The sequence below is a fragment of the Microbulbifer halophilus genome (assembly GCF_026183675.1).
Classification (GTDB): Bacteria; Pseudomonadota; Gammaproteobacteria; order Pseudomonadales; family Cellvibrionaceae; genus Microbulbifer; species Microbulbifer halophilus.
Genome location: NZ_JAPIVK010000019.1, coordinates 1 through 57,671, shown reverse-complemented (window position 1 = coordinate 57,671; position 57,671 = coordinate 1). Strand labels below are relative to the sequence as shown.

Annotated in this window: 48 protein-coding genes and 1 pseudogene (1 of these 49 running past the window's edge); 13 read left to right on the top strand and 36 right to left on the bottom strand. The window is 61.6% G+C overall.

Annotated elements, in window-relative coordinates; all coding sequences use genetic code 11:
- From OQE62_RS11555 to pta, 3 genes are all read left to right on the top strand, one after another.
- Positions 1-1,005, top strand: the final stretch of a protein-coding gene (locus OQE62_RS11555) for a glycoside hydrolase family 9 protein (RefSeq protein WP_265722194.1). Its footprint begins 1,347 nt before the window's first position; the window shows 1,005 of its 2,352 coding nt (coding positions 1,348-2,352); the start codon falls outside the window, past its left edge; the stop codon is at positions 1,003-1,005.
- A gap of 165 nt (positions 1,006-1,170) precedes the next feature.
- Complete coding sequence (locus OQE62_RS11550) at positions 1,171-2,382, top strand: acetate kinase (RefSeq protein WP_265722193.1); 1,212 nt, start codon at positions 1,171-1,173, stop codon at positions 2,380-2,382.
- Positions 2,382-4,517, top strand: a complete 2,136-nt coding sequence (gene pta, locus OQE62_RS11545; protein WP_265722192.1) for a phosphate acetyltransferase — start codon at positions 2,382-2,384, stop codon at positions 4,515-4,517. Before OQE62_RS11550 ends, pta begins: the two co-directional genes overlap by 1 nt.
- A 540-nt stretch (positions 4,518-5,057) precedes the next feature.
- Here pta and OQE62_RS11540 read toward each other — a convergent pair.
- The 7 genes from OQE62_RS11540 to ppsA form a co-directional block, all read right to left on the bottom strand.
- Positions 5,058-7,265 (bottom strand): acetyl-CoA hydrolase/transferase C-terminal domain-containing protein, encoded by a 2,208-nt coding sequence (locus tag OQE62_RS11540; RefSeq protein ID WP_265722191.1) that lies wholly within the window; start codon positions 7,263-7,265, stop codon positions 5,058-5,060.
- 33 nt (positions 7,266-7,298) lie between these two features.
- Positions 7,299-9,530 (bottom strand): acyl-CoA dehydrogenase, encoded by a 2,232-nt coding sequence (locus OQE62_RS11535; protein WP_265722190.1) that lies wholly within the window; start codon positions 9,528-9,530, stop codon positions 7,299-7,301.
- A 255-nt stretch (positions 9,531-9,785) separates the two neighbouring features.
- Positions 9,786-10,235: a hypothetical protein gene (locus OQE62_RS11530; RefSeq protein ID WP_265722189.1), complete on the bottom strand. Its 450-nt coding sequence runs from the start codon at positions 10,233-10,235 to the stop codon at positions 9,786-9,788.
- A 41-nt stretch (positions 10,236-10,276) separates the two neighbouring features.
- Positions 10,277-11,119 (bottom strand): EamA family transporter, encoded by an 843-nt coding sequence (locus OQE62_RS11525; protein ID WP_377535553.1) that lies wholly within the window; start codon positions 11,117-11,119, stop codon positions 10,277-10,279.
- A 47-nt stretch (positions 11,120-11,166) separates the two neighbouring features.
- Positions 11,167-11,646 carry a ribonuclease E activity regulator RraA gene (gene rraA / locus OQE62_RS11520; RefSeq protein WP_265722187.1) on the bottom strand — a complete coding sequence of 160 codons (480 nt, stop codon included), beginning with the start codon at positions 11,644-11,646 and terminating at the stop codon, positions 11,167-11,169.
- A 143-nt stretch (positions 11,647-11,789) separates the two neighbouring features.
- Entirely contained in the window at positions 11,790-12,362 is a 573-nt protein-coding gene (locus OQE62_RS11515; RefSeq protein WP_265722186.1) for a L,D-transpeptidase family protein, read from the bottom strand.
- A 391-nt stretch (positions 12,363-12,753) separates the two neighbouring features.
- Entirely contained in the window at positions 12,754-15,117 is a 2,364-nt protein-coding gene (gene ppsA, locus OQE62_RS11510) for a phosphoenolpyruvate synthase (protein ID WP_265722185.1), read from the bottom strand.
- Between the two features lie 173 nt (positions 15,118-15,290).
- Here ppsA and ppsR point away from each other — a divergent pair, with 173 nt between their 5' ends.
- From ppsR to OQE62_RS11495, 3 genes are all read left to right on the top strand, one after another.
- Complete coding sequence (gene ppsR, locus OQE62_RS11505; RefSeq protein WP_265722184.1) at positions 15,291-16,118, top strand: posphoenolpyruvate synthetase regulatory kinase/phosphorylase PpsR; 828 nt, start codon at positions 15,291-15,293, stop codon at positions 16,116-16,118.
- 101 nt (positions 16,119-16,219) lie between these two features.
- Positions 16,220-17,551, top strand: a complete 1,332-nt coding sequence (gene pabB / locus OQE62_RS11500; protein WP_265722183.1) for an aminodeoxychorismate synthase component I — start codon at positions 16,220-16,222, stop codon at positions 17,549-17,551.
- A 189-nt stretch (positions 17,552-17,740) separates the two neighbouring features.
- A complete protein-coding gene (locus tag OQE62_RS11495) occupies positions 17,741-18,022 on the top strand; it encodes a hypothetical protein (protein ID WP_265722182.1) in 282 nt (93 codons plus the stop codon).
- Positions 18,023-18,079: 57 nt separating this feature from the next.
- Here OQE62_RS11495 and cysB read toward each other — a convergent pair whose 3' ends face one another.
- Entirely contained in the window at positions 18,080-19,051 is a 972-nt protein-coding gene (cysB, locus tag OQE62_RS11490) for an HTH-type transcriptional regulator CysB (RefSeq protein ID WP_265722181.1), read from the bottom strand.
- A gap of 205 nt (positions 19,052-19,256) precedes the next feature.
- On the opposite strand from cysB, the gene OQE62_RS11485 reads away from it, so the two are divergent.
- Together OQE62_RS11485 and OQE62_RS11480 are read left to right on the top strand one after the other, a co-directional pair.
- Positions 19,257-19,658, top strand: coding sequence for a VOC family protein (locus tag OQE62_RS11485; RefSeq protein WP_265722180.1), 402 nt, complete (start codon positions 19,257-19,259; stop codon positions 19,656-19,658).
- Between the two features lie 85 nt (positions 19,659-19,743).
- Positions 19,744-20,451, top strand: coding sequence for a helix-turn-helix transcriptional regulator (locus tag OQE62_RS11480; protein ID WP_265722179.1), 708 nt, complete (start codon positions 19,744-19,746; stop codon positions 20,449-20,451).
- Positions 20,452-20,627: 176 nt separating this feature from the next.
- Here OQE62_RS11480 and OQE62_RS11475 read toward each other — a convergent pair whose 3' ends face one another.
- The 4 genes from OQE62_RS11475 to OQE62_RS11460 form a co-directional block, all read right to left on the bottom strand.
- Entirely contained in the window at positions 20,628-21,533 is a 906-nt protein-coding gene (locus OQE62_RS11475) for a 5'-nucleotidase (protein ID WP_265722178.1), read from the bottom strand.
- Complete coding sequence (locus tag OQE62_RS11470; protein WP_265722177.1) at positions 21,533-22,213, bottom strand: TetR/AcrR family transcriptional regulator; 681 nt, start codon at positions 22,211-22,213, stop codon at positions 21,533-21,535. Before OQE62_RS11470 ends, OQE62_RS11475 begins: the two co-directional genes overlap by 1 nt.
- Positions 22,214-22,437: 224 nt before the next feature.
- Entirely contained in the window at positions 22,438-24,771 is a 2,334-nt protein-coding gene (locus OQE62_RS11465; RefSeq protein WP_265722176.1) for a TonB-dependent receptor, read from the bottom strand.
- Between the two features lie 172 nt (positions 24,772-24,943).
- Positions 24,944-26,251: an NAD(P)/FAD-dependent oxidoreductase gene (locus OQE62_RS11460; RefSeq protein ID WP_265722175.1), complete on the bottom strand. Its 1,308-nt coding sequence runs from the start codon at positions 26,249-26,251 to the stop codon at positions 24,944-24,946.
- A gap of 244 nt (positions 26,252-26,495) precedes the next feature.
- Here OQE62_RS11460 and OQE62_RS11455 point away from each other — a divergent pair, with 244 nt between their 5' ends.
- A complete protein-coding gene (locus OQE62_RS11455) occupies positions 26,496-27,830 on the top strand; it encodes a glutamine synthetase family protein (RefSeq protein ID WP_265722174.1) in 1,335 nt (444 codons plus the stop codon).
- Positions 27,831-27,940: 110 nt separating this feature from the next.
- Here OQE62_RS11455 and tnpA read toward each other — a convergent pair.
- Positions 27,941-28,375: pseudogene (tnpA, locus tag OQE62_RS11450) on the bottom strand (IS200/IS605 family transposase).
- 671 nt (positions 28,376-29,046) lie between these two features.
- On the opposite strand from tnpA, the gene OQE62_RS11445 reads away from it, so the two are divergent.
- Together OQE62_RS11445 and OQE62_RS11440 are read left to right on the top strand one after the other, a co-directional pair.
- Positions 29,047-31,545 (top strand): cytochrome P450, encoded by a 2,499-nt coding sequence (locus OQE62_RS11445; protein ID WP_265722173.1) that lies wholly within the window; start codon positions 29,047-29,049, stop codon positions 31,543-31,545.
- Positions 31,546-31,992: 447 nt separating this feature from the next.
- Positions 31,993-34,137, top strand: a complete 2,145-nt coding sequence (locus OQE62_RS11440; protein ID WP_265722172.1) for a M4 family metallopeptidase — start codon at positions 31,993-31,995, stop codon at positions 34,135-34,137.
- Between the two features lie 119 nt (positions 34,138-34,256).
- On the opposite strand, the gene OQE62_RS11435 is transcribed toward OQE62_RS11440, so the two are convergent.
- The 21 genes from OQE62_RS11435 to OQE62_RS11335 form a co-directional block, all read right to left on the bottom strand.
- Positions 34,257-35,915, bottom strand: a complete 1,659-nt coding sequence (locus tag OQE62_RS11435) for an alanine/glycine:cation symporter family protein (RefSeq protein WP_265722171.1) — start codon at positions 35,913-35,915, stop codon at positions 34,257-34,259.
- 112 nt (positions 35,916-36,027) lie between these two features.
- Entirely contained in the window at positions 36,028-37,038 is a 1,011-nt protein-coding gene (locus OQE62_RS11430; RefSeq protein ID WP_265722170.1) for a D-cysteine desulfhydrase family protein, read from the bottom strand.
- An 82-nt stretch (positions 37,039-37,120) separates the two neighbouring features.
- Positions 37,121-37,453 (bottom strand): preprotein translocase subunit YajC, encoded by a 333-nt coding sequence (gene yajC / locus OQE62_RS11425; protein WP_265722169.1) that lies wholly within the window; start codon positions 37,451-37,453, stop codon positions 37,121-37,123.
- 115 nt (positions 37,454-37,568) lie between these two features.
- Positions 37,569-38,015 carry a helix-turn-helix domain-containing protein gene (locus tag OQE62_RS11420; protein ID WP_265722168.1) on the bottom strand — a complete coding sequence of 149 codons (447 nt, stop codon included), beginning with the start codon at positions 38,013-38,015 and terminating at the stop codon, positions 37,569-37,571.
- 430 nt (positions 38,016-38,445) lie between these two features.
- On the bottom strand, positions 38,446-38,922 hold the full coding sequence (gene bcp, locus OQE62_RS11415; RefSeq protein WP_265722167.1) for a thioredoxin-dependent thiol peroxidase: 477 nt from the start codon (positions 38,920-38,922) through the stop codon (positions 38,446-38,448).
- 74 nt (positions 38,923-38,996) lie between these two features.
- A complete protein-coding gene (locus OQE62_RS11410; RefSeq protein ID WP_265722166.1) occupies positions 38,997-39,518 on the bottom strand; it encodes a DUF2244 domain-containing protein in 522 nt (173 codons plus the stop codon).
- A gap of 324 nt (positions 39,519-39,842) precedes the next feature.
- Positions 39,843-40,823 (bottom strand): malate dehydrogenase, encoded by a 981-nt coding sequence (locus OQE62_RS11405; protein ID WP_265722165.1) that lies wholly within the window; start codon positions 40,821-40,823, stop codon positions 39,843-39,845.
- A gap of 139 nt (positions 40,824-40,962) precedes the next feature.
- The gene (locus OQE62_RS11400) at positions 40,963-41,604 is read right to left on the bottom strand and encodes a dUTP diphosphatase (RefSeq protein ID WP_265722164.1); all 642 of its coding nucleotides are present in this window, start codon (positions 41,602-41,604) and stop codon (positions 40,963-40,965) included.
- Positions 41,605-41,724: 120 nt separating this feature from the next.
- Entirely contained in the window at positions 41,725-42,501 is a 777-nt protein-coding gene (locus OQE62_RS11395; protein ID WP_265722163.1) for a TatD family hydrolase, read from the bottom strand.
- 7 nt (positions 42,502-42,508) lie between these two features.
- The gene (locus OQE62_RS11390; protein ID WP_265722162.1) at positions 42,509-42,862 is read right to left on the bottom strand and encodes a PilZ domain-containing protein; all 354 of its coding nucleotides are present in this window, start codon (positions 42,860-42,862) and stop codon (positions 42,509-42,511) included.
- 79 nt (positions 42,863-42,941) lie between these two features.
- Positions 42,942-43,964: a DNA polymerase III subunit delta' gene (locus OQE62_RS11385; RefSeq protein ID WP_265722161.1), complete on the bottom strand. Its 1,023-nt coding sequence runs from the start codon at positions 43,962-43,964 to the stop codon at positions 42,942-42,944.
- 100 nt (positions 43,965-44,064) lie between these two features.
- Complete coding sequence (gene tmk / locus OQE62_RS11380) at positions 44,065-44,712, bottom strand: dTMP kinase (protein ID WP_265722160.1); 648 nt, start codon at positions 44,710-44,712, stop codon at positions 44,065-44,067.
- Positions 44,709-45,788, bottom strand: coding sequence for an endolytic transglycosylase MltG (gene mltG, locus OQE62_RS11375; RefSeq protein ID WP_265722159.1), 1,080 nt, complete (start codon positions 45,786-45,788; stop codon positions 44,709-44,711). Before mltG ends, tmk begins: the two co-directional genes overlap by 4 nt.
- Complete coding sequence (locus OQE62_RS11370) at positions 45,788-46,555, bottom strand: aminotransferase class IV (protein WP_265722158.1); 768 nt, start codon at positions 46,553-46,555, stop codon at positions 45,788-45,790. The genes mltG and OQE62_RS11370 overlap by 1 nt, the downstream gene beginning before the upstream one ends.
- 57 nt (positions 46,556-46,612) lie before the next feature.
- Positions 46,613-47,854, bottom strand: coding sequence for a beta-ketoacyl-ACP synthase II (gene fabF / locus OQE62_RS11365; protein WP_265722157.1), 1,242 nt, complete (start codon positions 47,852-47,854; stop codon positions 46,613-46,615).
- Positions 47,855-48,068: 214 nt separating this feature from the next.
- Positions 48,069-48,305: an acyl carrier protein gene (acpP, locus tag OQE62_RS11360; RefSeq protein ID WP_265722156.1), complete on the bottom strand. Its 237-nt coding sequence runs from the start codon at positions 48,303-48,305 to the stop codon at positions 48,069-48,071.
- Positions 48,306-48,528: 223 nt separating this feature from the next.
- Complete coding sequence (gene fabG, locus OQE62_RS11355) at positions 48,529-49,284, bottom strand: 3-oxoacyl-ACP reductase FabG (protein ID WP_265722155.1); 756 nt, start codon at positions 49,282-49,284, stop codon at positions 48,529-48,531.
- A 137-nt stretch (positions 49,285-49,421) separates the two neighbouring features.
- Positions 49,422-50,366 (bottom strand): ACP S-malonyltransferase, encoded by a 945-nt coding sequence (gene fabD, locus OQE62_RS11350; RefSeq protein WP_265722154.1) that lies wholly within the window; start codon positions 50,364-50,366, stop codon positions 49,422-49,424.
- A 32-nt stretch (positions 50,367-50,398) separates the two neighbouring features.
- Positions 50,399-51,427 (bottom strand): phosphate acyltransferase PlsX, encoded by a 1,029-nt coding sequence (gene plsX, locus OQE62_RS11345; RefSeq protein ID WP_265722153.1) that lies wholly within the window; start codon positions 51,425-51,427, stop codon positions 50,399-50,401.
- A gap of 3 nt (positions 51,428-51,430) precedes the next feature.
- Complete coding sequence (gene rpmF / locus OQE62_RS11340) at positions 51,431-51,622, bottom strand: 50S ribosomal protein L32 (protein ID WP_265722152.1); 192 nt, start codon at positions 51,620-51,622, stop codon at positions 51,431-51,433.
- Between the two features lie 80 nt (positions 51,623-51,702).
- Entirely contained in the window at positions 51,703-52,206 is a 504-nt protein-coding gene (locus OQE62_RS11335; protein ID WP_265722151.1) for a YceD family protein, read from the bottom strand.
- Positions 52,207-52,351: 145 nt separating this feature from the next.
- Here OQE62_RS11335 and OQE62_RS11330 point away from each other — a divergent pair, with 145 nt between their 5' ends.
- Positions 52,352-52,960, top strand: coding sequence for a Maf family protein (locus OQE62_RS11330; RefSeq protein ID WP_265722150.1), 609 nt, complete (start codon positions 52,352-52,354; stop codon positions 52,958-52,960).
- Here the strand turns inward: OQE62_RS11330 and OQE62_RS11325 are convergent.
- Complete coding sequence (locus OQE62_RS11325; RefSeq protein ID WP_265722149.1) at positions 52,957-53,601, bottom strand: HAD-IA family hydrolase; 645 nt, start codon at positions 53,599-53,601, stop codon at positions 52,957-52,959. The genes OQE62_RS11330 and OQE62_RS11325 overlap by 4 nt on opposite strands.
- Positions 53,602-53,798: 197 nt before the next feature.
- Positions 53,799-54,794: a 23S rRNA pseudouridine(955/2504/2580) synthase RluC gene (gene rluC / locus OQE62_RS11320; protein WP_265722148.1), complete on the bottom strand. Its 996-nt coding sequence runs from the start codon at positions 54,792-54,794 to the stop codon at positions 53,799-53,801.
- Positions 54,795-55,573: 779 nt separating this feature from the next.
- Here rluC and rne point away from each other — a divergent pair.
- Positions 55,574-57,671 (top strand): ribonuclease E (gene rne / locus OQE62_RS11315; RefSeq protein WP_265722147.1); only part of this gene is annotated, 2,098 nt, incomplete at its 3' end.

Genomic DNA, 57,671 nt, shown 5'->3' with positions numbered 1-57,671 from the left:
TTCGCCCTGGGCAGCCATATTTTCGGCCAAGTGTCCGGACTGGAGAGCTACGCTGCCGACCTGCAGGACAGGGCCGAGAGCGCCTGGCAGTGGGCCCAGGCGAACCCCGAAGTGACCTTCCACAACGCCGACAACGACGTCGCCGCCGGCGAACAGGAAGTGGATGAATACGGCCGCTTCGCCAAGAGCCTGATCGCCGCCATCCAACTCTACCGGGCCACTGGCGAGGCCGGCTACCGGGACTATGTGGAGAACAACTACCAGGATGCCCACCTGATACTCTGGAGCTGGGCCTCCATCTGGGAGGCGGAAATCCAGCATGCCCTGCTGTATTTCAGCAGTCTCGACGGCGTATCCGGCGAGGTGGCCTCGGCGATTCGCAGCACCTACGACGCGGCCATGGACGCCGATGCCAACTGGCCGGCGGTGAACGGCAGTATCGACGCCTACCGGGCCAGCATTCCGGAATACACCTGGGGCAGTAACCGCAGCCACGCCCACCAGGCCAACCTGTACCTGGACCAGTCGCAGTTCGATGCCGGCGCACCGGGCACCGCCGAAGCGCGCAGTGCCGCACTGCGCCACCTGAACTACCTGCACGGCGTCAATCCGCAGGGCAAGGTGTACCTGTCCAATATGGGTGAATTCGGCGCGGAGAATTCGGTGGACAGCTTCTACCACACCTGGTTTGCCGACGGCAGCCCACAGTGGGACTCCGTCGGCGATTCTTCCTACGGCCCCGCGCCGGGCTTCCTGGCGGGCGGTCCCAACCCGTCCTACGACTGGGACGCCTGCTGCCCGGGCAGTTGCGGCAGCCCGGAGAACAACGCCCTCTGCGGCACAGCGCCGCCCGAGCCCCCCTATGGCCAGCCGGCACAGAAGTCCTTCCTGGACTTCAATACGAGCTGGCCGCTCAACTCCTGGGCAGTAACGGAAAACCACAACGGCTACCAGGTAGCCTATATCCGCCTGCTGTCCAAGTTTGTACAGGCCGACGGCGAGTAGCGCACCTTACACCGCAGGAGCCTGCCCCGGATCGAGCCCGGGGCAGGCTCCTGCGGCGCCTTCCAGCCCATCCATCGGAGTCGCGGCCACCGCGCCCTTCCGCAAAGATAGAGACGCCAGCAACGTCTAGTCTTAAGACATACGTCTGTACAGTTGGCGGGGCCCATGAGCAGTGACAACCTTGTTCTGGTACTCAATTCAGGCAGCTCTTCGCTGAAATTTGCCGCACTGGACCCGGAATCCGGACACGAGTCGCTGAGTGGCATCGGCGATGCTCTCGACGGACCGAAACCATCCCTCGAGTGGAAATACCGGGGTCGCAGACACGCGCGGCAACTGGAACCCGGCGCCGGTCACAGCGCGGTGTTCAGCTTTCTGGTTGCGCTGTTGCAGGAGGAGCTCCCCGAGCTGGAGAACCGCCTGATCGCAATCGGTCATCGGGTGGTGCACGGTGGCGAACACTTCTCCCACTCGGTACTGATCGATCGAAAGGTCATCGACGCCATCAAGGAGTGCGCGTCGCTGGCGCCGCTACACAACCCGCCCGGCCTGCTGGGCATCCGCGCGGCACTGGAAGCCTTTCCGCAATTGCCGCAGGTGGCGGTATTCGATACTGCCTTTCACCAGACGCTGCCGGAGCACGCCTACCTCTACGCACTGCCCTACTCCCTCTACCGCGAACATCGACTGCGCCGCTACGGCATGCACGGCAGCAGCCATCGCTTTGTCAGTGAGCGCGCCGCAGAACTACTGGGAACGCCACTGGAAGAGACCAATATCATTTCCGCGCACCTGGGCAACGGCGCCTCGATGAGCGCGATCAAGGGCGGCGCCAGCATCGATACCAGTATGGGCCTGACGCCGCTGGAGGGACTGGTGATGGGCACGCGCGGCGGCGATGTGGACCCCGGGCTGTTGATGCACCTGGGGGAATCCCTGGGCTATTCCCTGGAGCGGATCAACCAGTTGCTGAACCGCGAGAGCGGCCTCCTGGGTATTTCCGAACTCAGCAACGACTGTCGCGAACTGGAGCGGGCGGCCGCGGAGGGCCACCGCGGCGCACAGCTCGCACTGGAACTATTCTGCTACCGCCTGGCGAAATATGTCGCCGCCTACACAGTGCCGCTGCGTCGGGTAAGTGCAGTGGTTTTTACCGGCGGTATCGGTGAAAACTCCAGCTGGATACGCGAACGGGTATTGCAGCGGCTGGGGGCCCTCGGCTATCGCGCGGATACCGAACTGAATGCGCGTATGCGCTTCGGGGCGGAAGGTGCCATCACACTGGCAGACAGCCCGATAGCCCTGGTGATCCCGACCAACGAAGAGTGGGTGATAGCGCGGGATGCAGCGGAAATCGTCGCCGGGAGGGCGCCCTGATGTCTCGGACCATCATGCTGGTACCACTCAGTTCCCGAGTGGGTATCACCTCCATCAGCCTGGGGATCATTCGCGCATTGGAGCGCAATGGTGTCGGGGTCAATTTTTTCAAGCCGGTGACCGAAGCGCCGGCAACCGACGGCGGTACCGAGCGCTCCACGGAAATCCTGCGCAGGGCGTCCAGCCTGGAGATTCTCGAGTCCCTGAGCGCCCAGCACGCGGAATCCATGATCTCCACCGGCAAGCTGGCGGAGCTACTGGAGGAAATTCTCGCACACTACCGAGAGGGCACAGCAAATGCGGATGTGATGATCGTGGAAGGGATTTTGCCGGATGCGGACAGCCAGTTCGCCAACCAGCTCAACTACCAGATCGCCAAGACCCTGGATGCGGAAATCGTCTTCGCGATCAGCCCGCACCGGGATTCCACCCAGCAACTCAAGGAGCGGCTGGAGTTCGCAACTGCTATTTTCGGCGGTCGGGACTCCAATCACGTCGTCGGCTGTATCATCAACAAAGTGGGCGCCCCCACCCAGATGCCGGAGGCACCGGGAGCGGATATTACCGGCGTTTTCGAGCAGGTCGGCGGGCACCGCAGCGAACTGGATATTCTCTCGCTCTACGGCAAAAGCCCGCTGCGCATCGTCGGTTGTGTGCCCTGGAATGCGGAACTGCTGGCACCCCGCGCAGTGGACCTGGCCCGGCATTTCGATGCGGAAATCATCAACCGCGGCGACCTCGAGCACCGGCGCCTGCACAGCATCACCTTCTGCTCCCGTTCGCTCGGCAACATGATCTATCGCTTCGTGCCCGGTGCCATGCTGGTGACTTCCGGCGACCGGCCGGATGTCATCGTCGCCGCCTGCCTGGCGGCGATGAACGGCGTAAAGATAGGCTGCCTGCTGCTGACCGGCGGTTACCACCTGGAACCGATGGTGCGCAGACTCTGCACGCCGGCCCTGGAAACCGGACTGCCGGTACTGCTGATCGATAACAATACCTGGCAGACGGCCCTGCAATTGCAGCATTTCAATACGCGCACACCCACCGACGATCTGGAGCGGATCGACCGGGTGCAGGATTTTATCGCCGGCCACCTGGACCACCAGTGGGTGCAATCCCTGAGCATGGAGTCGTCCCGCCCCAAGCGGCTGTCGCCGCCGGCCTTTCGCTACCATCTGGCGGAACAGGCGCGCAAGGCCAACAAGCGCATCGTATTGCCCGAGGGCGACGAGCCGCGCACCGTCCGCGCCGCGCTCATCTGCGCCGAGCGCGGCATCGCCCGGCCGGTGCTGCTCGGCAGCGCCGGGAATATCCACCGCGTGGCCGAACAGCAGGGCGTGCGGCTCGGCGACAAGGTGGAGATCGTGGAGCCGGACAGTGTCCGGGAAAAATATGTGGAGCCGATGGTGGCCCTGCGCAGGGGCAAGGGCCTGACGGAAGTGGTGGCACGGGAACAGCTGCAGGACAACGTGGTACTGGGCACCATGATGCTGGCCCAGGGCGAAGTGGACGGCCTGGTTTCCGGCGCGGTACACACCACCGCCAATACCATCCGCCCCGCCCTGCAACTGATCAAGACAGCGCCCGGCGCCAAACTGGTCTCATCGATATTCTTTATGCTGCTGCCGGAACAGGTACTGGTCTACGGCGACTGTGCCATCAACCCCGACCCGAACGCCGAGGAGCTGGCAGATATCGCCATACAGTCGGCGGATTCCGCCGAGGCCTTCGGCATAGAGCCGCGCGTGGCGATGATCAGCTACTCCACCGGCAGTTCCGGTTCCGGCACCGACGTGGAAAAAGTGCGCGAGGCGACGAAACTCGCCAGGGAAAAACGCCCGGACCTGGCAATCGACGGGCCGCTGCAGTACGACGCGGCGGTGATGGAAAACGTGGCGGAAACCAAGGCCCCGGACAGCCCCGTAGCCGGCCGCGCGACCGTTTTCATCTTCCCGGACCTGAACACCGGCAACACCACCTACAAGGCGGTGCAGCGCAGCGCCGAGCTGGTGAGTATCGGCCCCATGCTGCAGGGCATGCGCAAGCCGGTCAACGATCTGTCGCGCGGGGCACTGGTGGACGATATCGTCTATACGATTGCGTTGACGGCGATTCAGGCGGGGCAGTCGTAACTCACCGGTAGCCTAGTGTACTGTCTCATACTAAATGCAGATATCAGCGGGCCGCTAAGCGGCCAGCTGCAAGGCGCATTCGCGCAGGCGTAGTGGTTCTACGTCAAGCGAATGCAACACCGCAGATGGCTGCTTAGCGGCCCGCCCGGNGGGCCGCTAAGCGGCCAGCTGCAAGGCGCATTCGCGCAGGCGTAGTGGTTCTACGTCAAGCGAATGCAACACCGCAGATGGCTGCTTAGCGGCCCGCCCGGAGGGAGCCCCCCAAATCGCCCACAGCGGCGTTGCCGCTCTTGCAAATGGAACCACCATTCCCTGCGAGCGGCGCCTTGCTGTGAACAATTTGGGGGGCTCTGATATCCGCATTTAGTATGAGACAGTACACTAGCTGACGAACGGAACCCAAAAACTGATGCAAAGGCCCTGATGCCGGGTATTCATTTACGAGACTGTCTGCGAGAGGGACCTCGCAGACAAGCCTACAGGGACGTATTTACGGCGTGTCTCGTAAATGAATACCCGGCAGCAGGGCCGCCTCAGTGCCTAATCCCAACGCAGCGGCCGCTTCAAGTCGACAAACTTCTTCAGCGCCCCGGCCACCGCATAGCCTTCCAGCCGGTGCTCGTAGGTGTCGGTTCCCTCGAACGCCATCCGATCCAGGCATCGATGTATCCAGGCATTCTCATCGGAGTGGTCTTTCCAGGTGCGCCGACCTTCCAGCACCAGCGGTATCATCTTCCACCATTTTTTACTCTGTCGTTTGAGCTCTTTCAGGGCGATCGCCAGCAGTGCTTCCTCGTCGGTAAAATCGGTACCCAACGGAAAGTGCGGCAGTAACTGCAGGCGCTTCTCTTCGTTGAAAGCGGCCGCAATCCGCTGCGGGGTGTTCTCGGTGAACTCCAGCGGAATGGCGTAATCCTTTTCCACCTTGCCCGCATTTTTGGCTTTCTCCAGCAATTCATCCTGGAAGCGCGAATCGCAGATACAGAGCATGGCGGTGATCACATCGCGATCGGTCTTGCCGCGCAGGTCGGCCACGCCGTACTCGGTGACGACGATATCCCGCAGGTGCCGGGGAATGGTGCAGTGGGGGTATTCCCAGACGATATTGCTCCGGGTTTCGCCGTTGCTGCGGCGGGTAGCGGGCACGGCGATGATCGAGCGGCCGCCCGGCAACTCGTGGGCCTGGGCAACGAAGTTGTACTGGCCCCCTACCCCACTCACCACCTGGCCGTCTTTCAGGCCGTCGGAAATCGCCGCGCCATTCAGGGTCACCATCATCGCCGAATTGACGAAGCGCGCCTTGCGGCGCTGGGCAATTTTCAGCGCGCGGTCCTCCTGCAGGTCGTTGATAAAATCGATGGCGGTCATATTGATGCCGGCGCGCTCACTCTCCGGCATTTGTCGCAACTCCTCGTACATGGAGGCGGGGCCCAGGTAGAAGCCTCCGTGAAGCCAGGTGGCGCCTTTCAGCGGTTGGTTCCGGCAGCGGCCCAGCAGGCGCCGGCGTCCGTGTTCGCTGTGCAGGTCGCACTCCTCCTCTTCGCCGTCGGGCGTCAGCAACCGGTGCCCGCGCCAACTGTAGCTGGGGTCCACGATGCCCATTTTCTGAAGGAAGGCGGTGTCGCTCTCTGTCAGCGGACAGCGGATGCGGCCGCAGTCCCGCAGTGCGAGCAGCGTATCCTCGTTGACAGTGGTGGAGATGACATCGTCGTTGAGCAGCCGCTGGATGGCCGTATCCGGATAGACTTCCCGCACCAGTATGCCGGCGCAACGCAGATGCAGGAAGCCCGGCGGCACCATCTCGCTGGCGCCGTACAGGCCGTGGCCGAATTTATCCAGCATCGGCGGCAGCTTCTGGCGCAGTTGCAGCGAGTCGTCGCCGGTCAGGTCCCGCACCATATGGCGGAATTCATCGTTGTTCGCCTGGCGCAGGCGCAGTACATGGCAGATGGCATCGCCGAGTGCGCCGATCCCCACCTGCAATGTGCCGCCATCGGCGATCAGGCTGGCGATGTGGAAAGCGATGCTGTAGTCGGTGAAATTGATGGGGGGCGAAGGCGCCGGAAACAGCGGTACATCGAAGGTCTCCCCCTCGAGCAGGAAATCGAATATGCCGGCATCCACCAGGGCGTCGTTGCCGAGAAACGGCAGCTGTGGATTGCTTTCGCCGATGACGACCAGCGGATAGTTTTCCATTTCCCGGGTCATGCGCAGCACCGGCAGTGTCAGGTCGGTGTTGCTACTGAGGCTGAACTGCCTGCCATCGGCGTCCGGCGAGACCATCTGTGCGATTACATTGACACCGCGATCGATCAGGTCCCGCGCCACATGGGTGTAGTTGGAGCAGACATAGTCCTGTTGCACCGCGGGATTGCCAAGAAAGCTGCCGGGCTGCAGGAAGAATTCACAAACCTCGATATTGTCCGGCAGCATTTTCTTGCGCCGCGCCGGTGTGTATCCGAGATCCTGGTATTCATTGTAGAGGCGGTCCAGCAGCGGCTGGATAAAACGTCGCTCTATCTCGCTGCGGCCCAGTGGTCGCTCCAGGGTCAATGCGGTAAAGATGGTGAGGGAGATGGACGGATCGGCGGCGGCGCGGGCATAGAGTGCATTGGCGAAGTGGTTGGCCTTGCCGATTCCCAGTGGCAACCCGAGCACGATGCGCTTGCCGACTTTTTCCAGCACGGCGTCCACACAGGCTTCGGCGCAGGAAAAGCGCTGCGGATCTCGCTCCGGCGTCTGTGCCATCTGCTGATATTCCCCGACTTGCGCTGAAACAGGTTACTTTCTGTTCCCGGCCAGCTCATCGAACTCGAAGTGGTCCACCTGGATCGCCATATCCACTGCGTCGGCCGCCTCGCCCAGCCTGTCGGCTTCCTCTTCGCTGATCAGTTTTTTCTCCAGCGCCTCGTCCACGGTCTTGCGGCTGAACATACGGATGCCACCGCGCTTCATCTTGTCCCGCGCCTCCTCGGTATCGCAGACCTTGCTGAAGGCCTGCTCCACCAGGTCGACGCCGTCGCCCGGGTTGCCGAGGAAAACGCCCCTGGTCAGGCGGTCGCGGGTGTCCGACGGTGTCATCAGCAGGTCGGCGCAGGCTCTCGACTGGCGGTCGGAGGCGGTGTGGATACTGTGTCCCCAGGGCATGGTGAAGAAATGCAGCAGTTGGCCGACGAAACGGATGGGGAAGTTCTGGAACACCTCCAGCAGGCTGACTTCGATATTGTGCAGGCCGGCACGCATGGCGAACTCAAGCAGAGGTCGGTCCTCCTTCGGGCTGCCGTCGTCCTTGAATCGTTTCAGGGTACAACTGAGCAGGTAGAGCTCGCTGAGCACGTCGCCCAGGCGCGCGGAGATCATCTCCTTGCGTTTCAGTTCCCCCCCCAGTGTCAACAGCGCTACCTCGGTGGTGAGGGTGAGGATGGCTGAGTAACGGTTGAGCTGGCGGTAGTATTTGGCCGCCTTGCCCACGCCGCGCGGACTGCTGGCAAAGAGCCCCACGGTCCAGCCGTGAAAGACGCCGCGCAGGAACGTCTTGATCTGAAACCAGATATGTTTCGGCAGCAGCTTGTCCAGCGTATCCACCCCGGCTTCTTCATCATCGTTTTCCGCCGCCATCATCTCGTCGAGCAGATAGGGGTGGCAGCGAATGGCGCCCTGGCCAAAGATCATCAAGCTGCGAGTCAGGATATTGGCGCCCTCGACGGTAATGGCCACCGGTACCGCGCGGTAGACATTGCCCAGGTAGTTGAGCGGCCCGTCGATTACCGCCTTGCCGGCGTGAATGTCCATGGCATCATTGACCGCCTGGCGCAGGCCATTGGTGGCGTGGGCCTTCATGATGGCGGATATCACCGCCGGTTTGAGCCCCTCGTCCAGGGCGCGGGTGGTGGCCTTGTGGGCGCTGTCGAGGACATAGGCGATACCGGCGATTTCCGCCAGGCGCCGCTGCACGCCCTCGAATTTTCCGATGGGAATACTGAACTGCTCGCGAATGCGGGCGTAGGCCCCGGTGGTGCGCGCTGCCATCTTGGCGCCGCCGGTGGACAGCGACGGCAGTGAAATACCGCGACCCGCCGCCAGCGCGCTCATCAGCATATGCCAACCCCGGCCGACATTCTCCCGGCCACCGATGACCCACTCCATGGGCACGAACACGTCCTTGCCCCAGTTGGGGCCGTTCATGAATGCCTGCAGCGCCGCCAGGTGCCGCTGGCCGATGGTGACACCCTCTGTATCGGTGGGCACCAGGGCGACGGTGATGCCGAGCTCCTCTTCGTCGCCGAGAATACGGTCCGGATCGTAAAGCTTGAAGGCGAGGCCGAGGATGGTGGCCACCGGCCCCAGGGTGATATATCGCTTGTGCCAGTTGACGCGCATACCGAGGGTTTTCTCACCCTTGTATTCGCCGTAGCAGACCACGCCCCTGTCCACCATGGAAGCGGCGTCGGAGCCGGCCTCGGGGCTGGTGAGGCCGAAACAGGGGATCTCGCTACCATCCGCCAGGCGCGGCAGGTAGTAGTCCTTCTGCTCTTCGGTACCGTGGGCCATCAGCAGTTCACCCGGGCCCAGGGAGTTGGGCACCATCACGGTTACGCCGACAGTGGTGCTGCGGGTGGAGATCTTGGTGACGATCTCCGCGTGTGCCGTGGGAGAGAAACCCAGGCCGCCGTATTCTTTCGGGATGATGATGCCGAAGAAGCGCTCTTTCTTGATGAAGTCCCAGACTTCCTCCGGCAGATCGTGGGTCTCGAAACTGATCTTCCAGTCGTCCACCATACGGCAGAGTTCCTCCACCGGACCATCCAGGAAAGCCTGTTCCTCGTCCGTCAGCTTGGGCGGCCCCATACTGAGCAGCTGCTCCCAGTCCGGCTTGCCGGACAGCAACTGGGCATCCCACCAGACTTCACCGGCCTCCATGGCCTCGCGCTCGGTATCGGAAATTGGCGGCAGTACCTTTCTGATCAGATTCAACAGCGGGCGGGTGATCCACTTCTTGCGCAGGTCGCTCATTCTTACCTTCCAAACAGGATAGTGTCGCGGCGCGTAGTACTACACGCCAGCGGCTCGAAACGGCTATCAGCATCCAATCATAGGCGAGGATTTCAGTCGAGTGCCAGCGCCCCGATACCGGCAAAGGTAATCAGCGCCACAATCATCCCGCGTATGGGAAACACTCGTCGAGGACATATACCAATGAGGCCGCCAAAATGCGCTGAACACACAGATCTCGGCGCGATCATCGCTGCCCCTGGCGACATATCCGGGTTAGTCGTTGACGGCGGTGATCCTGACTGTCTGCTGCTTGCATGTCTCGTCGCTGCAGATGCCACCGAACCAGATTTCTCCATCGCCAATCATCACGCCCTGCCAGTTGGCAAACAGGTTCGGGTAGGTCTGACTGGAAACGGCTTTCCTGACCTTGGACGTGAAGACCTTGTCGTAGTCCTCCACGAAATGGGCCGCATCCCTGATGGTAACCGCCCTGTCATCAATCCGGGCCTTAAAGGGATAGTCAACCATGGCAGCGACGGCCTTCTTGTCGTTTTCAGCAACAGCCTTCTTCAGTTTTTCAAAGAATGCATGATACGGCGCATGATCACCGAACAGATCATCCAGGGTTGCGTTCATTTCTTCAGTCGATTGAGCTTGCGCGGCCGCAATCCCCGACAGGCCGATGCACAGAGCTGCGAGAAAGGTCCGGTTTAGCTTGAACATGTTGCTGACTTCCCGATAGTTGATCGTGAGTTTCCACCGCCTCAGGCCAGTGCCAGTGCCCCGACACCGGCAAAAATGATCAACGCGGCAATTACCCTGCGTACGGAAAAGCGCTCGTTGAGGACGTACACGGAGATAACCGAGGCAAACAGAATACTGGTTTCGCGCGTCGCCGCCACCGCCGCTACCGGCATCACCGATGTAGCCCAGAGTGCCACCCCGAAACCACTGCTCGCGAGTATCCCGGAGGCCGAGCTGCGCAACAGGTTGGTGCGGGCAAAGGTGAAACCGCGCACCGGCTGGGTAAGCAGCACCGCCAGCAGGATCCCCAGGCCGGACAGAATCTCGAGCCAGGCGACAAAGCTCAGCGGATTGCCGACGGCACGTACACCAGCGGCCCCCAGGGTAGTATAACCGGTAATTGCGACACCGGTGCCGAGGGACAACAGGATACCGCTGTGGGACACCCGCAACTCCTTCATGACCAACGCAAATATTCCGCAGGTCACCAGCAACACTCCGGTCAGCTGTAGTGGGCGCAGGGATTCGTCGAGGAAGAGCAGCGCGGCAGTGGCCACCAGCAGTGGGGTAACACCGCGCGCAATGGGATAGGCCGTGCCGTAGTCGAGCGCACGGTAGCTGCGGGACAACAGGAAAAAGTAGAGATACTGGAAAAGCGCGCCGCCCGCCAGGTAGCCCAGCGCCGCAGGATCCGGCAATGGCAATTGAACGGCCAGCAGTGTGCCCAGCAGAAGGCCGACGCTGCGAATCATGGCCAGCTGCAGGAAGCCCTCTGCACTATGCTTGACCACCGCATTCCATGTAGCGTGGGCGAGGGCCGAAAGCAGGACCAGCCCGTATACGAGTGATTCCGATACTACCAACTTGAACTCATTAACCTGTTCCGGCGCCGCTTCGCGGCCCGCCGAAGTCAGATCAGGGGCCGGGGCGAGACGATCGCGCCGTTGTTGTCTGCGTAGAGGTATTCGCCAGGCCTGAATGTGACTCCGCCAAAGGTGACGGCGATTTCGCGTTCGCCGATTCCTTTCTTGTCGGTTTTCATCGGGTGGCTGCCCAGGGCCTGTACTCCTAACTGTAGCTCATAAATCTGGTCCACATCGCGAATGCAGCCGTACATCAGGATGCCTTCCCAGCCGTTGGCACAGGCTTTCTCAGCCAACTGGTCTCCCAGGCAGGCCCGCCGCATGGAAGCGCCGGCATCCACCACCAGCACCTTGCCACTGCCCCGCTCTGCCACCAGCTCGCGGACAAGGGAGTTGTCCTCAAAGCATTTGATCGTCACGATCTGTCCGCCAAACGCTTCGCGTCCGCCGTAGTTCACGAACATCGGCTCGACAACCTGCACAAGATCGGTGTACTCGTCGCAGAGATCCGGAGTGGAAATCGACATGGTTCCCCCAAAGCGATTGATGAATTGCTGTGGGCGATGATAGTGGTTGGCGGGGGCATTTGCAGCACATGGGGGAAATACCGGGTATTATCTCGATGGATATGCTGCGGCAGGGTCAGGGGCAGTCCCTTGCCGGCAGATTCCTACCAGGTAACACGCACCGGGGTACCCACGCGCACATGGCGGAAAAACTTCTGTGCCATATGCGGCGGCATGCGCACACAGCCGTGGGATGCGGGATAATCGGGCACATGGCCGGATGCGTGCAGGCCGATACCGCCGTTGAAACGGATATAGTTGTGCATCTTGGCCCCGCGATAGTAGGTTCCCGGCGGACGGCGGTGCTTGCGCGTGTTGACATTGGCTTTCACCACACGGCCGGTACGCCGGTCTACAAAGCTGCCGTAAATCGACGAGCGATGACGGGGATGCTTCGACAACACGCGAAAATGGCCGGGGCTGGTGCTGAATCCCTTCTTGCCGGACGAAACTTTGGAAATACCGACAATCTTGTTGCCCTTGTAAAAATAGGCGCGCTGTTCGTTCAGCGAAATTTTTATCTTGGCCGGCCCCGAAGAGCTCGCCGCGGCGCGATCATCAAACCAGTTGACACCGCGGGAATGCGCCCAGCTCGACGGTACTGCCAGGAATGTGCAGAGGAACAGTATCAGACTGGCATAGAGTATCGGATTCCAGTTTCGTCTGTTTGCATACATGGTGCACCTCACTCACTTGGTCTCGATATTGCCGACTACACAGTTCGGCTCTGTGCGTCCTTAATCTCGTCTCCTTCGAATCACAAGTCGTGCCCGATTCCGTTCGGGTAATGTATGCAACACTGTTTTCCAACCGAGCATTGCTTTAGGACTATTCGGATTTTATTGAGGGCGCTGCGATTGGTTAGATTGAATCATTCTCTACGCCAGCGGTGTTATCGGAGTGGGGATTGAACATAGGGTGATGCGGCCGGAACGACCAGGGAAATGGCAGGAAAAAATTGACCAAAATCGGTTTACCGACGAAACAACAGACCAGGAAATCGCCGGTTTTTAGCGGGGAGAAACGGGATTGAAAAAGCGGCCTCGAGGGCCGCTTTAAAGGAGTAAATCAGGCTTCTTCATTGGCGAGGAACAGCCATGTATCCACTGCCGTATCCGGGTTCAGTGAAACACTGTCTATTCCTTCGTCCATCAGCCAGCGGGCAAAGTCCTTGTGGTCCGACGGCCCCTGGCCGCAGATGCCCACATACTTGCCGGCTTTCTTGCAGGCCCGGATGGCTTGAGACAGCAAGGCCTTGACGGCCGGGTTGCGCTCGTCGAAGAGGTCCGCCACCAGGCCGGAATCCCGATCCAGGCCCAGGGTCAGCTGGGTCAGGTCGTTGGAGCCGATGGAGAAACCGTCGAAGTGCTGCAGGAATTCCTCCGCCAGCAGCGCGTTGGACGGCAGCTCGCACATCATGATCACTTTCAGGCCACCCTCGCCGCGCACCAGCCCGTTGTCGGCCAGCAACCCGACCACATCCTCGGCCTCCTCCGGAGTGCGCACGAAGGGCACCATGATCTCGACATTGTCGAGGCCCATTTCGTCGCGCACTTTCTTCAGTGCGCGACACTCCAGCGCGAAACACTCGCGAAAGTCGGCGGAGCGATACCGGGACGCACCGCGGAAACCGAGCATCGGATTCTCTTCACTGGGTTCGTACAGATGGCCGCCCACCAGGTGCGCATACTCGTTCGATTTGAAATCCGAGAGTCGCACGATCACGCGATTGGGCGCGAAAGCGGCGGCCAGGGTGGAGATGCCCTCCACCAGTTTCTCGACGATGAAGTCTTCCGGCGATGCGTAACCGCCGATGCGCTCGCGGATATTCTGCTGCAGGTCATCCGGCAGCTTCTCCAGTTCCAGCAACGCCTTGGGGTGAATGCCGATCATCCGGTTGAGAATAAATTCCAGCCGCGCCAGGCCGACACCCTGGTTGGGGATATGACTGAAGGCGAAGGCGCGGTCCGGGTTGCCGACGTTCAGCATGATCTTGAACGGCAGTTCCGGCATATCGCTGACTTCCGTTTCCTCGCGCTCGAAATTGAGCTCGCCGGCCATCACGGAACCGGTATCCCCCTCGGAGCAGGACACGGTCACCGGGGTGCCGCTGTGCAGCAGCTCGGTGGCATTGCCACAGCCCACCACCGCCGGGATCCCCAGCTCGCGGGCGATGATGGCCGCGTGGCAGGTACGGCCGCCGCGGTTGGTGACGATGGCACTGGCCTTCTTCAGCACCGGCTCCCAGTCCGGGTCGGTCATGTCGGTTACCAGCACCTCGCCGTCCTGCATCGCCGCCATGTCGTCGACGGATTCGAGTACGCGCACCTTGCCGGCGCCGATGCGCTGGCCGATGGCACGGCCCTCGCAGAGCACCTCGCCACGCTCGTGCAGGTGGAAGCGCTCGATACTGGTACCGGCATCGCGGGAGCGCACCGTCTCCGGACGCGCCTGGACAATAAACAGCTCGCCGGTATCGCCGTCTTTGGCCCACTCGATATCCATCGGCCGGCCGTAGTGTTCCTCGATCTTGCAGGCCTGGATGGCCAGGTTGGCCAGCTCCTCGTCGTTCAGGGCAAAACCCAGGCGGTCCTCGTCCGGTACCGGCACCGTCTTGACCGAGCGGCCACAGTCACCGCTCTCGTCGTAGACCATCTTGATCGCCTTGCTGCCGCGGTTGCGGCGCAGGATCGCCGGGCGACCGGCATTCAGGGCCGGTTTGTAAAGATAGAATTCGTCCGGGTTGACCGCCCCCTGCACCACGGTTTCACCGAGGCCGAAGGCGGCGGTAACGAAGATGGCGTCGCGGAAGCCACTCTCGGTATCCAGGGTGAACATGACCCCCGCGGCACCGGTCTCGCTGCGCACCATGTGCTGAATGCCCGCGGACAGTGCCACACCGGCGTTGGCGTAGCCCGTGTGCACGCGGTAGGCGATGGCGCGGTCGTTGTACAGGGAGGCAAACACCTCTTTCACTGACTGCAGCACGGCGTCGATACCGCGAATATTCAGGAAGGTCTCCTGCTGGCCAGCGAAGGAGGCATCCGGCAGGTCTTCCGCAGTGGCCGATGAGCGCACCGCCACGGCGATATCGCCGCCGCCCAGGGCCTCATAGCCATCGCGGATCTCCTGTTCCAGCTGCGGCGGGAAAGGGGTGTCCATGATCCAGCCGCGGATTTCTTTGCCGGCCTCGGCAAGCGCGATCACATCGTCGATATCGAGTTCCAGCAGGCGTTCGGCGATGCGCTGTTCCAGTTGCTCGTGGGCAAGGAAAGCGCGGAAGGCCTCGGCGGTGGTGGCGAAACCACCGGGTACACTGACGCCGGCACCAGCCAGCGACGAGATCATCTCGCCCAGTGATGCGTTCTTGCCGCCGACCTTGTCGACATCCCCCATGCCCAGTTGCGCGAATTCGATGGTGAAGTTCGTCAAGAGTAGGCCCTCAGCTCGCAGGTGTGTGTGGCGGTGGATTATAACGATGGGTTTTGTAAAAAATAGCCCGGGAAAATCGCCAAATATGTTGTAAATTTTCTACAAGATACAGGGGCAGACCCCGCCGGCAAAACCGCTTAGCATGTAGCACCCGAACAAGGCACGGACAGATCATGGCCAGAGACAAACGCACCGCATTCTTCATTTCCGACGGCACCGGCCTCACGGTGGAGGCGATCGGGCACAGCCTGCTGGCACAGTTTCGCAGCGAGCATGTGGAGCAGGTGACTCTGCCCTATGTGGATTCCGCGGATAGGGTCCAGCAGGTCCTGCGGCGTATCGAAAAGGCGGCAGAGGAATCCGGGCTGCAGCCGGTCATCATCACCAGTATCGTCTCCGACGAGATTCGCCGGCAACTGCACCAGAGTTCAGCGCTGATGCTGGATGTCTTCGAGAGTTACCTGACGCCGCTGGCGAACCTGTTCGGTACCGACCCGGCGCAGACCGTCAACGTTTCCCACGGTATTGCCGACAACCGCCGCTACAGTGAGCGCATCGAGGCCGTCCACTACGCGATGGACAACGATGACGGCCGCCGCGTGCGCGAGTTCGAGCGTGCCGACGTCATCCTCGTGGGCGTTTCCCGCTCCGGCAAGACGCCCACCTGCCTCTACCTGGCGCTGCAGTTTGGTCTTCGCGCGGCCAACTACCCGATCACCGAAGAGGATATGGACAACACTGCCCTGCCGAAAATACTCCGCCCCTTTCGCGAAAAGCTGTTCGGCCTCACAATCGACCCGAAGCGCCTGATGAGCATTCGCCAGGAGCGTCGCGCCAACAGCCGCTACGCTTCCAGGGAGCAGTGCGAATTCGAGGTGCGCCAGGTGGAGCAGATGCTGCGGCGGGCACAGATACCCTCCCTCGATGCCACGGAGCTGTCCGTGGAGGAGCTGGCGACGCGGTTGATGTCCCAGTCCGGTATAGAGCGCCGGGTAGAGTGAGCGGTATCTGGTCAGTCGTGAAAGGATATCTTTTCTTGTGTTCCCGATCGGTGTAGGGTTCGCCATCCTTTGTTGTCGGGTCCGGTATCCAGCCTTCTGATATGCAAATCGTCTCCCTGCCCTATTCGATCAATACACCGGTGGCTTTCCAGGCGATCGCCGACCTGCCGGCCCCCGTCTGGCTGGACAGCGGCCAGCCGCTGGCGCCCGGCGGGCGTTTCGATATCATCAGTGCCGACCCCATCGAGACACTGCGCCTGGAAGCGGGCAGTAGCGATCCCTTCACGCAACTGGATGACCTGATGTGCGAGCTGTGCCCACAGGATAGCGATGCGCAACTGCCCTTCTGTGGCGGCGCCATCGGCTACGCCGGTTACGAACTGGGTGCGGCGGGCAATTTCCTCGCGCCGGATACCCGGCCTACCGGCCTGCCGGCCGGCTTCTTCGGCCTGTACAGCTGGGCACTGATTGTCGATCACCAGTTGCGCGCCAGCCACCTGGTCTTCCACCCGGCCTGCACGCGGACCCAGAAAAACGACCTGGTGGCCCGCTTTACCGCCGTGCGCTGGCAGACCGAAGCGCGACGGGGCGATTTTTCCCTGGGAGATTACTTTACCCACGAGTTCAGCCACGGCGACTACCGGGCGGCCATCGAGAAGGTGCTCGACTATATCCGCGCCGGCGATATCTACCAGGCCAATTTCACCCAGCGCTTTGCCGCGCCCTTCGACGGGGACACCTTCACCGCCTACCTGGCCCTGCGCGAGCGCGCCGCGGGTCCCTTCTCGTCCTATATGCGCCTGCCGGAGGGAGACCTGCTGAGCCTTTCGCCGGAGCGGTTCATCGGCGCAGACGGCGGCAGCCTGCGCACCGAGCCGATCAAGGGCACGGCACCGCGCTCCGACGACCCGGAGCGGGACGCCCGCGCCGCGGCGGCGCTGCGGGCGAGCGCCAAGGACCGGGCCGAAAACCTGATGATCGTCGACCTGCTGCGCAACGATTTCGGCAAACTCTGCCGCCGCGGCAGCGTGCGGGTGCCACAGCTTTTCGAGCTGGCCAGCTTCGCCAATGTGCACCACCTGGTGAGCACCGTCACCGGCGAACTGCCGGGGGAATACGCTTTTGCCGACCTGCTGGCGGCCTGCTTCCCCGGCGGCTCCATCACCGGCGCGCCCAAGCGACGGGCGATGGAGATCATCCGCGAACAGGAGCGCAGCCCGCGCGGCGTCTACTGCGGCAGCATCGGCTATATCAGCAGCTGCGGCCGCGCCGACACCAGTATCGCCATCCGCACCCTGACCGCCGCCGGCGGCCGCATGACCTGCGCCGCCGGCGGCGGCATAGTGGCGGATTCCAACCCGGCGGCGGAGCACGAAGAGTGCCTGAACAAGGTGCGTTTGCTGATGGAGACCGTGGAAGAGTTCCTCGTCTGAGCCGAACCAAGCGGCGCCCGATGTTGGACTTCGCAAAGCTCGGTCCAATCTACACACTGACCGAGTCCCCAGTCCCAGGTTATAGACCTATCCCCCATTGATATTTCAAAGTTATTAGCCACTCTGCTAACTTCTGCGCCATTCACCCGCATTGCGGGCATTGGAAACTTTTCTGTTAAGGATGTCAGAGTGAAGATTACGCTGGTAAAGAAAGTGCTCGAAGACGGTTCCCCCTGCGCCAAATGCGGGGACGTACAGGAAAAGCTGGATCAGAAGGACCAGATGCGCTTTATCGACGAGACGGTGATTGCCGACGTCCGCGATGAAAACAGCCGCGGCATGGAACTGGCGCGCGAGCACAAGGTCGACCGCGCGCCCTTTTTTATCGTAGAGAGGGAAGGCGGGGAAGCGGAAATCTACACGGTGTACTTCAAGTTTGCCAAGGAAGTACTCGGGCCAATGGAAAAATAACAAAGACTGGATATCAAATGACGGCCCTTGGACATTTTTCAATATTGGTTTTTTGAATCAGTAGACGGGCAATTCCATCCCCGCGAAGAGCTCATCCACTTCCGCCCGCGAGGCCGCATGTGCGGCCTGGTCCACCAGTTCCCGAGACAGGTGCGGGGCGAACTGCTGGATAAATTCGTACATGAAGCCACGCAGGAATATCCCTTTGCGGAAGCCGATCTTGGTGATGCTCGACTCGAACAGTCCGCTCGCATCCAGGGCCACCAGATCGTCGTCCTCCTCGTCCACCGCCATATCGGCGACGATACCGATACCCAGCCCCAGCCGCACATAGGTCTTGATCACGTCCGCATCCGCCGCGGTGAATACCACTTTCGGTGAAAGTCCGCGCTCCAGGAAGGCCTCGTCCAGCTTGGAACGGCCGGTGAAGCCGAATACATAAGTGACGATCGGGTGTTTGGCCACCTCTTCCAGACTCAGCTTGTCAAGCTGGCACAGCGGGTGGTCCCTGGGCACCAGGATACAGCGATCCCAACGGTAGACCGGCATCATCACCAGATCGCTGAACAGCTCCAGCGCCTCGGTGGCGATGGCGAAATCGGCGGTGCCGTCGGCGGCCATTTCGGAGATCTGCATCGGCGTTCCCTGGTGCATATGCAGGGATACTTCCGGGTAGCGGCCGATAAAGGACTTGATCACCGGCGGCAGCGCATAGCGCGCCTGGGTGTGGGTGGTGGCGATGGAGAGGCTGCCCTTCTTGTCGTTGCTAAACTCCTGGGCCACCTGCTTGATGTTCTCCACCTTGCGCATGATCTCGCCGGCGGTTTTCAGGATGGCTTCGCCGGCCGGCGTCACGCGGGTCAGGTGCTTGCCGCTGCGTGCGAAGATTTCTACGCCAAGCTCATCCTCCAGCAGGCGGATCTGTTTGCTGATACCGGGCTGGGATGTGAAGAGGCTCTGTGCTGTCGCAGAAACATTGAGTTCGTGATGAGCCACTTCCCAGATATAGCGCAACTGCTGCAGCTTCATAGAATCTCCCTGACGTTGCATGCCGCACAGTCGCAGTGACGACTGTGACTCCCCGATTGTTATAAAAACTGTCTAAGTTTATGCGAGAAAAGAATAGCAGTCATTCGTCGATGGAGCCAACAGCTGAAACGTCTTTTCTGTCTACTGACGCCAACTGACAGTAATGTCTCCTAGTCTGGCGGCGATTTCACAAAAGGAGACTCCAATGGACGATACAACGATGGAAGGTGGCAATCCCTCGATCATGAGCCATGTCTCGATCGGCACCAACCGGTTTGCCGAGGCCACGGCCTTCTACGACAGCGCTCTTGCAGTACTGGGGGCGCGCCGGGTTCTGGATTTACCCACGGTGGTTGCCTACGGCCGGGCGTTTCCGGAATTCTGGGTACATCCGCCCCATAACGGTGAAGAAGCGAGTGTCGGCAACGGTACCCACTTCGCCTTTCTGGCGGATTCGCAGAAGCAGGTGGATGCCTTTTATTCAGCCGCCCTGGCGGCCGGCGCCACACCGGAAGGGGAGCCGGGACCGCGCCCCGCGTACGGCGAAGCCTATTACGGCTGTTTTGTCCGCGATCCCGACGGCCACAAGGTCGAGGCCATGCACTGAGATGAAGCGCCGGCTGAACACGCCTGAGTGACTGTCGCGCCGGGCGTCGCTCCGGTAAGGTCTATCCGGAAGAGAGTCCGCATTCATGAACAAATCCGAACGACTGCTACAGCTGCTGAATCTGCTGCGTGTGCGCCGCACTGCGGTTACGGCCGCTGCGCTGGCGGAACGACTCGGCGTTTCCGAGCGCACCCTCTATCGGGATGTGCAATCCCTGGTGTTATCGGGCATTCCCATCGAGGGGGAAGCCGGAGTCGGCTATCGACTGCGCAAAGGCTCGTTTATCCCGCCGCTGATGTTCAGTGAAAGCGAGATTGAGGCGCTGCTGCTGGGTGTGCGCATGGTGCAGGGCTGGGGCGACGAGGATATCGGCGCGGCCGCGGATTCGGCACTGCAGAAGATCCGCTCGGTACTGCCGGAGCGGATATTGCAGCAGCAGGACCTGCAGCGCTCGACGTTCCTGGTACCCGGCAACAAGCGCCGCGAGAAATCGCGTTTCGGTGGCAGCATCCGGCGGGCGATCAAGAACCGGGAAGCGATCTGGCTGGACTACCGCGATGAACAGGGCAACCCCACCCAGCGCCGCGGCAAGCCCCTGGCCCTGATCTACTGGGGCGGCGCCTGGACGCTACTGGCCTGGTGCCTGCTGCGAGACGACCACCGCCTGTTCCGTCTCGACAGGATTCAGGACCTGGAACTTACCGGGGAGCCTTTCCGGATCGAGCCGCACCAGACACTGGAGACCTATATCCGCCAGTACGATCCGGAATTTGTCGACCGGGCCTTTCCGTAGGGGCAAACCTTGTGTTCGGCTCGGTCTTCTCAGATCTGGGGCACATCGTTCTGAGCCTATTAGCCAGTTCAGTGGCGGCGCTGCTACCAGTAGCAGGGCCGCCACGGAACCGGCTTATTGGGGCGGTCTCACCAAGGGCGAGCACAAGGTTCGCCCTTATATTGGCAGTTCCGGATTCAGGATTCTTCCAAATTGGCCACACCGTGCGGCACATGGCCGGTGGCCACATGCTCGGCCGCCGAGGCACAGTGGTTGGGCTGGTCATCGAAGAAGACATCGGCACCGAAAGCGCGCAGGAATTCGCCCTTGGGCAGGCCGCCGAGAAAGACCGATTCATCGAGGCGCACATTCCAGGCGCGCAGGGTGCGGATGACCCGTTCGTGTGCGGGTGCCGAGCGCGCGGTGACGAGGGCCGTGCGGATGGGGCAGCTGTCGGGGCCGAACTCGCTCTGCAGGCGCTGCAGGGCTTCCAGGAATCCCTTGAAGGGCCCGCCACCCAGCGGCTTCTGGGCGGATGCGCGCTCGGCGGCGGCGAAGGCGGCGAGGCCATCGCGCTTGAAAATCTGCTCCGCTTCGTCGGAGAAGATCACGGCATCGCCATCGAAAGCAAACCGCAGTGTATCGTCCTGTCTCTCCCGGGCACCGCCGGCGATCAGTGTCGCCGCAGCCACGCCCTGCTCCAGCGCGTGGCGCACGTCCTGCCCGTCGGAGGACAGGAAAAGGTGGCAGCCGAAAGGTGCAATGTAGCGATAGGGGCTCTCGCCGTTGCAGAAAGCCGCGCGGGTAATATTCAGGCCGTAGTGCTCGATGGAATTGAACACCCGCAGGCCGGTGTCGGCGCTGTTGCGGGACAGCAGTATCACTTCCACCCGCGAATCGCCCTCCAGGCGATCGTTGATTTGCAGGAATTTTTCCACCAGCGGAAAGGCGTCGCCCTTTTCCAGCACATCGTTCTCGTGCGCCGTCTGGTAGTCGGAAAAGGCCTGCAGGCCCCGCTCCTCGAACACCCGGTGGCTGTCCTGCAGGTCGAACAGGGCCCGCGACGAGATGGCGATTACCAGCTTGTCAGCGAGCTGCGGCATCAGGGGGCCTCCACATCGTCGAGCCCCGCGGGTCGGACTTCATCGCGGTGGGCATTGAGCATGGTCAACAGCATCTGTTTCAGGTCTTCGCGGGTGCGGTCGGAGCGCACGCCCACCTGGTTGACGATGACCAGGAAGATCGCGTGGCAGGTTTCCAGGGTCGCCCGCGCCAGGCGGCTCAGCTCATTGGCCGGGCAGCGGAAACCCAGGCGCTGGAACATATTGGTCAGGTGGCTGATGATCAGTTCATCGTGACGCTCGTCCAGTTGCTGCAGCTCCGGAATCCCCCACATCGCCTGCACCAGCGGCAACAGGCCGCGCTGTTCGCGGTAGACCGCCAGCAGCCGCCCGATCAGCTCGCCGACAAAATCCTCCAGTGGCATCCGCTCCAGATCCACCCGTTCCAGTTCCTCCAGCGCGACGGTCATGCTGGCGAGCCACTGCTCGCCCATCGCGTAGAGGATGGCGTGTTTGTTGGGGAAATAGTGGTACAGGGAACCGACCGAAACCCCCAGCTCCTTGGCGATCAGGATGGTGGTCAGGTCGTTGAGCCCCACTTCCTCCAGCAGGCGGCCGGTAGTATCCAGAATCTGGCGGGAGCGGGTGCGGGCCCGTTCCTGTACCGGTTCGCGGCGGGGGCTGAGCTGGCTTCTGCGTTTCTTCTGTTCTGCGTTGGACAAGATCGTCTCCCCCTTCTCGGCTGGCACCAGTCTACCATCAAATCGGCGCGCTATATCGACCGGGTCGCGTCCGACCGGGGAACGGGCTTCAGGTTCGAGTTTCGGGGAGCGAGGCACCTCGCTCCAGCTACCAGAAGTGCTTCCCGAAACTTGAACCCCATAAAACAGAAAACCGGCGCGGGGGCGCCGGTTTTCCGTTCATCCTGTGAGAGATGAGGAAAGAGTCAGAAGCGGTAGTCCAGGTTGACACCCACCACGCGGCCGCGGGACGGATCCGTCTTGGTGGCCGGCAGGTTGTAGAGGGCCTCGGCGTAGCCCCAGTGGTAGTACTTCTCGCCGGTCAGGTTTTCCGCGTAGAGCCCCGCGGTCCAACTGTCCTCCGGCGAGGTCAGGGCCACGCGCAGGTTGAAGACATTGCGGCTGTCCAGTCTCACCGCTTTGGTATTCTCCAGATCGGACCACTGTTCGCCGGTGAAGGTGTATTCACCGGAAACGGAGAGTTCGCCTAGGCCGGTCATGTAGCGGTAGGTCAGCACCGTGGCGGAGGAGAATCCGGGCGAGAAAGCCATCTCGTTGCCATCGCAGGTATCGCACATCTCGGCGGGCGCACCGGTAAACTCGGTATCCAGCCAGGACAGCCCGGTATACAGGTCCAGGTTGTCGGTGAGCATCCAGCGGGCATCCACTTCCAGGCCCCGCCCTTCGGATTCACCCACGTTGCGGGTAATGGCGGCCGCGCCCACCCAGAACGCCTGTTGCATATCGTCGTAGGTGTACTGGAAGGCAGCGGCATTCAGCGCCAGGCGGTTGTCCAGCAGGCGCGCCTTCAGGCCCAGCTCATACGAGAGCACCGTCTCCTCGTCGAAGCGGCTGGGCTCGGCATTGTCGGCGTTGACCTCGTAGTCGTTCTCCCAGAGCCAGTCTGCCTGGCTGATCTCGTCGCCGTAGGCCGGGTCGGTGATGTGGTAGGACAGGTAGTCGAAACCACCGGATTTGTAGCCGGTGGCAACGCTGGCGTAGGTGGTGAGTGTGTCACTGATGATGTGAGTCAGGGTGGCGCGGCCGGAGAGATTGTCCCAGGTGTGGTCGCCGGTGATCGGGCCGTCGGTGTACATGGCCTGGTAATTCCAGCCACCGGTCCAGGTATCCGGCCAGGGGGAATCCACGCTGTAGGCTTTGTCGTCCTCGGTATAGCGCGCACCGAGACCGAGAGTTGTCGCTTCGCTCAGGTCGAAAGTGGTGTTGGCGAACACGCCCCAACCGCTGAAGTCGCCCACTGTGTCGGCGGCCTCGATAGACATCCGGCCCGGGGCGTACTCCCAGGGCTCGCCCTCTCCGAAACCGAAAGCCTCCTCGATTACGCCCTGCGGGAGCGCGTCGCAGGTCACGAAGCTGTCCAGCCCCTCTTCCCACTCGTCCGCGTAGATGCCGTCACAGATGAAGTCCTCGTGGTCGATACCGGCGAAGGCCGCGTCCAGGTCTTCCCGATAATAGGAAGCGCCGAGCACGTAGTTGAAGGGGCCGCTGTTGTCAGAGGACAGGCGGAACTCCTGGCTGAAGAAGTCGCCGCTCTGCTCGCGGGTGTAGGTATCGATGGGATCGGCGGTGCCGTCGAAGTCCTCTTTATAGGCGTAGTCGTGAGTCTTGTAGCCGCTGATGGAAGTCAGGGTGGCGCCGCTGGCCAGCTCGTGCTCCACAGTGAGGATGACATCGCCGATTTCCGACTCATCCAGGCCCCGCTCGTCGTTTGCCACCTCGTCGTAGGCGCCGTCGGTGTCCAGGGAACGGTAGATGGTGCCGTCGTTCTTGCGCTCTTCGTACTGCCCCATCAGGGTGACGGTTGTGTTGTCGAAACCGTCGTAAACGGCGGTCAGGCGCATGGCGTCGCTCTCGCTGGCACCCAGGTCGCGGCCGCCCTCGAGGTTTGTGACGTGGCCGTCCTCCTCTTTATGGATACCGGCAATGCGCACCGCCAGGTCTTCGCCCAGCGGCATATCCACAGCGCCCTCGAACTGTTTGCGGCCGTACTGGCCGGCGTTCACAGACACCTCCCCGGCGAAGGTGTCGCCGGGCTTGCGGGTCGCCATGGAAATGGCACCGGAGGCGGTGTTGCGACCGAACAGGGTGCCCTGCGGCCCCTTTACCACTTCGACGCGTTCCAGGTCGTACATACTGGGTGTGGCGCCGGTGCGGCTCTGGTAGACGCCGTCCAGGAAGATCCCCAGGGCCGGGTCGCTGCCGCTGCCAAAACTGTTGTTGTTGACCCCCCGCACGGATACCGAGTCGAAGTAGGAATCGGTGGTCTCGCCGGAGACGCCCGGCGTCAGGGAGAAGAGATCCTTGAAATCGCTCAGGTTGCTGTTCTTGACGGTGTCGCCGGTAAAGGCGCTCACTGCCATGGGTACATCCTTGAGGGATTCCGCACGCATCTGTGCGGTGACAACAATCTCCTCGATTTCCGCCGCGGAGGCCCCGGAGCTTGCAGTCAGTACTGCCACGCCGATCGCCGACGCCAGTGTATGTCTATTGGTCTTCAGTGATTTATCTGTAACAGGCATGGTCGCCCCCGTCATTTTTTTTATTCAGGGTTGCACATCCGATACCGCCGATGGCTTATTCCCAAAGAAAGAAGTTTGTCTGGAACACCGTTATCCCACAAACCGAATTATTATTCAAATTCGAAATTTTTCTCCTAATTTGATGCGTCAATCGCCCCTTAATGGAGCAGCCTTAACTGCCCAACCTGTCTTTAAGGCTATAGTAGAGCATTCCCGCCACCAGCCCCGGCCACCGCAGAAGAGTACCGCCCGGGAAAGTGGGCGTAGGAATTTGTGCCAGTATATCAAAACGCTCCTCAGTGCCCGCCACTACCTCCGCGATCAGCTTGCCGGCCAGAGTGGCCGTAGGCACGCCGTGACCCGAATAACCCTGGCTGTAGAAGACGTTGGGCTCCAGGCGCCCCAGGTGCGGCATCCGGTTCATGGAGATGGCCAGGGTGCCGCCCCAGCCGAATTCAATCCGGGTGTCCGCCAGTTGCGGATAGACCTGCAACATGTACTTTCGTACGAAGTGACGAATATCCTGTGGGAAACGCGCAGTGTAGTTCTCGCCGCCACCGAATATCAGGCGGTTGTCACCGGAGAGTTTCCAGTAGTCAATGACGAACAGGGTATCCTGCAGCGCATGGTCGTTGGCAATCAGCTCCCGGGCCAGCTCCTCCGGCAGCGGCTCGGTGGCCAGCACGAAGTTGTTGATGGGCATGATCTTGCCGGCCATGCGCGGCTCCAGCCCACCCAGGTAACCGTTACAGGCCAGCACTACATTCTTCGCCTTTACCTGGCCCTTGCCGGTATTCACCGTGCAGAGGGAACCGCCCTTGTAGTCGGTAACGCGGCTGTGCTCGAAGAACTGCACCCCGGCGGCTGCGGCGGCGTCCGCGAGGCCCAGGGCGTAGTTCAGCGGGTGCAGGTGCAGGGAACCACTGTCGATCTGCGCACCAAAATAGCGTTCGGATCCCACCAGCGAGCGAACCTCGTCCTCTTCCGCGTAGCGCATCTGCTCGTAGCCGTAGCGCTTGCGCAGCAGTTCGACCTCCTGTTCCAAATCCCGGTTGTGGCTGCGCTTGGCCGCCAGGTGCATGATGCCGCGCTTCAGGTCGCACTGAATGCCGTGGCGGGTGATCAGTTCCTCTACCAACTGTACCGCCTCGACACTCATATCCCAGAGCTGCCTGGCGGTGTCCGCGCCGAGCAGTCTCTCCAGGTCCTCCTGGCCGCGGCGCTGCCCTACTCCCACATGGCCGCCGTTGCGGCCGGATGCGCCCCAGCCGATGCGCTCGGCCTCCAGCACCACCACCCTGTAGCCCCGCTCCGCCAGGTGCAGCGCGGACGACAGGCCGGTATAGCCGGCACCGATCACGCACACATCGGCCTCCACCTGCCCTTCCAGCGGCGGGCAGACCGGCGCGGGGTTTGCGCTGGCGGCATAGTAGGAATCGGTGTGCCCCACCAACTTGTTCACGGTACCAGTGGCGGTCATAAAACGTCTCCATCGGCGGCAATGGCCGACCCGGGCCAAAACCGAACAATCATTCAATTTATAATTGAATAATAATTCGGTTTATTGTCATAATCAAAGCCGGTGATCGATTTTCTGATCCGATCACTTTTTGGCCCGTCCAAATCGGCTACAGACCAGGCCGCAGATGCTGTGCGCCTGTGGCCGGTTCTCCGGGCGTATAATAAGTACAGTCCGAACAGGATCACTCCACCCAAGGTGCAACATGGACAAGATCAAGAAGTGGCTCGCCGAACACAGCATTTCCGAGGTGGAATGCCTGGTGCCCGACATGTCCGGCAACGCGCGGGGCAAATTTACCCCCACGGATAAATTCCTCACCCAGGACAGCCGCCTGCCGGAGAGCATCCTGGTGCAGACGGTAACCGGTGACTACGTCGATGAACACAACGAGCTGGTAGACCCGGCGGACACCGACATGCTGTTGGTGCCGGACCCGGACTCCATCCGACTCAACCCCTGGGCCAACGAGCCCACGGCGCAGATCATTCACGACTGCTACACCCGCGACGGCCAGCCGCACCCGATCAGCACGCGCAATATCCTCAAGTTCGTGCTCGACAAGTACGCCGCCCGCGGCTGGAAGCCGGTGGTCGCGCCGGAGGTGGAGTTCTACCTGATCAAGCGCAACCTGGATCCGGACGAGAAGCTGTGCGCTCCCGTGGGCCGCTCCGGCCGCACGGAAAAAACCCGGCAATCCTACAGTATCGATGCGGCCAACGAGTATGAACCGATCATCGAGGACATGTACGATTTCTGCGAAGCCCAAAGGCTGGACGTGGATACCTTGATCCACGAATCCGGCACGGCACAGATGGAAATCAATTTCCTGCACGGCGATCCGCTAAAGCTCGCCGACCAGGTCTTTACCTTCAAGCGCACCGTGCGCGAAACGGCGCTGCGCCACGGCATCTACGCCACCTTCATGGCCAAACCGATGGAGCCGGAGCCCGGCAGTGCGCTGCACATTCACCAGAGCATCGTCGATACCGAAACCGGCGGGAATATTTTCGTCGACGAGGAAGGGCGGGAGAACGAGACCTTCCACCACTTTATCGGCGGCATGCAGAAGTACACTCCCGGCTTTATGAGCTTTTTTGCCCCCAACGTGAATTCCTACCGGCGCTTTACCCCGGAAATCGCCGCCCCCACCAGCCTGCACTGGGGCTATGACAACCGCACCACCGGCCTGCGCGTACCGGACAGCTCGCCCCAGGCGAAACGCCTGGAAAACCGCTTCCCCGGAGCGGACTGCAACCCCTACCTGGCCATCGCCACCTCGCTGGCCTGCGGCTACCTGGGCATGACCAACAAGATCGAGCCGAGCGAACCCTACCGCGGCGATTGCTCGGAGGAACCGATCTCCCTGCCCCGCACCCAGGAACACGCCCTGAGCCTGCTGCTGGAATGCGAAGAGGCAAACGAAATGTTCGGGGAGAAATTTGTGCGCGCCTGGAGCGCGATCAAGCGCGACGAATACGAGGAGTTCAACCGCGTTATCAGCTCCTGGGAGCGGGAGTACCTGCTGCTGAACGTCTGATCCTGTAACACCGGCAATGCTCTGTCTCACGGGGCTTTTTTGTGCACGCAAACAATCAGCAACCACCCGCAGAGCGGGTGGTATGATGAAAGCCCCCAGAGGGGGCTATGTCACAGCCCCGCCAACCTCATCTGCTCCTGGCGGCGCTCTTCATTTTCCTGATTCTCGATGTACTCTCGAATCATCTGTTCATCTAAGCCAACGGTGCTTACGCAGTATCCCCTAGCTCAGAAATGTCTACCGCTGAAATTTCTCTTCACCTGCAGATGTTCACGAAATATTCGTATCGCCGACTTCCCCTTCAGAAGCCCTACCGTATTAGCCACGCTGAACTTCGGTGGAATCATCAACAGCATGTGGATGTGATCCCTCATCGCGTAACCCTCTACCAGCTCAACACCCGCCTGGCGGCAAAGATCACGGAATATCGAGCCGATCTCTCTGCGTAAAGTCCCAAATATCGCCTTTTTCCGGTATTTGGGGACAAATACGATGTGATACCTGCAATAATGTTTGACGTGAGCTTGGCTCTGCCAATCTCTCATATGGCCTCCTATTAGAACTTGCCGGTTCTTGGAAGGCCATATTCTCTACCCTGCACGCCTGAACGGCAGAGCCCTGTCGAGTCTCACCGCCAGAGGCGGTGGTTTACCTATGTGTTAATTATTCAGTATTATGGGTAAAACAGGCAGTTGATGTCTTTGCATCATGAGAAAAATTTCGGCGTCGATCTATTAACCTTCCGGGAGGATCTGGGGTTTAGAAAGACCTGGAATTCCCCCAACCGGTTAATCCGGTATCCAATTTTTTTTGTATATCGGTCTGTAGATGGATATCACCAGCGCCTTCCCAGCTTCTCAAAGTTCGAACTCACGCTGCTCACGGATCTCTTTAAGCTGTTTGGTGATCAAATATTCTTGGCCATCACAGTACAACTCAGCCGCTTCAGCATTCCGGTTCAAAGTTGGTTTCCGAATACGTCTTGACTTCTCCCCAACGGCCAGCTAGAAATACTGCTGTTTTCGGATTAATACGCTGAAATACTATAAAAACTGTGCACAGAAAGATATATTTCCATTCTCAACAATGGGGCCAGACTAGGCATTCAACACCTCGTGCAGATGCCAGTAATTTGATGGCAAAAAACTGGGATTGAGCTGCCTTTTCAACGGCATTTTATGAAACCCTGGCCACAGGGAATGTGCAAGGAGAGCCCGTGGACCAACTTCTCGATCCCACCAGTCACGATGCTGACCGGGAAACAGTTCGCCCCTCGCATCGGCGAAATCTGCGCGAAGGCCTTACCCGGGAAGTAGCTCGACTTCTCGAAAACGACGCTGGAGCCACCTCGATCCCCGAGGACCATCCTCTGAACCAGCTTGGCCTGGATTCTCTGGCAGCCGTGGAGCTGGTGGAATACATCGAGCGCCATTTCCACGTGAAACTGCCTGTGATGTCCCTATTCGGCTCCATGACGCTGGGCCAATTGGTCGACCTCGTTGAAGAAACTCGGATGAAGACGGGCACAGAAGGAGGAGCCGGCACCCCGGCGAGTACGTCCCTGAAGGCACAGCCCGGCGCCTGTGCGGTAGCGCTGCACGACTGGGAGGTCGCGCTCCCCTTGTTCTGTATTCCCGGCTCAATGGGCGTGGCAACCTATCTGTCGAGTCTTTGTTCCGAGCTAACTGGCCTTTCCTCGACGATCGCTTTCCAGTCACCGGGCATCGACGGTACCGAACCCCCTACTGGTTCGGTCGAGGAACTCGCGCGGCGCTACATCGGCGAAATGCAGACTATCCAACCCGAGGGGCCCTACCGACTCGCGGGACACTCCTTCGGAGGGTTGGTCGCCCATGAAATGGCATGTCAACTCCACGAACAGGGCGAGCAGATAGAGGCGCTGTTCCTGATCGATACCTTTCAGGTCCGGAGTATCGGCGAGGGGAAAGACGTCACCACCTCCGAATTGATGGCCCTGTTCGAACTCCACAACATTGTTCAGCGCCTCTCCGGCCGCCTTGATGACAACCCGATTTACGCCAGCGAGCTGGAGTCACTACCTCCTGAAGAGCAGCGGGAATTACTGGCGAAACGTCTGGGGCCCCATTTCAATTCGCTAAGCAGGATAGCCACCGTCCATCACGCCAATTATATGGCGATGGAGAGGTTTCAACCGCGGTTCTATCCCGGCCCGGCCACCCTGCTGTGTGCTCGATCCGAGTTTCCCGCAGAACTAGTGCATCCTGGCCGCAGCCTCCACTTCTGTACCGACGAACCGGACCTGGGATGGAAGGGGCTGTACGCCTCGTTGAACATCATCACGGTGCCTGGAGACCACGTCACCATGGTACGTCCGCCTCATGCCAAGGCACTCGCCGAGGCGATGCGACCAGCGATGGATGCGCAATCTCGACTTTCCCTGGGGCTGGACCGCCTGCTTCCCGCCAAGGCACCTCGTTCACCTGGACGAGCCCTGGAGATCTCCGGGCAGGGTATCTCCTTCGATCCTTACCATCAGGACTATATCGACGATCCCTATCCATTCCTTTCACAACTGCGCGACTGTGGCCCGGTTGTCAAGGATACGGTCTCGAGGTGGTGGCTAACCCGCCACACCGAAGTATCGGCAGGTCTACGCGACAAGCGCTTTGGTGTCGACCCACGTGGGCTAACCGAAACGCCACGTCTCGACACAAGTAGTGCAAACTTTCCTTTCCTCAGCGCCTTGAGCCGCCAACAAGAAGGAGTCTCCTTCAGCCAACACCTCAACCGTTTCATGCTGTTCTTGGATCCTCCTCAGCACCAACAGCTCAGGCGCGTCTTCTCGCCCCTATTCACCCCCGAGGCCGTAAAGCGTTGGACCAGTTATATCGACGAATGCGCCGCAGAGCTTATCGATAAGCTACGCCAAAGTAGGGAAGTCGATCTGATCAAGGAACTCGCCTTGCCGCTGCCGGCGGCTGCCATCAGTGAAATACTGGGATTCCCCCGGGAGGACGTGTCCGAAGTGTTGCCTTGGGGACAGGACATGATATTGGGGCTCGATCCACTGCTGTCGGATGACACCACCATCCGCATCAATCGCAGTGCGGAAGAATTCAGCCGATACATTCGCGAACACCTGGAAACACAACGAAAGGTAGCGAGTCGCCCCGGAACCGTCGATCCGAACGCCGCGTTGGACCAAGGTCTGAGCATCGAGGAGCTGGTCACCCACTATGCCCTGATGTTCGCGGTCGGCTTTGAAACCACTACCGACATGATCGGCAACAGCGCGCTCGCCTTGCTCCGCCACCCCGACCAGCTCGAGCGTTGGCAGGCCCATCCTGAAATCTCCGACAACGCCGTGGAAGAGCTGCTGCGATACGATGGTCCTGTCCGCTGCTCGATACGCTACGCGCTCGAAGACCTGGATTTCGGCGGCCACCGGATGCGCCGTGGCGAAATGGTCCTCTTCTCCTTTTCCTCGGCAAACCGGGATCCCCGGGCCTTTCTCAAACCCGATCGCCTGGACCTTGGCCGTGACAGCAGACGGCACGTGGCCTTCGCTCACGGCGCGCACTACTGCCTGGGCGCCCATCTCGCACGAATCGAGCTGCGGCGTGTCCTGCCGGCCTTGATACGGCACGATCTCTCTCTGGTACCCGGTGGGGCGAAATGGCGATCCAGCCTGGTGTTTCGCGGTCTGGAGACTCTGGGCATCCGGATCCACTAACGAATCGTGCATCTAGCTGTACCACTGGCAGGAGGATCAACCGGAAAATACCTGTGACCAAATTTACTTGATCAGCAGGTGGCTGTCATTCAGCTAAATTGGGATAATCAGCCTGCAATTGTGATAAATGGCGCAAAGCCAACAAAAAATTACAAAATAAATAGCCCCTCCATCATCATTTTATTGTCATCTTGAGTATGGCCTGTAATCTGAATCTCGTTCGGCAACACCGAATGTTTCGGTCTGAGAAAGCGGAGCGGCGCCCCAGGTCTTCCGGCGTCCCTTGCTCCAGCCAGTCTTCTGCAGTCTGACCTACCGCACTTCCGGAGCTCTGCCGGCACCGCACACCCTTCAATGCCCCCCGGGCGGGGTGCGCTGTGCAAGAGGCCACCCCTCGCGGCCGAGATCCGGATTCATAACTTGATAAAAAACAAGGAACAGCAAGCAATGAAGCGTTTTGTAGCAATCAGTTGCACTCTTGCACTGGCAGTCGGCGCCCAGGCGGCGGACAGGATTCCGGCAACCCCGGATATGCTCTCCCCCCAGGCCCTGGCCGCCACCAGTGGCTCCGATATCGCCCTTGAAAAAGTGCGCTCCCGCACCCTGCCCAACGGCAAGGCGGTAACCCGCTACCGCCAGACTCACGAGGGCGTTCCCGTGTGGGGGCAGTCAGTGACCAGTTCCGGCCAGGGCGCGGCGGCGCAGGTCGCGGGCGACGTGCTCAGCGGTCTGACCGTGGAGGTGCCCTCGGTAAAGGCATCCATCCAGGCCACCAACGCACTCCGGCGGGCCATGGACCACACCGTCAACGCCCGCACACAACAGGGCCAGGTCAAGGGCGCCCTTTCCGTTCCGGCGCTGCAACTGGCAGCCAAGAACAAGCACCAGAAGCTCTATGTCCATATCGATGACCAGGACCGGGCGCGCCTGGCCTATCTGGTCAGCTGGGTCGAATACGGTGACGAGCCCACGCGGCCGTTCTACTTTATCGACGCCCTGACCGGGGAAGTCATCGAGCACTGGGACGGGCTGGCTCACGCTCAGGATGCCACCGGCCCCGGCGGCAACCAGAAAACCGGCCAGTACGAGTACGGCACCGACTACCCGGCGATGACCGTCGACGACAACTGCCGCATGGATACCACCAATGTGGAAACCGTCGACATGAACCACGCTACCAGCGGCGGCAGCGTCTTTTCGTTTACCTGTCCGTACAATGATTACAAGACCATCAACGGCGCCTACTCGCCGCTGAACGACGCCCACTTCTTCGGTGGCGTGGTCTTCGATATGTACAGCGACTGGTACAACACGGCACCGCTGACCCAGAAACTGCGCATGCGCGTGCACTACAGCAACAACTACGAAAACGCCTTCTGGGACGGCAGCCAGATGACCTTCGGCGACGGTGGCAGCACCTTCCACCCGCTGGTCAGCCTGGACGTCTCTTCCCACGAAGTCAGCCACGGCTTTACCGAGCAGAACTCCGGCCTGCAGTACTCGGCCCAATCCGGCGGCATCAACGAAGCCTTTTCCGATATGGCCGGTGAAGCGGCGGAATTCTATATGCGCGGCAGCAACGATTGGCTGGTCGGTGCGGATATATTCAAAGGCAGCGGAGCCCTGCGCTACATGGAGGACCCGACCCTGGACGGCAGCTCCATCGGGCATGCGTCTGACTATTACTCCGGAATGGATGTGCACTACAGCTCCGGCGTCTACAACCGCGCTTTCTACCTGATCGCGAACACCGGCGGCTGGGATACCCGCAAGGCATTCGATATTTTTGTGCTCGCCAACCAGATGTACTGGAACTCGACCAGTGACTACATCGACGGTGCCTGCGGCGTCGTGTCTGCAACCGAAGATCTCGGTTACGAGCTGGCGGCGGTAACCGCCGCTTTCGACACCGTCGGGGTATCCACCTCCAACTGCGGCGGTGGCGGTGGTAACCCCGGCGGCGGCGAACTGGAAAACGGTGTGGTGGAAAGCAACCTCTCCGGCAGTAGTGGCGAGGAGATCCACTACACACTCGATGTGCCCGCCGGCGCGAGCAACCTGAGCTTCCAGATCTCCGGCGGCAGCGGTGACGCCGACCTCTATGTGCGCTTCGGCTCTGCCCCCACCACATCCAGCTACGACTGCCGCCCCTATGTCGGTGGCAACAACGAAACCTGCGATATCTCCAACGTCCAGGCCGGCACTTACTATGTCATGGTGCGCGGCTACAGCAGCTTCTCTGGCGTCAGCCTGGTGGGCAGCTTCGATGAAGATGGCGGCGGTGGCAGCGGCGACGGCTGGGTGGAAACCAACCTGTCCGGCAACCAGGGTTCCTGGCAGCACTTTACCCTGGATGTATCGGCGGGAATGTCGTCGCTGGACGTGCAGATGTCCGGCGGCAGCGGCGATGGCGACCTCTACGTCCGCCATGGCAGCCAGCCCACTACCGGCAGCTACGATTGTCGCCCCTACAACTATGGCAATGACGAGAACTGCAACATCAGCAATCCGCAGTCGGGCACCTGGTATATCAGTATCCGCGGTTACAACTCCTACTCCGGGGTTACCCTGGAGGCCCAGGCAAGTCCCTGACTTTCAATCAGAGCCTTAAAAAAAAGGGGGCAGCCGTCCGGCTGCCCCCTTTTTTTGTCAATGCTCCGAATGATCGCCATACCTGCGGCTTCAATCGGCGCCGATGTGTCTGCCCGCCTTTACTTGTGGTCGGGATCCTTCCAGTAATCCTTTACCGTGTCCTTCATTTCCCTGGCCAGGATACTGATACCGAAGAGGTTCGGCAGTGTCATGAGCACAATGGCCACGGCCGAAAGATTCCAGATGATAGTGGTGTCTTCAATCGCCGCCCAGAAAAAGGCCACCACATAGACGAGGCGGTAGGGCATCACCGCCCTGGGACCGAACAGGTAGATCATCGAACGGTCGCCGTAGTATGACCAGGCGATGGCCGTGGAAAAGGCAAACAGCAAAATACCCAGTGTCACGATCAGGCTGCCGTACTCGCCGAAATAGCCCCTCTGGAAGGCCACGTTGGTCAGGGCTACCGAGTGCAGCAACGAATTGCCCCAGATATCCACGTTCGGATTGGCAAACTGGCCGTCCGCGACAGTCAGCACACCACTGAAGGGATCGTCTCCCACCCGGAACTCGATATCCTCGGCCACGGAGCGGGCATTGAGCAGAGTGAATTCATCGGCGTTCAGCGGGCGACCATCGGCGACCACCACGGAACCACTATAGGCGGCCACATCACTCTCACCACCGCTCAGGTAGCGGAACAGCTGCTCCACATCTTCCGGATTGTCGTCGTTGTAGGACCCGGCTACGGTGGTCATATCCGCGCGTTCAAACCGGTTCATGTGTTTTTCCGACCAGACACCGGAAGACAGAATCACCAGACCGGTCAGGGTACAAATGATGATGGTGTCAATGAACGGCTCCAGCAGGGAAACCATACCCTCGGATACCGGCTCGTCGGCACGTGCCGCCGCGTGGGCAATGGGTGCGGACCCCTGCCCCGCCTCGTTGGAAAAGAGACCGCGGTTGACGCCGCGGTTGAACGCGTAGGCAAAAGTGGCGCCGAGGAAGCCGCCGGCGGCCGCACTGCCGTTGAAGGCGTCTTTGAATACCGCGAGGAAGGACGGGATGATGTTCTGGTAGTTGTAGGTGATTACTGCCAGAGCACCGATGATATACAGCGCCGCCATGATCGGCACGATGGTAGAGGTAACCTTGGCGATACGGGTAATGCCGCCGATGATCACCATCCCCAGCAGAATCGCCAATATCCCCCCGGTCAGCGCCTTATTGAGGCCGAAAGTGTCGTACATGGCCTGGGCGATATTGTTCACCTGTGGCAGGCTACCGGTGCCGAAGGAACTGATCACCGTGGCAATGGCGAAGAGCACCGCCAGCCATTTCATATTCAGGCGGCGCTTCATATAAAACATCGGGCCGCCGGCGAAGTAGCCGTCGGCCGCCTTGATCCGGTATTTGTGCGAGAGGGTCACCTCGACAAACTTGGTGGTCATACCGAGAAAGGCGGTTACCCACATCCAGAAGAGCGCAGCCGGCCCGCCGAGGAAAATTGCCAGGCCCACACCGCCGATGTTCCCGGTGCCCACAGTACCGGACAGTGCGGTTGAGAGCGCCTGGAAGTGGGAAGTATCACCCGGGTCACCGGGCTTGTCGTACTTGCCCCGGACTATCTTTACCGCATGTCCGAAATAGCGAAACTGCGGAAAGCCCAGATACAGGGTAAAAAACAGACCGACACCCAGAAGCACCCAGGGGAACCAGGGTGCGGAGCCGAGCATGCCGTCCATGGACAACAGCAGTTGATTGAAGGATTCCAAATCAGCCCCCACTATTTATGTAATTTTGATTGTTTTATGTACAGCTGGACGCTGCTACCAATTGCCGCGCAGATTAGCAGTTTCCGCAAAAGTAGAACAGTAACGGCCCGCCCTACATAAGGAAGGAAAAGTGTTCCCGGTGGGGGAAGAGCCCGAACTGCCCGCCGGTGTGTACGAAAACCAGGTTTTCACAGTCGCGGTAGCGGCCCCTGCGCAGCTCCTGCAGCAGGCCGTGGAAGGCCTTGCCGGTATACACCGGGTCCAGCAGCAGGCCCTCTTCCGCCGCCGCGTCCGCGATCGTTCGGTAGACAGGCTCGTCGGCCACAGCGTAACCGGGACCGATATAGTCCGCATTGACGCTCACATCGAGCAGTTTCTCATCGATCCGATTGCCACTCCGTTGGCTCCAGTCCCGCACATCCTCGCGCACCTTGCGCTGGAAATACTCGGCGCTGTCGCAGACCGCATAGCCGGTAACCCGGGCGCGGGAGCCCTGTAACTGGCACCCCAGCGTCAGGCCCGCCTGGGTGCCGCCGCTGCCGCTGGCACAGACGATATGCTCCGGATCGAAACCCGCTTTCCGGCAATCGTCCATCAGTTCAGCGGCGCCGGCGATATAGCCCCAGATGCCCAGTCCATCACTGGCACCGGTGGGTATGCAGAGCGCCCTGTGGCCGCGCTGGTCATAAAAATCCTTCCAGTGTTCGAACAACTGCGGCAATTCGGCAAAATACTGGCGGACGGGATAACAGGCGGTGGAGGCACCCGCCAGTTCGTCCACCAACAGGTTGCCGTCCACCGGACCGGCGACTTCGCCGCGCAGGATCAGCTGCACTCGAAAGCCCAGCCTGGCACCCACCAGCGCGGTGGTGCGGCAGTGGTTGGATTGGATCCCGCCGCAGGTGATCAGCGTATCGCAGCCGCGCTCCCGCGCTTCGCCGGCAATGAACTCCAGTTTGCGCAGCTTGTTGCCAGACATGGCGGATTCAGTCAGGTCGTCGCGCTTTACCCAGAGGCGCGGCCCACCGAATGGCGTGGAGAATTTTTCCGTAATGCGGTCCAGCGGCTGCAGGGGGGTCGGCAGGTTCGCGAGGCGGACTCGCGGTGGGAAGGTGAGCTCCATGGTCTGTTTTCGCTCTGTTGCATGGGCGCGAATCAAAAAACCCGGCCTGTGCCGGGTTTTCGCAATAGATCAAAGCCGCCGCTCAGACCTTCTTGATGGTGCCCTTGGGCAGAATCGCGTGCACTGCGACCTTCTGGAATTTGAGCGACATGTTGTCCGCCACTTCCAGTACGATGTAATCGTCGTCGACTTTCTCTACACGACCGAGCATGCCGCTGGTCATTACCACTTCATCGCCCTTTTTCAGTGACGACACCAGCTCCTGATGCTCCTTCTGGCGTTTGCGTTGCGGGCGGATGATGAAAAACCACATAAACGCAAACAGGCCGGCGAACATCAGCAGAGTGATCAGCGGGTTACTTTGCGGCGCCGGTGCCGCTTCCTGTGCCACAGCTGCGGGAATAAAAAAGCTCATGCAAATCCTCAAGGAGTCAGCTTGTTAAAAATTGCCGACAACTCTAACGGGTTTGCACTGCCGAGGCAATGTGGCGCGGGCCGGATCACAGGGACCGACCCCCACCGACTGTTTCTCAGAAGCGCTGGCGCACCTGGCGGCGATAGCCGGTGGGCGACATCCCCGTCCAGCGCTTGAAGGCACTGGTGAAGCTGGTTCTGTCAGAGAAATCCAGGATCCGGGAAATACCGTCCACACTGAGCGCCGTGTCCTTCAGAAAATGGACCGCGTGGCGGAAGCGCACGTGGTCGCGCAGCGAGGCGAAGCTCAGGCTGTGCTCCTGCAGCCGGCGCTGGAGTGTGCGGGTGGACATGCTGAGGTCAGACGACACCGGACGGATGGCCAGGGAGGCCTTGCCGATACGCTGTTCCAGTACGTCAATTACCCGCGCGGCAATACCAAAACTGGTGGCTTCCGGCGGCGCCAGAAGCTGGTCCAGAATATTGGGATCACCGGAAACCCTGGCCTGCTGAAGAGGTTTGTCTTCTGTAAGCGAGGTTTGATCTGGCTGAATATGGTTCATCGAGCTGCTCCTTTAAGTTCCGTGAGCCGCAGTTATTGTTCTATGCCCGCTTCCTGCGGTACCCCTTTGCCTCAACCTGCCCCAAATACTGCTTACGAGAGCGGGCTACTACCCGGGTGCGGGGATGCACCTGAAACAGGCACCGAATCTATCACAGAGCTGTACAAAATTTAAACTGTCTGCTCCGGCAACTTCCCTATCTAATCCAACTCCGGTACCGGCGCACCTTTCCTTCACAGGTTGCAGTATAGACCAAGAAAGCAGAATGCAAGGGGCGACAGCCATTTTTTTTTGAAGCTGTCACAAAAGACTGTTGAATACCTGCTCGCCCCATTTGCGTACAATTATTGATCGCCCGTCGACTGGGCAGTAGGAGTGGGCTCAAGCCGACCCGGGATCGGGGGGATCCCGGAGGCGGGGAGCTTGGAACTCAGGTGAGGTGTTCGTCGATCCAGTTCAGCACATCGTCGTGGTGCGTCTTGGTCTTCACCTTGTCGATGATATGGCGCAGGCGGCCGCTTTTGTCGATGATGAAGGTGGTGCGCTTGAGGCCCATGTACTCCCGGCCCATAAACTTCTTCAGGCCCCAGCAGCCGTATTTGTCGGCGATCTTGTGCTCTTCGTCGGCGAGCAGGTCGAAGTTCAGCTCGTGCTTGTCGATGAACTTCTGCAGCTTGGCCTCGGGGTCCGGGCTCACGCCCAGCACCACCGTATCCCGCGCGGCGAAATCCTCCGCGCTGTCGCGGATACCGCAGGCCTGGGTGGTACAGCCCGGGGTCAGGGCCTTGGGGTAGAAGTAGAGCACTACATTGCTCTTGTCGCGGAAGTCCTTCAGCGCAACCTTCTCCCCGCTCTGGTTGCGCAGGGTGAAGGCCGGCGCCAGATTGCCGATCTTGGGAAATGCCATAAATACCCCCGTAGAGTTGGTACGAAAAACTGGCCGGGGATTATAGCGAAAAGTGGATGAGGCTGTGGCCGGGATCAGAATTCCTGCACCCGGTAGCCCTGCTCCTTGCGGGCACAGATACCGCACTGACCGAGCTTGCGCACCAGGTCCGCGCGCTCGGCATCAGTCAGGAAGCCCCCTACTTCCAGGCAGCCCTCCGGCCCGCTGAAGCTGACGGAGGCCGGTTCGGTGGCGCTACCACCCATGCGTACCAGCACATCGAGACTGTCGCGGACAAACTCCCGGTGGTAGACACTCTGCTGGCGGTGGCCCCGGCAGCAGTCCAATACCACCCGCTCGCCGTTGACCCGGATCACTTCCCGCCGGGTGCTCTCCATATAGACATAACCGAAGAGAATACCCAGCAGCAGCAGTTCGAGGCCGGCAAACGGCAGTATCATCCAGGCCCCGGCCATCGCAAACGCCAGGCTGATTCCCAGGGAGACCGCCACCAGGGAGATGAACACCCAGAGATTGCCCGAGAAGGACAGGGATTGGTTGGGTTGCAGCAGGATGCAGGCGCTGCGGGAGGAGGTGCGGCCGACTTCGGTGACCATAACATCTAGTCCGGATACTGCCTGATTTCAGTGTAGCAGTCCGGTCATTAAAAGCCGCACCGGAGCGCAATGCCAGTCGGTGAAGCCGGGATGTTGAGGCGAAGGCCCTGATGCCGGGTGCCCCCTTGCGAGACTGTCTGCGAGAGGGACCTCGCAGACAAGCCTACAGGGATGTATATACGGCGTGTCTCGCAAGGGGGCACCCGGTAGCAGGGCCGTCCCGGTGCCAACCAAAGCCCCGGTGACTTCACCATCAAAACATCGCTCAACTTAACTGACTGGTATCAGCACCAGTACGGCTTTTTCAATCGTGCGGTTCGACCGTTACGGCAGCAGGTGCGCTACCGCGTCGCGCTCTTCCGCCAGCTCCTGCTCGGTGGCAGTCATCTTCTTGCGGGAGAAGTCATTGATGTCGACACCCTGGACAATTTCCCAGTCGCCATTCTTGCAGGTGCACGGGAAGGAGTAGATCAGGCCTTCCTGGATACCGTAGGAGCCATCGCTGTAGACGCCCATGCTCGTCCAGTCGCCCTCGGCGGTGCCCAGGGCCCAGTCGCGCATATGGTCGATGGCGGCGTTGGCGGCGGAGGCGGCAGAAGAGGCGCCGCGGGCCTTGATGATGGCCGCTCCGCGCTGCTGCACGGTGGGGATGAAGTCGCTCTCGTACCACTCCTGGTCCACCTTCTCGATCGCGGACTCACCGGCGACCTTGGCCTGGTGCAAATCCGGGTACTGGGTGGAGGAATGGTTGCCCCAGATGGTCAGGTGGGTAATGTCATTGACGCTGGATTCGGTCTTGTTCGCCAGCTGCGACAGCGCTCGGTTGTGGTCCAGGCGGGTCATGGCGGTGAAGTTGCGCGGGTCCAGGTCCGGCGCATTGCGCTGTGCAATCAGAGAGTTGGTGTTGGCCGGGTTGCCCACCACCAGCACTTTCACATCGCGGGAGGCGACGTCGTTCAGGGCCTTGCCCTGGGCGGAGAAGATGGCGGCGTTGGCTTCCAGCAGGTCCTTGCGCTCCATGCCCGGACCGCGCGGGCGGGCGCCTACCAGCAGCGCGTAGTCGGCATCCTTGAAGGCGACATTGGCGTCGTCGGACTGGACAATACCGGCGAGCAGCGGGAAGGCACAGTCTTCCAGCTCCATGGCCACGCCCTTCAGGGCTTCCAGGGCCGGGGTGATTTCCAGCAGCTGCAGGATAACCGGTTGATCTTTACCCAACATTTCGCCGGAGGCGATACGGAACAGCAGCGAATAGCTGATCTGACCGGCGGCGCCGGTAACAGCAACACGAACAGGTGCTTTCACGATAGTTCTCCCTCGTTTGTAAGCGGGCCGCATTATAGAGATTTGCGGGGAAATTTCACCTGGGAGCGCCGAGCCCCAGCTCGGCAAGCGGGCCGCAGGCCCGCTCATTCGACTGCAGGCAGGCTCCTACAGGCGGGATTCAACTGGTGGCGGCGGTGGTTTCGCGATAGCGGCTCTGCAGGGCGCTGTAGAGCTGCTCACTGTAATCGTCGGCGCCGGTATCCAGGTCGGCGGCGATCTCGGCCAGGTGTTCGTTGTCCTCCCTGCCCTGCCAGTTTTTTACGTAACTACCGTCTTTGTAGCCGTTATCCTGGCGGAAGCGGTTGAGCACATTCTTGCCCACATAGCGCCGGTAAAGCTCGTCGAATGCCATCTCGACATCCGCCAGCAACTGCGCAAACCCGGCCAAGTCGAACTGCTTGCTGGCCAGGGTATTGAGGGTGAATTTTTCCAGGTTTTCGCGGAAGTCGCCGGCAGCACACTGCCCTGCTTTCAGTTCCGCCTGCATCTGTTTTGCCACTTGCTCCGGTACGCCCCGCTGCAGTTCGAGGCTGAGCCCGAAATGCCAGATATCCACCAGCTCCAGCTTGACCTGGTCCAACTCCGGCTGCTGTTTCTTCCACCATTTCCAGCCGTAATGTTCGAGCAGCTCGGCACTCTCGACCCAGATGGCGCGGTACCAAGGGAAATTCTGTGCGCGCCAGTCGTCGTTGACCAGCGTATTGATCTGATCCTGCAGCGCGAGCATGGTCTGCAGTTGTGTTTGCATTGCCTGGGACATTTTGGGGAGGGATTCCAAGGTTAAGGGGAATTCCAAGGTTAAAGGGATTCCGAAATTAAAGGGGGATTCCGTCAAGCAAACAGGAATGCCGCCGATAAAGCGGCAATCCCGAAACCGGGCTCAGGCAGCCCGGGGGAATAATCGGTAAAAGTTTTCGCTGGTGATTTCGGCCAGTTTCTCGTACGGAATACCGCGCAGCTCGGCGACGAACTCCGCCACTTCGCGCACATAGGCGGGGATATTGGGCTTGCCGCGATACGGCACCGGCGCCAGGTAGGGAGAATCCGTCTCCACCAGCAGTCGCTCCAGCGGTATCTTGCGCGCCACTTCCCGCAGCTCTTCGGCCTTTTTGAAAGTGACGATACCGGACAGGGAAATGTAGTAGTTCTGGTCCATCGCCGCCTTGGCCATCTCCCAGCTTTCGGTGAAGCAGTGCAGAACGCCGGCGTGCTCCGGATCGCCGTGTTCGCGAATCAGCTCGATGGTGTCCTCGCGGGCATCGCGGGTATGGATGATCACCGGCAGCTCCGCGCGGCCGGCAGCCTGCAGATGGGCGGCGAAACTCTGCCGCTGGATATCCTTGGTTTCCGTGCTGTAGTAGTAGTCCAGCCCGGTCTCACCCAGGGCCACGACCTTGGGTTTCTGCGACAGTTCGAGCAGCTTGTCGGCATCGGCGAGCCCGGATTCCACATCCAGCGGATGGACGCCAACCGAACAGACGATATCGTCGTTCTGCTGCGCGATGTCCACCACACTGTCGACATTGTCCAGGCTGATACCCACGCACAGGAACTGGCTGACGCCGCGGCTGCGGGCCAGGTCGAGTACCTCGTTCAGGCCCCCGTCGAACTTGTCGAGTTTGAGGCGATCGAGATGGCAGTGGCTGTCTACAAGCATGAATCAACTATAGCGTGTGCGTCGGCCGGCTGGATTCCAGCGAACCGGCGAGGAATGTTTCGATCTTGTTCTGGGCGACATTGTCCTTGTCGCTGAACTGGACACCGATACCCGGCGTGCGGTTGCCCTGGGCACCGGCGGGGGTGATCCAGATCACCTTGCCGGCCACGGGCAGTTTTTCGGGCTCGTCCATCAGGCTCAACAGCAGGAACACCTCGTCCCCCAGATCGTAGGACTTGTCGGTGCTGATAAACAGCCCGCCGTGTTTCACGAACGGCATATAGGCCGCGTAGAGTACGGATTTATCCTGAATCTTCAATGAAAGGATGCCGTTGCGGGCACCGCCCCCCATGGCTTTCATAGCCGGACCTCGTTGTTATCGAATGACCGTAAGTTATCTGAGCGTACCGGTTGTGTCCAGAATCGCGGGACCCGGCACCCTACCGGTACAGCTTCGCCCAGCGAATGAGCAATTCCTCGACCAGCAGGCGCTTGTTGGGGTTGGAGCCGCCCAGCAGCGCCCGGCGCGCCTGCTGCAACTGGTCGCTGAAGCCGAACAGCGGGCGCAGGCTGTCGCTGCCACTGCCCGGCAGCCGCTGCAGCAAGGCCATGATCTCTTCGTCCGCGGTCAGGTCGCAACTGCGCGCACGCAGCATCTGCGCAATCCAGTGTTGCCAGAACTGTAGTAACCGGCTCAGTTCCACCGCTTCGCCGGGCGTCTCCCAGCGGCCGGCCAGGGCCACGGCGCCGGTGCTGCCCTGCGCCAGGGCGGTGAGATCCGCCAGGAACTGGTCCCGCAGCTCCCGCGATTCCGGCTCCGCGAGCCGGGCCGCCAGCAGTGGCGCGCCCCCCGCCACGGCCAGGGCGCGGCGGGCGGCGCAGTCGTCCAGACCGCCCTCATGCAGCCAGCGCAGCGCCGGCTCCTCCGCGGGCGCCGGGAAGGCCACCGACTGGCAGCGGCTGCGGATGGTGGGCAGCAATCCCGAGGGCGAATCGGTGATCAGCAGGAAAATCACCGATGCCGACGGCTCCTCGAGGTTCTTCAGCAGCGCGTTGGCCGCGTTGATATTCATGGCCTCCGCCGGCGCCAGCCACACCACCCGAGCCCCTTCGCGGCCGCTGGTACGGTCGACAAAGCCCCCCAGGCGGCGAATCTGCTCCACCTTGAGCGGGCCGCCGGGCTTTTCCGGTTCCACCCGCAGGAAATCCGGGTGCGATCCCGCCTGCCACAGCCGGCAGCCGCGGCAGCTGCCACAGGCCAGGCCGTCGCGCGGCTGGTCGCAGAGCGAGAGCGCGGCGAAAGCCTCGGCAAAGCGGCGCTTGCCCAGCCCCCCCTGGCCGCTGAACAGCAGCGCGTGCGGACAGCGCCCGGCGCGCCACTGGGCGCCGAGGCGCTGCCACGGCTCCGCCTGCCACGGCAGTGGCGAGGGGATGGCGGGGGAATCGGTCGGTTCGGGTTGCATAAATTCCGCTGTCAATTAGCAAAAATAAAACCGCAGGGGGCACCGTGCCGTACCGGGAAGGCCGGAGAAGACTCCAACTCCGCGGTGCGCACGGCGCACCCTACTCCGGATCGCGGGCCCTGGATATCTGCTTTTCGAGCTCGCTGCCCAGCCGCCGCTGCACTTCTTCCAGCGGCCGGCCCGCATCGATCACCGCATAGCGTTCCGGTGCGCTCCCGGCCCGCTGGAGGTAGGCGGCGCGGACGCGCTGGAAAAATGCCAATTGTTCGCTCTCGAAACGATCGGCGGCGCCGGTGCTGGCGGCGCGCTGCAAGCCCGCATCCGGATCCAGGTCCAGCAGCAACACCCGGTCGGGGCGCAGGTCGCCCTGCACCGTCTGCTCCAGTTGCGCGATCAGGGCCCGGTCCAGCTCGCGGCCGCCGCCCTGGTAGGCGTAGGTGGCGTCGGTGAAACGGTCGCAGATGACCCACTCGCCGCGGGCCAGCGCCGGCTCTATCACCCGCGCCAGGTGCTGGGCGCGGGCGGCGAAGATCATCAGCAGCTCCGCCGTCGGGTCCACCGCCTCCTCGCGCTTCCTCAGCAGCAGTTCCCGCAGTTCCTCCGCCAGCGGTGTGCCGCCCGGCTCGCGGGTCTGTACATAGGGAATGCCGCGGGCCTCCAGCCAGTCGGTGACGAAACGGAGATTGGTGGATTTGCCCACGCCCTCGCCACCTTCGAGGGCGATAAATCGGCCGCGTTGCAGCGTCATTCGCCCCCCTGATCCGAGGGGCTGGAGCGGTAGTCGGCGCGGCGTTTCAACTGGTATTCGCGCACCGCGCGGTTGTGTTCCGCCAGGGTGGAGGAGAAATGGTGGGAGCCGTCGCCCTTGCCGACAAAATAGAGACTGTCGCCGGGCTCGGGATTCAGGGCCGCGTGAATCGCCTCGCGGCCGGGCAGCGCGATGGGGGTCGGCGGCAGGCCGTCGATCACGTAGGTGTTGTAGGGGGTCGACTGGCGCAGGTGGGCGCGGGTCAGATTGCCATCGTAGTCGTCTCCCAGGCCGTAGATCACGGTCGGGTCCGTCTGCAGGCGCATTCCCCGGTCGAGGCGGCGCACGAAGACGCCGGCGATCTCGCTGCGCTCGGACGGCTGGCCGGTTTCCTTCTCGATCAGTGAGGCCATGATCAGCGCCTCGTAGGGGGAGCTGTAGGGGACATTGTCGCCGCGCTTCTGCCACTCCCGTTCCAGCACTCGCTCCATGCGCTCTCGGGCCTGGCGCAGCACCTCGATATCGGTGGCGCCGGAGCGGTAGATGTAGGTGTCGGGGAATATCCAGCCCTCGGGGCTCTCGCCCTCGAAGCCCAGCGCGCGGGCGGCGCTGTCGGGGCTGGAACCGGCCTCGGACTGCACGATATTGCGGCCGGCCCGGACCTGGGCCAGCGCCTGGCGGAAGGTCCAGCCCTCCACCAGGGTGACGCGGTAGCGGGTGACGTCGCCGCGGTTCAGGCGCGATACCAGATCCATGGCATTGCTGCCCTTCGGCAACAGGTATTCCCCTGCGTGAATACCGGTCTCACCCTGCCAGTAGGCATAGGCGAGCACCAGGCGCGGCCACTTGAGTACGCCGCGTTCCTCCAGGTCTTGCAGTGCACTGGACAGGTTGCCGCCGCTGGCCACCTCGAATCGCAGGCCCTCGTCCTGCACCGCCAGCGGCTGCACCAGTGCTTTCTGCACGGCCCACAGGGTCGCGCCGGTGGCGATCAGCAGCAGGAAAACGGCTGCCGGCAGATAGCGCCACAGGGATTTTCCGGTTTTCGCCTGTTTTCGATTCTGTCGTTTTGTCACTACCACAACTCTTCTGCTATCAGCCGCTGCAGGCGGCGCGTCTCTTCTCCGGGTGTCCAGTCCCTGTGATCGATCAGTTCCCGCACCGGCAGGACGCCGCGAACACTGTTACACAGGGCGAGCTCCTCCGCACCGAGCAGCCGTTCCAGCGGGATATCCACCTCCTCCAGCGGGATGCGCCGGCCCAGCCAGTCGCGCATCACGCCGCGCACGCCGCAGCGGTCCAGCAGCGGCGTCAGCCAACGACCGTCGAGCCTCACCAGCAGGTTGCAGCGCAGGCTCTCGATCGCCCTGTCCTCGCTGTCCCGCATCAGTCCGTCGTCGGCATCCGCGGGCAACTCTTCTCCGGCGCGATTATATCGCGCCCGCTGCAGGAATTTGCAGCCCGGGTTGGCAGATTTGCCTACCGGCAGCCGCTCGTCACAGGGAAAGAGCCTGACTCCCCGCTGCAGGCCGGGCGCCTGTCCCAGCTCCGCCAGAGTAAGATCCCAGTAGCGCCGCCCGGCCAGCCGGCCGATACGCAGCCTCGCCCTGGCGGCCCCCGGCGGGCAGGTGACGACAAACCGCTGCAACGGCTGCTCTATCGCGTCCAGTTCGCCGGCGGTAAGTACACCGCTGCGCGCCAGGCGCGCCCGGTGCAGCGGCCACAGGGGAATGGCGCCATTCTGGCAGCGCATGGTTTCCAGCAGGCCATCGTCGATACTGGGGTCCGGCGGCAGCGCTTCGGTCGCTACGCCATCCTGCAGGTAGAGCGGGAGCTTTGACATGAGTCCCCGGAGTGAGAAATGGCGCCCACCCCGGAAGGTGGGCGCCGAATCGGCCGGTCAGGCGCGCCGGAAGATCAGCGAGCCGTTGGTGCCACCGAACCCGAAAGAGTTGGACAGCACGGCGTCGATATCCATCCTCTGCGCCTCTTGCGGCACCAGGTTGATATCGTCACAGCCCTCCTCCGGGTTGTCCAGGTTGATGGTGGGCGGCGCCACCTGGTCGCGGATCGCCTGCACCGAGAAGATCGCCTCGATGGCACCGGCGGCGCCCAGCAGGTGCCCGGTCATGGACTTGGTGGAGCTGACCGCGAGCTTTTCGGCCGCGGCGCCGAACACCGAGCGCACCGCCTCGATCTCGGCCTTGTCCCCCAGCGGCGTGGAGGTGCCGTGGGCGTTGATGTACTGGATACCGTCGGCGGCCAGGCCGGCATCCCCGAGTGCGTTCTGCATCGACAGGCCGGCGCCCGCACCGTCTTCCGGCGGTGAGGTCATATGGTGGGCATCGCCGCTCATACCGAAACCGGTCAGCTCGGCGTAGATCTTTGCCCCGCGCGCCTTCGCGCGCTCGTACTCTTCCAGCACCAACACACCGGCGCCCTCGCCCAGGACGAAGCCGTCGCGATCCGTATCCCAGGGGCGGCTGGCCGCCTGCGGATCGTCGTTGCGGGTAGACAGTGCGCGGGCCGCGCAGAAGCCGCCCAGTCCCACCGGCGTGGTCACCATTTCGGCACCGCCGCAGACCATCACATCGGCGTCGCCGTACTGGATGGTGCGCAGGCCCAGGCCGATGGCGTGGGTACCGGTGGTACAGGCCGTGGTGGTGGAAAGGTTGGGTCCTTTCATGCCGTACTTGATCGACAGGTTGCCGGCGACCATATTGATGATGGCGCCCGGCACGAAGAACGGGGACACGCGACGCGGACCCTTTTCCGCGATCAACATGGCGTTGTTCTCAATCGCCTGGATACCACCCATACCAGAACCGATGCAGGCACCGATCCGCGAAGCGTCTTCGTCGCTCACTTCCAGGTCGCTGTCCTGCATGGCCTGAATGCCGGCCACCATGCCGTACTGCAGAAACATATCCATTTTCCGCGCTTCCTTTGCCGGCATATAGGGCGACGGATCGAAATCCTTCACCGTAGCCGCAAAGCGCGTGGAAAACGCCGAAACATCGAACGTTTCGATCGGCGCAACACCGCTGGTGCCGGCGAGCACGGCGGTCCAGTTTTCGTCCAGGGTGCTGCCCAGCGGGCCCACCATGCCCATTCCGGTAACGACAACTCTTCTACGCGACACTCGTGTTCCCCCGAAATTCAATTCTGCACCAGCGACCACAACACCTGATGTCTCACTTTGTTTCGACGAAGTGACAGGAAGCGGTCACATCCACTGGGTGCCAATAAAAGGAGAGCCGTACTATGGGACATAGAACGGCTCTCGCGATACTTTCATATTCGCTCGCGGCTGCGGGTGCAGACGGCTACCCGTAACCTGAACTACTCAGCGTGGCTCAGCCAAGGTTTTCCTTGATGTAGTCGATGGCCAGCTGAACAGTGGTAATTTTCTCGGCTTCCTCGTCGGGAATTTCGGTCTCGAATTCCTCTTCCAGAGCCATCACCAACTCAACTGTGTCGAGGGAGTCAGCGCCCAGATCTTCAACAAATGAGGCTTCAGGCTTTACCTCTTCTTCCTTTACGCCCAGCTGTTCAGCAACGATCTTTTTAACGCGCTCTTCAATGCTGCTCATGATTCAATTCAACTCCTAGTGGATAAAAATCTGTTGTAGTCGTTGTTGTTTTACACCGCTTAAGTTGCGGAGATAACGACCGGCTCACACAGCTTCTGGTTAATGCGAGGCGGCATTGTACCCCAACTTTTTCGGGATGTAATGCACAGCCTTTCACAGCCATTAGCTTCCATAAAAATTCTTTAATAATCAGCAAATTATGGTCATTTTTTGAGGAAAATCCTCAAGCCATATACATGCCGCCATTCACGTGAATTGTCTCCCCGGTGACGTAACCGCCGGCGTCACTGGCCAAAAATGCAACAACCGAGGCAATCTCTTCCGGCGCGCCCAGGCGGCCCAGCGGGATCTTCCCCATCAGTGCCTCGCGCTGCTCTTCAGGCAGTACCTTGGTCATATCGGTGTCGATAAAACCCGGCGCCACGGTATTGACGGTAATGCCCCGGGAGCCGACCTCGGCGGCGAGGGAGCGCGCAAAACCGGCCACCCCCGCCTTGGTTGCCGCGTAATTGCTCTGGCCCGCATTGCCCATGCTGCCGACCACGGAGCTGATATTGACGATGCGGCCCCAGCGCGCCTTGGCCATATCCCGCAGGCAGGCCTTCGACACGCGATAGACGGCGGACAGGTTGGTCTCGATGACCGACGCCCACTCCTCTTCCTTCATGCGCATCAGCAGGTTGTCCTTGGTGATGCCGGCGTTGTTGACCAGGATGGTCGGCGCACCGAATTCACTTTTTACGGATTCCAGCAGTGCCTCCAGGCTGTCGGCGCTGGTCACGTCCAGCACCTTGCCGGCCCCGGCGATACCCTTCTCGTCGAAGCGCGCCGCGATCTTCTCCGCACCCGACTCGCTGGTGGCGGTGCCGATCACCGTTGCCCCCTGGGCGCCCAGGGTGTCGGCAATGGCCGCGCCGATACCGCGGCTGGCACCGGTGACCAGGGCCACCTTGTCTTGCAGGGATGTTGTCAGTGTCATTATTGCTCCTGAATCGATTCGCTGAGGACGCGATGCCTTCTTATTTGCTCAAGCGTCGGAGTTCGAAGCGGCACAAGCCGGGGCGGGGGTACGCCGCCCCGGCTCCCGGAATTGAACTCCGAAACTCGGGTTATTGCTTACCCGGCAGTGGCCAGCAGCGCTTCGTTGAACTTTTCTGGTGTATCGATATTGTGGCTGCCGAGCTTGCGGTCAATGCGCTTCGCCAGGCCGGACAGCACCTTGCCCGGACCGCATTCCAGCAGCGTCTCTGCGCCGTCGGCGGCCATCGACTGAACGCAGGCAGTCCAGCGCACCGGGCTGTAGATCTGCTCGATCATCAGTTTCTTGATCGATTCGGGCTCCGACTCCGGTTTCGCGTGCACATTGTGCACAACCTGAATTTCCGGCGCGTGAAACACGGTGGACTCGATCTGCGGCGCCAGCTGTTCCGCCGCCGGGCGCATCAGCTCGGTATGGAAGGGCGCGCTCACGGGCAGCGGCATGGCGCGCTTGGCACCGGCCGCCTTGCAGCCCTCGATGGCGCGCTCGACCGCCGCCTTGCTGCCGGCAATCACCACCTGGCCGGGGGAGTTGTAATTCACCGCGGCGACGACTTCGTCCCCGGCGGCCTCGGCACAGACCTTCTCCACCGCGGCGTCGTCGAGGCCGATCACTGCGGCCATGGCACCCTCGCCCGCCGGCACCGCCTCCTGCATCAGGCGACCGCGCTCGCGCACCAGGCGCACGGCATCGGTGAATACCAGGGAGCCGGCGCACACCAGCGCCGACCACTCCCCCAGGCTGTGCCCGGCCATGCGCACCGGGCGGGCGCCGCCTTTCGCGCACCAGGCGCGGTAGAGCGCCACGCTGGCGGTCAGCAGCAGTGGCTGGGTGCGTTCGGTAAGATTGATATCGGCCTGCTCGCCGTGCTGGCACAGGTCCCAGAGATCATAGCCGAGGACGTCGGACGCCTCGCTGAACGTGGAGGGAATCTCGGGGAATTCGGCCGCGGCGTCCGCCAGCATACCGATCTGCTGGGAGCCCTGGCCGGGAAAGACGAATGCGAGGTTTGCATTGGTCATGGAACATCCTTAAACCTGGTTGGCAAACTGGGTCAGGGCTCGACCTGCACCCGCGCCATGGCGCGGGCCAGGCGGGTGGCCAGATCGGCTTCGGCACACTCCTTGGCGGTAATCATCGCCCGGTAGAATGCTTCGCTGCTGGCGCCGCCGTGACTCTTGATCACGTTGCCCTGCACCCCTAAAAAGCTGGCGCCATTATAGCGGGCGGGTTCTACCTGTGTACGCCATTTTCGCAACAGTTTTATGGCCATCTGGCCAAAAAGGCGCCTGAAAGGCCCTTTCTGCTCGATAGTAAACGCCTTTTGACCCATCAGTCGAATAACACCCTCGGCGGATTTCATGGCCACATTGCCCATCAGGCCGTCGCAGACCACCACATCCACCACGCCGGTGAAAATATCGTGCCCCTCGACAAAACCCGCGTAGTCGATATCGGATGCAGCCTCCAGCAGCTCGGCCGCGCGGCGGATTTCCTCGGTACCCTTGTGCGCCTCGGCGCCGATATTGAGCAGCGCCACCCGCAGATCCCGCCTGCCGGTGTGCACCCGCTGGGCCTCGAGCCCCATACGCGCAAACTGCAGCAGATCCTCGGCGCTGCAACCGATATTGGCCCCCAGGTCCAGCAGGAAGCAGGAACCTCGTTCGGAGGGCAGGGATTTTCCCAGCGCCGGTCGGCGCACACCCTCGGCCGTTCCGAGAATACTGCGGCTGAGTGCCAATAGCGCACCGGTATTGCCCGGAGTCACCATCGCCTCTGCCTCCCCCGCAGCGACAGCCGAAAGAGCCCGGGCCATGGAGGAATCGCGCTTGCGACGCAGCGCCTGGGCGGGATTGCAGCTCTGGGTGACAACCTGTTCGCAGGAGGCAATCTGCAGGCGCTCGCCGACATGCCGGTATCGCCGCTCCCGATCGATCAGGTTCTGGAGTGAGTCGCGGGGGCCGAAGAGCTTCAGCTCCGCCTGGGGAAAGCGCTGGAGGAATCTGGCGCAGGCCGGAACGACAGAGCGGGGACCTAAGTCCCCGCCCATCGCATCCACGGCCAATCGCAATTGGCTGGACAAGATTTACTCTTCTTCGGCGCCGCCGACTTCGATCACCTTGCGACCGCGGTAGAAACCGTCTTTGGTCACGTGGTGGCGAAGATGCTTCTCGCCGGTGGTCGGATCGACGGAAAGACTCGCACCAGCACCCAGCGCATCGTGGGAACGACGCATACCGCGACGGGAACGGGTCTTTTTGTTTTTCTGAACAGCCATGGCTTGCTCCTAAAATCAACAGATTACACTGGAACCGGGGCGCCTACCGGCGAGCCCAAACTCATCGACCAACCCCGCAATCAGGACTTGTCCGATGAACCCTTCAACTGTTCCAGCACTTTAAAGGGGTTTTCACGCTGCTCATCCTCCCCCCCGGACTCTCCGCCGAAGTGGAATCTGTCCCGCGGGACACACTCCTCATCGTGGTAGGCCACCATGGGCAGGTTGAGCAAAATTTCGTCTTCCAATACCTGATACAGATCCAGCTCATCGCCGTTCTGCATCACCGGGTCGAGATCCCTGGGCAGGGCCTTGCCCTGCTCTTCGGACCACACTATCCCCCAGCGGAATTCCGCCTCGACATCCTTCGGTACCGGCTGCAGGCAGCGCTGGCACTCCAGATGCACGCTGAAACCCAGCTTGCCACTGGCGGCCAGGTAACCGCCGAGATCCCGGGCAAACTCGAGTTCGGCGCGGATATCCCCGTCGACCGACTCCACCGCCGCGCTCAACCGCTCCAGCTCGGCAGCCGGCAGCATGCCGACCAGCCGCTGCTCGCGCAGTACCAGCTTGCGTGCATCCACGCTCCTAGGAAGCGCTGTTGTAGAGGGGGGTGTCGACATAAGCGCGCAATTCTATGGACAAGCCCCACCCTTGTCAAAACAATTCAGCCGGCCCAAGATCGCTCTTCCGCCCGATTCGAGACAAGCCGCCAATGGACCCACAGACATGCACCGCTCCCTGATTCTAGCCTCCAGCTCCCCCTACCGGAGAGCGCAGCTCGAACAGCTGCGACTGCCGTTCGAATGTGTATCGCCCCATATAAATGAAGAAGCACTGGCGGGCGAAAGCCCCGCCGACCTGGCCCGGCGGCTGGCGGCGGAAAAGGCCCGCGCCGTCGCCACCACCCGCCCGGAGGCACTGATTATCGGCTCCGACCAGGTCGCCGAGTGCGGCGGGCACACCCTGGGCAAACCCGGCAGCCGGGAGCGGGCCTTCGAACAGCTCAAATCCTGCAGTGGCCGGCGCGTGACCTTCCATACCGGCATCAGCCTGCTGGACAGCGGCACAGACAGGCAGCGCACCGAGGTGGAAGTATTCACTGTCCATTTCCGCCAACTGAGCGACGCACAGATCGAGCGCTATATCGAACTGGACAAGCCGCTGGATTGCGCAGGTTCGTTCAAAGTGGAAGGCCTGGGAATATCTCTATTCGAAAAGATGGAAGGATCAGACTTCAATTCCCTGATTGGCCTCCCATTGATTCGACTGGTTGACCTGCTGCGGGAATCCGGCGTCGACCCTCTATGTGTGATTTCCCGGCCCGATGGGAACTAAGACAGCAGCGGCGGCCACTGCAGCAACTCCGGAAAGCGATCGATGACGGCCCGCGGCTTGAACGCCGACAGCCGCTCCGGATGATGGACACCGTAACTGACGCCGACCGAGGCCATACCTGCGGACGCCGCCATCTCCAGGTCGTAGACGGTATCCCCGACCATCACCGCCTCCTCCAGCGGCGTGCCGGTTTCATGCAGCAGCTCCCGCAACATCAGCGGGTTGGGCTTGGAGGCGGTCTCGTCGGCGCAGCGGCTGGCCACAAACAGGTCGCCCAGCCCCTGCTCCTCGAACTCCCGGTTCAGGCCGCGCCGGCTCTTGCCGGTGGCCACCGCCAACCGGTGATCGGCGCCCAGCAGTCGATCCAGCGTCTCCAGCACCCCGTCGAACAGCGGCAGCGGCTCGCTGCGGGCCGCCAGCCACTCCTCGGAATAGCACTCCCGCAACTGCCGGCGCTGCTCGCCGGAAGCCTCGGGAAACAACTCCGCTATCGCCTCCGGCAGGCCCAGGCCGATAATATTGCCCACTACCTCCGGCGCCAGCACCGGCAACCCGGCCCGCTCCGCCGCCCGCAGCATGCAGGAGACGATGCGCGCCTCGGAATTACAGACGGTGCCGTCCCAGTCGAGAATTACCAGCATTTGTTACAACCCCTTCTCTACTCAAGTTTCGGAGTTCGTAGTACCCGCGGGCGGCACCAGCTGGAGCGGGGTGCGCCTTTCTGGGACTGTCTGCGAGAGGGACCTCGCAGACAAGCCTACAGGGACGTATACACGGCGTGTCCCAGAAAGGCGCACCCCGCTCCAGCTCCTGAACTGAACCTCGAAGCTTGAGCTCTCTACCTCTCACGCAGTGCGGACAGCACCGACTCCAGCTCCGCCGACAGCGGCGCCCTCACATCGACTTTCCCACCATCTGGCAGGGTGCAGCGCACCCGCTGCGAATGCAGAAACAGTCGTTTCAGCCCCACTCCGCGGAACTCGCGGTTCACCACGTCCCCGGTGTATTTGACGTCGCCCGCCAACGGACAGCCGACAAACTGCGCGTGCACCCGTATCTGGTGGGTGCGGCCGGTCACCGGTTCCGCGGCGACCAGTGTCGCGCCGCGGAACCGCTCCATCACCCGAAAGCGGGTCTCGGACGCTTTGCCGGACGGGTCCACCGACACCATGCGCTCGCCGCTTTTCAGGGTGTTTTTGCGCAGCGGCGCCTCCACCAGCTTGCGACCGCGCGGCCACTTGCCCACCGCCAGGGCCAGGTACGATTTGCCCACCCGGCCGGCGCGCAGCTCATCCTGGATATGGCGCAGCACCGCACGCTTGCGGGCCACCATGATGGCACCGCTGGTATCCCGATCCAGCCGGTGCACCAGCTCCATAAAGCGGCTCTGCGGATACATCTGTCGCAGCACCTCGATCAGGCCCAGACGTACGCCGCTACCGCCGTGCACCGCCAGGCCCGCGGGCTTGTCGATCACCAGCAGGCCGTTTTCATCGTAAAGTATGGAAGCTTCCAGCAGCTTGCGCAGGGATTCACCCGCCATCGGCGCCGGTGCCTGCTCCGCCACCCGGATAGGCGGCACCCGCACCCGGTCGCCGGCACGAAGCTTGTACTCGGCCTTCACCCTTCCTTTGTTAACCCGCACCTCGCCCTTGCGCAGGATGCGGTAGACGCGCGAGCGCGGCACGCCTTTCAGGCGCGCCTGCAGGAAGTTGTCGATACGCTGGCCGGCCAGCTCTTCGGGCACCGTAAGGAACTGCACGCCGCCGTTGGGGTTCCAGGAGTCGGTGGGGGCCGACCCACGGGTCGGGCCGGAGGGGGGTGAACTTCGCATGGCGCGCATGATACCGCCGCAACGGCCCCAATTGAAGCGCCCTGCCGCCCGTGCTATATTCGGCCGGCCTGAATTGGGCTGGTTTTCGGCCACGGGCGGCTCCCGATGCGGAGTGACAGCCGCGGTTCCAGAGAAAATACCGCCAATCGGCCAGTGCGCGCCTCTTCAATAGACAGGATGGCCGCGTCATTGACAAAACTTCGCCGACCAGGTCTGCCCCCAGCGAGAAGAATCGCGGGCGCCTCGCCGGCTCAAGGCCCCGCCGAAAGCGGGTATTTATCGCGAAGGTAAGACGGGCTGAAGCCCGCAGCGCTTGAAAGGAAGACTCAGACACTTGCGTCCGCTCTGTAGCGAGCCAGCGACCGCACTGGCAATCCGGGCAGCGAACTAGAAGCGCATCCGGCAAAACGTACAGAACCGAAGGGGATCGGCCAAAAGCCACCCAGACAGAGCCAGACAAAAGACGTAAACCTCGCCGCCCACGTTATTACCAAAGGCGGTGCCCGGACCGGGCGCGGCATCCGCGTCAGAGAAGCCGGACAGCACCCGAAAGACGGTGCTGGAGGTACCAACGGGTGTGGGCCACAGGCACACACCCGGAGTTTCAGCAGAGTGACAAACGGGCAGAAATCACCCCGCAGTGCCGCAGACCGCGACTGTCGGTGGTGTTCCACCCGATCCATTCCTGCTTCGCCGCGCGGCTGTGTCCGCTCGGCGCCCTACAGCGCCTGCGAACTTCAGTGTCCTGCCTTTGCGCAACGCAAGGATAAAAGACACGCATGAAGAGAATGCTAATCAATGCAACTCAACCCGAAGAGTTGCGCGTAGCCCTGGTCGACGGCCAGTGGCTCTACGACCTCGACATCGAAAACCGCACCCGCCAGCAGAAGAAAGCCAATATCTACAAGGGCAAAATCACCCGCGTAGAACCTTCTCTCGAAGCCGCTTTCGTCGACTACGGCGAGGAGCGCCACGGCTTCCTGCCCCTGAAAGAAATCTCCCGCGAGTATTTCAACAAGCAGCCGAAGGACATCGAGGGCCGCATCAAGATCAAGGATGTGGTCAAGGAAGGCATGGAAGTCATTGTCCAGGTGGACAAGGAAGAACGGGGCAATAAAGGCGCTGCGCTGACCACCTTTATCAGCCTCGCCGGCCGCTACCTGGTATTGATGCCGAACAACCCCCGTGCCGGCGGCATCTCGCGACGCATTGAAGGCGACGACCGTTCCAGCCTGCGCGATGCCCTGTCCGAAGTGGAAGTGCCCTCCGGCATGGGCATTATCGTGCGCACCGCCGGCGTCGGCCGCAGCGGCGAGGAGCTGCAGTGGGACCTGAACTACCTGCTGCAACTCTGGGATGCCATCAAGACAGAAGCCGACGACTCCCGGGCGCCCCACTTCCTGTTCCAGGAGAGCAACGTCATCATCCGCGCCATTCGCGACTATATGCGCGACGATATAGGCGAAGTCATCGTCGACGACAAGGGCGCCTACCAACTGGCCGCCGAATTCGCGCGCCAGGTGATGCCCCACCACGTCAACAAGGTGAAGTATTACGAAGACGCGATTCCGCTCTTCAACCGCTACCAGATCGAGAGCCAGATCGAGACCGCCTTCGAACGCGACGTAAAGCTGCCCTCCGGCGGCTCCATCGTGATCGACGTCACCGAGGCCCTGATCTCCATCGATATCAACTCCTCCCGCGCCACCAAGGGCGGCGATATCGAAGAGACGGCCCGCGCCATCAACCTGGAAGCGGCCGACGAGATCGCCCGCCAGTTGCGCCTGCGCGATATGGGCGGCCTGGTGGTGATCGACTTCATCGACATGCAGAACAAGTCCAACCAGCGCGAAGTGGAAAAGCGCATGGACAAGGCCCTGGGCATGGATCGCGCCCGCGTGCAGATCGGTCGCATCTCCCGCTTCGGCCTGCTGGAGATGTCGCGCCAGCGGCTGCGCCCGTCCCTGGGCGAAACCACCTTCCGCGTCTGCCCGCGCTGCAGCGGCCAGGGCACCATCCGCGGCACCAAATCCCTGGCGCTGTCCATCCTGCGCCTGGTGGAAGAGGAGGCCAAGAAAGAGCGCAGCGCCGAGATCCGCGCCATCTGCCCGGTCAATGTTGCCACCTATTTGCTGAATGAAAAGCGCAAGACCATCTCCCAGATCGAATCCCGCAACAGTACCCGCGTGGTAGTGGTGCCGAATGCCGACATGGAGACGCCGCACTTCGAAGTGCAGCGCCTGCGCGACGATGACTCCGCCACCCTGGAAACCTCCTACAAGATTTCCGGCACCGTCGAGGAAGTCGCGGACAGGGATGAAGAGCCCGTGCGCACGCCGGCACAGCCCGCCGTACAGCAGATACAACACACGGCCCCGGCGCCCACGCCGGCGGAAAAGCCGCAGCCCGGCCTTTTCTCCCGCCTCGCCAGCTCCATCGCCGCCCTCTTCAGCAGCGAAGAGGACGAGAGCAAGAACAAAAAACACAAGAAGACCAAGGGCCGCGGCAAGAACTACCAGAAGCGCAGCCGCAACAACCAGCGCGGCAATCGCGGCGGCCGCAGCCGCCCACCGCGCCGCCGGGACGACAGCGACAGGCGCACAGCCAAGCGCGACGACAAGCGTGAAGAAAAACGCGAGGAAACACGGGATAGCAAGCGCGCTGCCGCCAAGCGTGATGAAACCCGCGATTCCGGTTCCGAGCGTCCGCAACGCCGCAGGCGCCGCCGTCGCGGCGGCGAGGGAAGACGCCGTCGCGAAGAGGGCCAGCCCCAGGCCGCAACCCGGGAGAGCAAGGCCGAATCGAAGCCCGAAGCCGCCGAACAGCAACCTGCCGGCGAGCCCGCAGAGCAGCGCCCGGCCCGCCGCCCGAGCAACG

Bases quoted from the DNA above. Each gene is read 5' to 3' on its own strand.
- OQE62_RS11550 (WP_265722193.1), top strand. From the start codon at position 1,171: ATGAGCAGTGACAACCTTGTTCTGGTACTCAATTCAGGCAGCTCTTCG.
- pta (WP_265722192.1), top strand. From the start codon at position 2,382: ATGTCTCGGACCATCATGCTGGTACCACTCAGTTCCCGAGTGGGTATC.
- OQE62_RS11540 (WP_265722191.1), bottom strand. From the start codon at position 7,265: ATGGCACAGACGCCGGAGCGAGATCCGCAGCGCTTTTCCTGCGCCGAA.
- OQE62_RS11535 (WP_265722190.1), bottom strand. From the start codon at position 9,530: ATGAGCGACCTGCGCAAGAAGTGGATCACCCGCCCGCTGTTGAATCTG.
- OQE62_RS11530 (WP_265722189.1), bottom strand. From the start codon at position 10,235: ATGTTCAAGCTAAACCGGACCTTTCTCGCAGCTCTGTGCATCGGCCTG.
- rraA (WP_265722187.1), bottom strand. From the start codon at position 11,646: ATGTCGATTTCCACTCCGGATCTCTGCGACGAGTACACCGATCTTGTG.
- OQE62_RS11515 (WP_265722186.1), bottom strand. From the start codon at position 12,362: ATGTATGCAAACAGACGAAACTGGAATCCGATACTCTATGCCAGTCTG.
- ppsR (WP_265722184.1), top strand. From the start codon at position 15,291: ATGGCCAGAGACAAACGCACCGCATTCTTCATTTCCGACGGCACCGGC.
- pabB (WP_265722183.1), top strand. From the start codon at position 16,220: ATGCAAATCGTCTCCCTGCCCTATTCGATCAATACACCGGTGGCTTTC.
- cysB (WP_265722181.1), bottom strand. From the start codon at position 19,051: ATGAAGCTGCAGCAGTTGCGCTATATCTGGGAAGTGGCTCATCACGAA.
- OQE62_RS11485 (WP_265722180.1), top strand. From the start codon at position 19,257: ATGGACGATACAACGATGGAAGGTGGCAATCCCTCGATCATGAGCCAT.
- OQE62_RS11480 (WP_265722179.1), top strand. From the start codon at position 19,744: ATGAACAAATCCGAACGACTGCTACAGCTGCTGAATCTGCTGCGTGTG.
- OQE62_RS11475 (WP_265722178.1), bottom strand. From the start codon at position 21,533: ATGCCGCAGCTCGCTGACAAGCTGGTAATCGCCATCTCGTCGCGGGCC.
- OQE62_RS11465 (WP_265722176.1), bottom strand. From the start codon at position 24,771: ATGCCTGTTACAGATAAATCACTGAAGACCAATAGACATACACTGGCG.
- OQE62_RS11460 (WP_265722175.1), bottom strand. From the start codon at position 26,251: ATGACCGCCACTGGTACCGTGAACAAGTTGGTGGGGCACACCGATTCC.
- OQE62_RS11455 (WP_265722174.1), top strand. From the start codon at position 26,496: ATGGACAAGATCAAGAAGTGGCTCGCCGAACACAGCATTTCCGAGGTG.
- OQE62_RS11440 (WP_265722172.1), top strand. From the start codon at position 31,993: ATGAAGCGTTTTGTAGCAATCAGTTGCACTCTTGCACTGGCAGTCGGC.
- OQE62_RS11430 (WP_265722170.1), bottom strand. From the start codon at position 37,038: ATGGAGCTCACCTTCCCACCGCGAGTCCGCCTCGCGAACCTGCCGACC.
- yajC (WP_265722169.1), bottom strand. From the start codon at position 37,453: ATGAGCTTTTTTATTCCCGCAGCTGTGGCACAGGAAGCGGCACCGGCG.
- OQE62_RS11420 (WP_265722168.1), bottom strand. From the start codon at position 38,015: ATGAACCATATTCAGCCAGATCAAACCTCGCTTACAGAAGACAAACCT.
- bcp (WP_265722167.1), bottom strand. From the start codon at position 38,922: ATGGCATTTCCCAAGATCGGCAATCTGGCGCCGGCCTTCACCCTGCGC.
- OQE62_RS11410 (WP_265722166.1), bottom strand. From the start codon at position 39,518: ATGGTCACCGAAGTCGGCCGCACCTCCTCCCGCAGCGCCTGCATCCTG.
- OQE62_RS11400 (WP_265722164.1), bottom strand. From the start codon at position 41,604: ATGTCCCAGGCAATGCAAACACAACTGCAGACCATGCTCGCGCTGCAG.
- OQE62_RS11395 (WP_265722163.1), bottom strand. From the start codon at position 42,501: ATGCTTGTAGACAGCCACTGCCATCTCGATCGCCTCAAACTCGACAAG.
- OQE62_RS11390 (WP_265722162.1), bottom strand. From the start codon at position 42,862: ATGAAAGCCATGGGGGGCGGTGCCCGCAACGGCATCCTTTCATTGAAG.
- OQE62_RS11385 (WP_265722161.1), bottom strand. From the start codon at position 43,964: ATGCAACCCGAACCGACCGATTCCCCCGCCATCCCCTCGCCACTGCCG.
- tmk (WP_265722160.1), bottom strand. From the start codon at position 44,712: ATGACGCTGCAACGCGGCCGATTTATCGCCCTCGAAGGTGGCGAGGGC.
- OQE62_RS11370 (WP_265722158.1), bottom strand. From the start codon at position 46,555: ATGTCAAAGCTCCCGCTCTACCTGCAGGATGGCGTAGCGACCGAAGCG.
- acpP (WP_265722156.1), bottom strand. From the start codon at position 48,305: ATGAGCAGCATTGAAGAGCGCGTTAAAAAGATCGTTGCTGAACAGCTG.
- fabG (WP_265722155.1), bottom strand. From the start codon at position 49,284: ATGACACTGACAACATCCCTGCAAGACAAGGTGGCCCTGGTCACCGGT.
- fabD (WP_265722154.1), bottom strand. From the start codon at position 50,366: ATGACCAATGCAAACCTCGCATTCGTCTTTCCCGGCCAGGGCTCCCAG.
- rpmF (WP_265722152.1), bottom strand. From the start codon at position 51,622: ATGGCTGTTCAGAAAAACAAAAAGACCCGTTCCCGTCGCGGTATGCGT.
- OQE62_RS11330 (WP_265722150.1), top strand. From the start codon at position 52,352: ATGCACCGCTCCCTGATTCTAGCCTCCAGCTCCCCCTACCGGAGAGCG.
- OQE62_RS11325 (WP_265722149.1), bottom strand. From the start codon at position 53,601: ATGCTGGTAATTCTCGACTGGGACGGCACCGTCTGTAATTCCGAGGCG.
- rluC (WP_265722148.1), bottom strand. From the start codon at position 54,794: ATGCGAAGTTCACCCCCCTCCGGCCCGACCCGTGGGTCGGCCCCCACC.